The following is a 57531-nucleotide window of genomic DNA, read 5'->3' on the forward strand; positions in this document are numbered from 1 at the left end:
ACATGGTGACGCAGGTTAACAGCCTCAGCTAGCGTTTACAACACCTGAAAAGAAAAATGCCGCTCAGTCTTAACTGAACGGCATTACCGCTTCGGCGGGCTTTTTTTTCGTATGTACGGGTATCCCGAATCGCCTGCAAAAAGATGTATGAAATATTTTGTGTATTTATGTCAACGGAATGACATGACAGAGCGTTAAGCCCGGTATCAGAGGGCGCGACCCGGTAAGTCCGGAGCACGTGCACGCAAGCCCGAATCACAGAATTGGAGAGTGAATGACCCGACTGAAAGTCAAGCCGATCTGCGCCGCCATCATGCTGATGTCAGCCTACGGCGCGCCAGCGCTGGCGCAAACCGCCGCCGAGACCCAGGCGGCGCCCGTCGCCACCGAACAGGCCGCACCGGCCACCGAATCCTCTCCCGCCGCACCTGCTACCCCTGCCGCTCCAGCCGCGCCACCAGCGCCGCCGCCCCAGACCGTGCCGGCCGCCGCCGTGATCCAGGTCACCGGCCTGCGCCAGAGCCTGCGCTCGGCCGAAGACATCAAGCGCGACGCCCCGCAAGTGGTGGACGCCATCAATGCCGACGACATCGGCAAATTCCCCGATCGCCAGGCGGGCGACGCGCTGCAGCGCGTGGCCGGCGTGCAGGTGGGCCGCGACCGCGGCGAGACCAGCACCGTGATCATCCGCGGCCTGCCAGACGTCGCCACCACGCTCGACGGCAACGAGATCTTCACCGCCGCCGGCCGCCGCCTGTCCTACCAGGACCTGCCGGTCCAGTCGATCGCCGGCATGGAAGTGTATAAATCGGCCACTGCCAACCAGTTCGAAGGCGGCATCGCTGGCGCCGTCAATATCCGCCTGCGCGCGCCGTTCGACAACAAGGGCTTCACCGCGACCGGCTACGTCGAGGACCGCGTGAACCAGACCAATGGCAGCGGCAATACCTCGGACAAGCACAGCCCGGGCGGCGGCTTCCTGGTCAGCAACCGCTGGAACACCGACTTCGGCGAAATGGGCGCGCTGTTCGACGTCGCTGTCAACCGCGACAACTGGGCCTTCCCGGTGCAATACGTCGACCGTCCCGACAATGTGTTCTCGGTGAGTCCGGACGGCAGCGCGACCCGCCTCGGCAACGTCGGTCCGTATGCGCCGGCCGCGCCGGGCGACGTGCTGGGCCAGTTGCCGAACATCGGCGGCATCTACAACGCCGGGCAGCGCGAGCGCCAGAGCGTGCACGGGGCCTTCCAGTGGAAGGTCAATCCGCGCCTGACGGCCAGCGCCCAGTACCTGGGCATGGGCTACCAGGGCCGCACCGGCGTCAACTACGTGATGAGCAACACCACCTGGGCGCCGCGCCTGACCGACGTTGTGCTGGCGCCGCAAGGCGGCGCCTGCGCGACGCCGCAGGGCGCGATCTGCCCGATCCTGGCCGCTAGCGCGCCGGCCGCGCAGTTCGGCAACGCCTATGACTGGGATCCGTACACGGCATCGAGCACCTGGGGCCAGAACGAGCGCACCACCACCCACTACCTGAACCTCGGCCTGAAGTACAACGACGGCCCGCTGAGCGTCGATTCGCAGTTCGGCTACACCCGCTCCAAATTCGTCAACGACACCGTGATCGTCGACCAGCAGGTGCCGGGCGCCAGCGCCAGCGTGTATTCGTACGGCGCCGACGGCCACGGCGGCTTCAACGCGATCACGCTGCCGGGCAATAGCGGCAATGCGCTGCAGGATTCGCGCAACTACGTGCTGCGCGGGATGGTGCAGAACTGGAACGAGCAGACCGGCAGCCAGCTGCAATGGCGCACCGACGCCACCTATCGCCTGGGCGGCGACGGCTTCTTCACCGCCGTGCTGGCCGGCCTGCGCCTGTCCTCGCGCAAGGCTGGCTACCACGGCGCCGAAGGCCACGCCGACTTCACGGGCGAGCGCCCGAGCGCCGCCAGCGCGCTCGGCCCGTCGTTCCAGGCGCAGGTAGCTGGCCTCGACCGCCTGGGCGGCGCCTGGTACGGCCCGTCGTCCGACTACCTGATCGACAATGCCGACGCGGTGCGCAATCTGTACGGCGCGGCCAGCGGCCGCGTGCCGGACGACCCGGGCCGCCTGTTCGACCAGCGCGAGCGCAACGCGACGCTGTACCTGGCCACGCGCTGGGCCGCCAACCCGGCTGGCATCGACGTCAAGGGTGAAATCGGCGCGCGCGTGGTGCGCCTGAATCGTGAGCTGAGCGGCATGACCCGGATCGGCGACCAGGTGTCGAACGTCGACCTGTCGACCTACGAAACCAATTACCTGCCGAGCGCCTCGGCGGTGGTCGGCTGGACCGAAGACCTGCAGTCGCACTTCTCGGTCGGCAAGACCATCACCCGGCCGAACTTCGGCACGCTCAATCCGGCCCTGACCCTGGTGCCGTCGACCGTCAACGTGCCGGGCAGCGGCGGCGCCGGCAACCCCTACCTGGAGCCGACCCGCTCGACCAATATCGACGCCACGCTCGAATACTACTTCCAGAAGAACGGCTTCGCCCAGGTTGCGCTGTTCCACCGCGACATCGACGGCTACGAGCAGAGTTTTACGCGCGACGAGGTCATCGACGGGCAGGTCTATCGCGTGACGCGTCCGCAGAACTCGGGCAAGGGCCGCCTGCGTGGGGCGGAATTCGGGGTCCAGAAGTTCTTCGACTTTTTGCCTGGCCCATGGGCCAACTTCGGCGCCCAGGCCAACTACACCTGGATCGACGGCGAGAACCAAAGCCGCACCGCGTTCGACAGCGATACCTACACCACCACGCCGCTCACCGGCGTGGCCAAGAAGAGCTACAACTTCGCGCTGCTGTACGAGGGCAATGGCATCACCGGCCGCCTGGCTGCCACCCGCCGCGGCGACTACGTCGAGCAGATCGCGGAACTGCCGTTCAACCAGGACCGCGTGGTCAAGGCCGCGACCTTCGTCGACCTGAGCATCGGCTACGAGATCAACGACAACGTCTCGCTGCAGTTCGATGCGATCAACCTGACCAAGGCGAAGTTCGAGAGCTCGCTCGGCGAATTCATGCCGCGCGACGTGCGCTACAACCCGACGACTTACGGCCTGAGCCTGCGGTTCCGGATGTAAGCGCGTTGTAAAAGCCTATCCCAAAGGCCTATTCCGGCAGGGACAGGCCCAGTTCTCCGGCGTCGTCGCGTTCCAGCAGCGCCTCGATCACTTCGCGGCGGCGCTCGTCGCCGCGAAGCGCTGCGGCCAGTTCGCCAGCGTCTGGCCGCAGGCCATGGCGCAGCAGCAGCGCGAGGACGTCCACCCTCCAGTCGAAGAATTCCGTCTCCACCGAATACAGCTCCCAGGGCGTGCTGTCGAGCGCCGCGAGGAAGGCGGGCAGCGCGCTGCCGTCCACGTCGGCGCCCGCGGCCAGCGCCAGCTCGACCATCGTCTCGTCGAGGGTCGATGCGGCGGCCGCCAGCAGATCCTTGTCGCGGGCGTCGGCGCCGTGTTCCAGCAGCCATTCGAAGGCCTCGATGGCGAGTTGGCGCGCCGCCACTGCCAGCGCAGCGCTGCCACCGCTGGTGATGTCTACCCCTTGCGTGAGCAGGAAGGCCAGGGTGTCCGTGGCGTTCGCCGCGGCAGCCGCCGCGAAGGCAACCTCCAGCATCGGCCGCCGCGCATCGCCGGCATGGTCGAGCAGGCAGGCCAGCACCGTGTCGGCGCCTGCGGCCGCGGCGGCGGCGCTCGCTGCGCCGCTATCGGCCAGCGGATCGGCGCCCTGCTCAAGGGCGCGCCGCACCGCCTCGAGGTCGCCGTGGCGGCAGGCCATCTCGAGAAAGCGCTTCCAGAATGCGGCCTGCCAGGCGTCGGGACGCACGCCATCGTGGACGAAGGTTTCGCGCAGGCCGGCCATGCGCCCGGCAATGAAGGCGCCGAGCCAGGGATCGGCTGTTTCCAGCATCAGCGCGGCGCCGTTGTCGGACACCGAGGCGGCGACCGCGTCGGGCCAGGGCTGGTCTGCCTCGAGGACCGCCTCGAGCAGTGCGCCTAGCGCCAGCCGCAGGTCGACGTCGAAGGCCGAACCCCAGGCCAGCAGGGCGCCCAGCTTGAGTTGCGGCGGGAGGCTGCTCATGCCGGCGAATTGCAGCATGGCGTCGGCGTAGCGTGGTTCGGGCCAGGTGGGGCCGGACTGGTGCTCGTCGAGCAGGCCGTGCCAGAGCGGGCCGATCTCGTCCAGAGTGCGGCAGTTTTCGAGGGGGAGGTACCAGGGTGTGTGCGACATATCTCTTTCTTGATGGTTCAGCCGCGGCCGATGAAGGAGGCGATCAGGTTGCCGTAGCCGACGTTCCGCAGCCGCTCGTCGCGGGTGATGTTCGAGCGCGGGTCGTAATGAGCGACGATGCGCAGGCGCTCATCACGGCCGGTCTGGCGGCCGTCGGGGGCTGTGTCGATATAGCCGATGATGCGATGACGCGCATCCTTGAGGATCTGGCGGGACATGGGCGGGATTCCTGCGATGGAAAACCTGCAGTGTCCATGTGGATACGACAGCTGGCGTCGCGCGGGCAGGTAGCCTAGACGCCGGTCAGGACACCTTGCGCGTCGGCGCGGCGTCGGTCACCATCTCCATCACCGAATTACGCTTGTCCAGCAGGTGCAGCGACAGGATCGCCGCCAGGCGCTTGCCGTCGCGCGCCTCGAGCGCTTCCATCATCTGGCGGTGCTCTTCGATCGCCTGGTCCCATTTTTCGGGGACGATATTGGACTTGAGCCGCAAGGACTGCAGCCGCCGGTTCATGTTCAGGTAAGTATGGTGGAGGACGGAGTTGCGCGCGGCCTCGGAGATCTTGTTGTGGATCGCCTGGTTGCGGCTGTAGTAGCCGGGCAGGTCGCCCTGTTCGCGGCAGGTCAGCATCGCATCGTGCAGGGCCCGGATCTCGGCGACTTCCTCGGGCGTGATCCGCGCGCACGCGTGTTCGCCCGCGAGGGCTTCGAGGCCGCTGACGAATTCGAAGGTTTCCCATACTTCTTGCTGCGACATCTTGTAGACCGAGGCGCCGCGATTCGGCGAGATCTCGATCAGGCCCTCGGCCGCGAGCGCCTTCAAGGCTTCGCGCAGGGGCGTGCGCGAAATGCCCATGGTTTCGCACAGTTCGCGCTCGTTGAGTTTCATTCCGGGAGGGAAAACGGACTCGACAATCGACCGCCGCAGGTGGGAAACCACCGTGTCGTGCAGGTGCTGCCGGGCCAGCTTTGGAAGGGCGGGCGCTACGACGCCGCGTTCCGAAGCCGGATCAACTTTCGAGTCTTGCATTCAATGTCTCCACTTCCATAGTTTTGGAGGAATTCTATCATTCGGCCGTATTTGCATTGCTGAAAGCAGACTTAACTTCTCGAAAATAATGATCTGCCATGCATAGGTGGGCGCTGCAGTATGTTCCATTTCTGCAACATATCGCGACACGCAAGCACCCCTGGCGTCTGCTGCCGTTCAGTTTGACCAAGTGTCAAATGCGACGCCCATGACGCGCGCGCGCCGCGTCGCGACTTTCGGACGCTATCCCGTCTTTTTTTCAACTCTCGCCGATGTGGGAGATGCGTATTCTCGCCACGGCACACGAACGGCGGAGGCGGTAGGCCCAGCCAAATCAAGGTGTCGCACCGCGCCGGCCAGATGAATCAAAAGATTCAAAAGATTCTGAAATTTCGAAACTGCAATTCTAGCAGCTGAGATTGCTTTCGCGCTTGTAACGATTGGTATTGCTCAAATAGTTGCCGTGGGTGGCTAGGTGAGTCGGTGGTGCCGTCAAAACGCTGGATGGCTAAAAATTTCCCTGCAGAAATTAGCTTTAGCGGGTGCCCGGGACTGGCATACCACTCCGGTTGTTGGTACTATGTATCTTGCATTTTGCATACAAAATACATTCTTTAATTGAGAGAGAGACTTCATGTCCGACGATCAGCAATCCCCATCGCGGCGGCGCCTCATCAAGAGCCTGGTGTTCGTGCCCATGGGTGCGGGCGCGGCGGCAGCGATCCATCAGGGCCTGCCCAACGCCAACGCCACCGCCACCGCACCAGCGGAAGGCAAGCCGAATCCCTACACGCCCAAGTTCTTCAACGCGAAGGAATGGAAATTCGTGATCGCCGCGGTCGATCGCCTGATCCCGCATGACGAGCACGGCCCCGGCGCCGTCGAGTCGGGCGTGCCGGAGTTCCTCGATCGCCACATGCAGTCGCCGTACGCGTCCGGCAGCATCTGGTACATGCAGGGCCCGTTCCTGGAAGCGACTTCCGATTTCGGCTACCAGGGCAAGCTGGCGTTGAAAGACATCATCCGCGTCGGCATCGCCAATGTCGACGCCCACTGCGTCAAGACCTATTCAGGCAAGGCCTTCGCCGACCTCGACGTGCGCATGCAGGAAGCGGTCCTCAAGGACCTCGAAGGCGGCAAGATCAAGCTCGCCGACATTTCGTCGAAGACCTTCTTCGCCGACTTCCTGGCCGAGACCCGCGCCGGCTACTTCTCCGATCCTAGCCATGGCGGCAACAAGGACATGGGCGCCTGGAAGATGATCGGTTACCCCGGCATGCGGGGCGACTACCTGGAGTGGGTGAAGATTCGCGACAAACCGTATCCGCTGGGACCGGTGGACCTGGCTGGACGTAGGGGATAAGAGAATATGGCAATCGTAAAAGAGAAAAAAGACGTCGTTATCGTCGGCGCCGGCTGGGTCGGCGCCATCATGGCCAAGGAATTGACCGACGCGGGCATGAATGTGCTCATCCTGGAACGCGGCCCTGACCGCGACACCCAGACCGACTTCGCGTATCCGCGCGTGATCGACGAGCTCGAAGGTTCGGTGCACCGCAAATACCTGCAGTCGCTGGCGCAAGAAACCGTGACCATCCGCCACAACCTGTCCACCGTGGCGGTGCCGAAGCGCCGCATGGGTTCGTTCAAGCCGGGTACCGGCGTGGGTGGTGCGGGTTCGCACTGGTCGGGCGTGCACTTCCGCGCGCTGCCGGAAGACTTCAACCTGCGCAGCACGATGGAGCAGCGCTACGGCAAGAAGATCATGCCTGCCGGCATGTCGATCCAGGACTTCCCGGTCACCTTCGAAGAGCTGGAGCCCCACTTCGACCACTTCGAATACGTGTGCGGCACCTCGGGCAAGGCCGGCGTCATCAACGGCAAGGTCGTCGAAGGCGGCAACCCGTTCGAAGGCTCGCGTTCGCGCGAATACCCGCTGGGACCGAATCCGGACTACCTGGGCGGCGAAATGTTCTACAAGGCGGCGCGTGAAATGGGTTACCACCCGTTCCCGATCCCGGCCTCGAATACCTCGGCCAGCTATGTCAACCCGTATGGTTGCCAGATGGGCCCTTGTAACTTCTGCGGCTTCTGCTCGGACTACGGTTGCCTGAACTACTCGAAGGCCAGCCCGAACATCAACATCTTCCCTGTGCTGCGCGGCCGCAAGAACTTCGAAATGCGCACGCTGGCCCAGGTACTGAAGGTCAACCTGACGGCGGACGGCAAGATGGCCACCGGCGTGAACTACCTGGATGCAGGCGGCCAGGAATGCGAGCAGCCGGCGGACATCGTCATCCTGGGCGCGTTCTCGCTGTACAACGTGCACCTGATGCTGGTGTCGAAGATCGGCCCGGCCTACGATCCGGTGACCAAGACCGGCACGGTCGGCAGGAACTACTCGTACCAGAACCTGAATCGCGTCTCGCTGTTCTTCGACAAGAACGTGCACGCCAACCAGTTCATGGGCGTTGGCGGCGGCGGCACCACCTTCGATGACCTGAACGGCAACCGCAACGATCCGACCAAGTCGGGCTTCGTCGGCGGCGGCGTGATCTGGGCGCGCCAGCCGGGCGGCGGTCCGGTGCGCGGCATCGCGACCGCGCCGGGCGTGCCGAACTGGGGCAGCGACTGGAAGAAGGGCGCCAAGGATGCGATGCGTCACTCGTTCTACTACGAAGTGCAGGGTTCCTGCATGTCGTACGACGACGCCTACCTGGACCTGGATCCAAACTACAAGGATGCCTTCGGCCGTCCGCTGCTGCGCATGACCTTCGACTGGCATGACAACGAGATCGCGGCGTCGGCCTACCTGGTCGACAAGGCGCAGGAGATGTGCAAGGTGCTGAACCCGCTGGCGACCAAGGGCGACGCCAAGAAGCCGGGCACGCACTACAACATCAACCAGTACCAGAGCACGCACACGGTCGGCGGCGCCATCATGGGCGCGAATCCGAAGACCTCGGCCCTGAACAAGTACCTGCAGTCGTGGGACGTGCCGAACGTGTTCGCGCCGGGCGCCAACGCCTTCCCGCAGAACAACGGCTATAACCCGACCGGCATGGTCGGCGCGCTGGCCTACTGGTGCGCGAAAGCGATCCGGGAACAGTACATCAAGAACCCGGGCCCGCTGGTGCAGGCGTAAGAGGACGAACACATGACCAAACAAAAACCTGTCAAGAAGATCGTCCTCGGTCTCGCCATCGCCGGCGCGGTGGTCTTTGCCGGCGCCTACGGCTATGCCGTGGCGCCGACCGAGACCCGCAAGATCGAACCTGGTCCGCAACTGGCCAACCTGGCCCCCGGCGTCAAGCCTGATGCCGGCCTGATCGAGAAGGGGCGCTACGTCGCCACCGCGTCCGACTGTATCGCCTGCCACACGGCGCCGGGCGGCAAGGAGTTCGCCGGCGGCCGCGTGATCCAGTCGCCGATCGGTAATATGTACGCGACCAACGTCACGCCGGACAAGGAAACCGGCATCGGCAACTACTCGCTGGACGATTTCGATCGTGCGGTCCGCCACGGCATCGTGCCGAGCGGCGGGACGCTGTATCCGGCGATGCCGTTCCCGTCGTATGCCCGCATGAGCGATGACGACATGCGCGCGCTGTACGCCTACTTCATGCACGGCGTCGAGCCGGTCAAGCAGGCCAACCGCGACAACGAGATCAGCTGGCCGCTGTCGACCCGCTGGCCGCTGGGCATCTGGCGCAAGACCTTCGTGCCGGTGCAGGGCCCGATGGACCTGTCGAAGTATTCCGACCAGACCATCGCCCGCGGCGCCTACCTGGTGCAGAGCCTGGGCCACTGCGGCAGCTGCCACACCCCGCGTGCGGCGACGCTCAACGAGCTGGCGCTGGACGAATCGGGTCCGGAATACCTGGCCGGCGGTCCGCTGATCGATGGCTGGCTGGCGGTGAACCTGCGCGGCGACAAGGTCGACGGCATGGGCAACTGGACTGCGCAAGACATCGTCGACACGCTCAAGACCGCCCGTAACAAGCACTCGGGCGTGCTGGGCGAGCCGATGCAGGACGTCGTCAAGCACAGCACCCAGAACATGCTTGATGCCGACCTGATGGCGATGGCGCTTTATATCAAGAGCCTGCCGGAGACCGGCAACAAGAAGGCCACCTTCGCCGCCAGCGACGCCACCGTGCAGAAGATCATGCAGGGTAACGACAGCGAACGCGGCGTCCAGCTCTACCTGGACAACTGCGCGGCCTGCCACCGCGTGGACGGCAAGGCGGCCGGCGACGTGTTCCCTGCGCTGCCGGGCAATCCGACCGTGCTGCAGGAAGACGCAACGTCCCTGATCCGTGTGATCCTGGCCGGCGCCCGCCTGCCGTCGACCCACACGGCGCCGTCGGACCTGGGCATGCCGGGCTTCGCTTGGCGTCTGTCGGACGAAGAGACCGCACAGCTGGTGACTTTTGTCCGCAACAGCTGGGGCAACCAGGCTTCGCCAGTCGGCGCGGCGGAAGTCGCCAAGGTGCGCAAGCTGGTCAAGGAGCATGAGCTGCATACGGCGGACAAGGGCGATACCAAGCACTGATCCGGTAGCGTACCTCTAGTTCGTATCAACGTCGTCCCCGCGCAGGCGGGGACCCAAGTATTCAGCGTTTCGACAGCGCTGGCAGTACTTGGGTCCCCGCCTGCGCGGGGACGACGTTTTGGGGCTAACCGTTTCAATGTACGTAGATGGCCCCTTGGACAGGTGGATAGATTGCATTGGCCGGCGTGACTTGGCCCGCGAATCGTTTCGCCTCCGCCAGCGGCGCCGGATCGATCCATTCATCGATATCGAAATCGCGCCGGATAAACCCCCACTCGAGCAGGAATTCCTTCTGCGACGCCAGCCCCGCCAGCCGCACCGGATCGAGTCCCGGCGTCAGGCTGCGGTGCAGTGCGGGCCCCAGCGCCCCGGTGACATCGAGGGCGGTATAACCGGGATTCTCGAGCGCCGCCAGTTGCCCCACCTCGTCCGGATGCTCGCGCGCCCAGGCCCCCGCGCGCAGCAGCACGCCCAGGTAGCGGCGCACGATGCCGGGATGGCGCGCCAGAAAATCGCGGTCGACCGTGATCGGCCGTGGCGTGCCGTTGTTCACCCGCTGCAGCGGATCTTCCAGCCGGTTCAGGTCGGCGATCACGCGCAAGGACGGATCGCGCGCCGCGGCGTGGCCCTGGGCGCCGCGCAGGAAAACCGCATCCACATAGCCCGACTTCAGCGCATCGAGTTCGATATCGCGACCCGGATCGCGTTGCGGGAACTCGAAATCGGGTGACTCGATATGGGTCCAGCGCGCGCGGCGCGGATCGAGCCCGGCAATGTTCAACGCCGTGACGAAGCCGCGCTGGGCGCTGGCGCGGTGGATGTCGATCAGGGCGCGCCGGCGCAGCGGCAGTCCAAGGCGCTTCGTTTTCAGGTCGGCCAGGGTCTGGATGCCGCTGCCCTCCCGCACCAGGATGCCCTGGTATTCGTCGACCCAGGTGATGCCCACCACCACCGCGCCCTGGCCCTCGGAGCGGGCCCATAGCGCCGGCACATTGCCGCCTTCGCGGAACAGGCCCGTCTGGCCGTGGTGGTAGTAGGACAGGCGGATGTCGCGGCTGGCCGCGTCTTCCAGCGAACGCAGCGAAGTGGCGCCGCCGTCGAACTCGGCGTGCAGCCAGCCCTTGGCGACGGCCAGGCCGGTGGCGGTGGCGCCGCCGCGGTGGCTGTACCAGAGCTGGATCGGGGAATGCAGTGGTGATGTCATGTGTTGTTTCCAGGTTGTCGTATCCACAGTCAGAGCAAGCGCCGGGCCAGCGCAAATTGCCTGTCGATTGCTGATTTCTGCGCAGCTTTTGCTGGCTGGCGCGCAGTTCTGGCGCTGTTTCGGATACGCGGGCGTGGATATGCGTAATCCGGATAAGCTTGCGTCGGACAATTCGTTCGCAGCGCGGCGGTGCGCGACTATAGTCAGGACATGAACCTGACCGCCCCCTACCTACCACCCGAATTCGCGCGCAACGCCCAGCTCGCGCGCGGCGGCCCGGACGCCGAACCGCTGGTGGCGTTTACCGACGCTCCCAAGACCAGCCTCCTAGTGAGGGCCACCGCCTTCGTGTTCGCCGACCCGCGCTCGCGCGCGTTGCAAGAGATGATCGAGCGCGTCGCGCCCAGCGAGGCGACCATCCTCGTCACCGGCGAGACCGGCACCGGCAAGGAGCTGATCGCGCGCCACGTGCACGCGCTGAGCCGCCGCAGCGGCGGAAAATTCGTGGCGATCAACTGCGGCGCATTCTCCGAAACCCTGATCGAGAGCGAGTTGTTCGGCTATGAGAAGGGAGCGTACACCGGCGCCATGCAGGGCAAGGCGGGCTGGTTCGAGACCGCCAACGGCGGCACGCTGTTCCTCGACGAGATCGGGGACTTGCCGATGCCGATGCAGGTCAAGCTGCTGCGCGTTCTGCAGGAGCGCGAAGTGGTGCGCCTGGGCTCGCGCCAGACGGTGCCGATCGACGTGCGCCTGATCGCCGCCACCAATGTCGACCTGGCCGAGGCGGTGCGCGCCGGGCGCTTCCGCGAAGACCTGTATTACCGTTTGCAGGTGATCGCGCTGCCGCTGCTGCCGCTGCGCGAGCGGCCGGGCGACGTGATGCCGCTCACGCGCCACTTCGTCCAGGTCTATGCCGAGCGCCTGCACCTGGGCGAGGTGAGCCTGTCGCCAGAAGCCGAGTTGGCCCTGCGCCAGTATCCGTGGCCCGGCAATATCCGCGAACTGGAAAACGTGGTCCATCGCGCCCTGCTGGTGTGCCGCAATGGCCGGGTCACTCCAGCAGACTTGAGCTTGTCGCCGTTGATGCAGGCGCCTGTGATTGCGCCGGCTCCACCGGTGTACTTTGCGCCCGCCGCGCCTGTATCAGCTCCACCGCCCGAACCCGAGCCGCCTGCCGCCGTCGCCTGCGAATCCGAGCGCTTCCAGGCCGCCTGGCAGGCGCTGCTCGACTCGGGCGAGCAGATCACTTTCGAGGCCCTGCAGCTGCAGCTGGTGGTCGCCGCCTGGGAGAGCAGCGACCGCAACCAGCTGCGCACGGCGCGCTACCTGAACATCAGCCGCAACGTGCTGCGCACCTATCTGAAGAAGGCCGGCGTCCTGGCCTGACGCCGGCCGCATTTTTCTAAGCCGCCAACTGCTCCCGGCTGTCCAGCAGCGCGCGCGCCGCCGCCAGCGGCCGCGCGTCGGCCCAGGCGCGCACGTCGACGTCGCGGTCGAGGAAACCGTGGACCAGCTGGAAGTTCTTCTGCTGTTCGAACAGGGCCAGGCGCTCTTCGGACAGGTCGGGCGCCAGCGCCGTATGGAAGCCGTCGCGGTAGGCGGCGGCCACGGCGTCGCCGCCGGCCTGGGTCTCCTGCTGCAGGATCGCACGCACCTCGTCGCGGTGCCGGGCCGCCCAGTCGGCGGCGCGCAGCGTCTGCGCCAGGAAGCGGGTGAGCAGGTCAAATTGGCGCTCCAGGAAGTCGCGGTGCACGGTGATCGGCCGCGGCGTGCCGTTGTTGACGCGGTGACGGCGCTGGGGCAGGGCGTCGAGGTCGATGCCGACTTCCACACCGGCCGCGCGCGCCGCCTCCACCGCCGCCGCGCCTTTGACGTAGACCGCATCGACGTCGCCGCGCACCAGGGCGGCGATGCCCTGCCACAGGCTGGCGCCGGGGGCGGCGTCCGGCGGCGTCGCTTCGGGGCTGCCTACTTCTTCCAGGATCACGTCGCCCAGGCCCAGGCCGACGCTGGCCAGTGCCCCGTGGTAGCCGGCCAGGCTCATGCCGCGTGCGATGCTTCGTCCGCGCCGGTTCCATTCGAGGTCGTCGCGGCGAAACACGGGCAGCGCCAGGCGCTTGCCCTGCAGGTCGCGCGGGCTGCGGATGCCGGAACCGGGCCGCACCAGGATCGTTTGCCACTCGTCGATCCAGGTCAGGCCGACCAGGCGGGTGTCGGCGCCTTGCGCGCGCGCCGGCAGGGCCAGGAGGTTGCCGCCTTCGCGGACCAGCGTCGTCAGGCCATGGTCGTAATGGTGGCGCGCCAGCTCGCCGCCGGTTTCCTGCAAGGTCTTGATGGCGATGCCGTCGGCGGCGAATTCCTCGTCCAGCCATCCCAGCTTGTAGGCCAGGCCGGTGGCGGTGGGGACGGGACATCGGGTAAACCAGATCGTGTCAATGCTCATGCGCTCAGCTCCTTCGGTGGGCAGGCCGAACGGCCCGGTGCCTGTCAGGGATGCAGGAAGCGTGCCGGTGCTGGCCACTTGGGATGTGCTGGATTTGCGGCAGCGTGTGCTGGGCGCTGCTGCGGCGTCAGCAGTCGCTGCTCCGAAGCCAGTAGCTGCCTGCGGCGCAAGGATGGCACGTGTCTTGCGGTTCGGATACCGACGTCGTCCAAGTCCATCACCGAGGAGAATCCATGAGTACCGAACCATCACGACCGCTAGACACCCTGTGGTACACCCGCTGCCCGGTGCCGACCGCGCTCGGCATCGCCGTGCAGCAGGGCTGGCTCGAAGAGACGCTGGCCGCGCGCGGCACCGCCGTCAAATCGCTGCGCGAGTCGGACCAGCGCGCCGTGCGCGAATCGCATTTCGACCATACCCTGCAGAACTCCGTGCGCCACGGCGGCAACATCCCGGCGCTGTGGGCGCGCGCGGCGGGCAGCGACACGCGGCTGATCGGCCTGTCGTGGGCCGACGAGACCCAGCGCATCCTGACCCTGCCGACCAGCGGCATCCGCACCCCGCGCGACCTCAAGGGCCGCCGCTTCGGCCTGCCCAAGTGGACCAACGCCCAGATCGACTTCGCCCGCGCGCAAGCGATTCGCGGCCTGGAGAATGCGCTGCGCCTGGATGGGCTCGAGGTCAGCGACGTGGAGCTGGTCGATTTCGTGATCGAACAGGGCCAGAGCGACGCGCCGGCCGAACGGGTGGCCGGCACCAATGTCTTCGGTGGCCAGCGCCGCAGCGGCGGCCAGGCGGCCGAACTGGTGGGCCTGCTGCGTGGCGAGGTCGATGCGATCTTCCTGAAAGGCGCCATTGCGGCCCAGTTGGCGCAGCTGTTTGGCCTGCACACGGTGATCGATACCGGCGTGCATCCGGAGCCGCTGGTGCGCTCGAACAACGGCACGCCGCGCGCGCTGACGGTCGACAGCCACCTGGTCGAGCAGCACTTCGACGTGGCGGTGGACATCGTCGACCAGGTGCTGCGCGCCCAGGAGTGGGCACGCGCCCATCCGGACGACACGCGCCGCTTCCTCGCGCGCGAATCGAATACCAGCGAGTACTGGGTGACCGCGGCCTACGGGCAGGATGCGCATCAGCGGCTGGACACCTCACTGTCGGAAGCGAACATCGCCGGCCTGCAGGATTTCGCGGACTTTTTGCTGCGCTGGGAATTCCTGCCGGCCGCGGTCGACGTGCGCGGCTGGATCGATGCGCGGCCGTTCGACGCGGCGCTGGCGCGCCGCCTGCGCGCGGCCTAGAGCACGGTGACGGCCTGCGCGAAATCGAGGCGCGGGCCGCGTGGGCGCAGCGATTCCGGGTCGCCGTAGCCGAGGTTGACGAGAAAGTTGGCGCGGTATCGTCCGTCCGCAAAGAACTCGCGATTGACGGCATCGGCGTCGAAGCCCGACATCGGGCCGGTGTCCAGGCCCAGGGCCCGCGCGGCCAGGATCAGGTAGGCGCCCTGAAGCGCGGTGTTGCGCTGCGCGGTCGACTCGAGCAGGGCCGGGTTGGCGTCGAACAGCGCCTTGGCATCGTAGACGGGGAATTGTTCGGGCAAGTGCTCGTGAAAGCGCAGGTCCTGGGCCACGATCACGACCGCCGGCGCCGCCAGGGTCTTCTCGCGGTTGCCGGACGAGAGGGCTGGGGCCAGACGCTCCTTCGCCTCCGGCGACTGCACGATGACGTAGCGCGCCGGCTGGGCGTTGAAGGCGGTCGGACCCCATTTCAGCAAGTCGTACAGGGCCGCGATGGTCTCGCGCTCGACCGCGCGCGGCAGGAAGCGGCTGTAGGTGCGGGCGCTGCGAAACAGCTGCTCGAGGGCGGCGTCGTTCAGTGGTGAGGACAAGGTCGGTACTCCCGAGGTTGGATGAAGGGAATGTCACCCGCACGCAAGAAGCGCTCCAGCCGCGGCCCGCGCTTGCCGCTGCGCGGGATGCAGCAGGCTGTCGCTTTGTGGCCAGTGCGCGCGCGCCAGGTGCTGCTTGCGCAGCAGCCTGGCCATCGGCTGCATGGCACGCATTCTGCTCGTCTGGAGCTTACCACTTCACGAGGATCCCGTATGACCACCGAATTCATCTGGCAACTGCCCACCAGCGGCGACGGCCGCTACTCGCAAGCGCAGCGCAGCCGCCGCGGAGAGCGCGCCGCGCCGGGCCACATTCCGTTCACGGAAGGCGTGAGCGATCCGCGCGGCGACCGCTTCAATTACTTCGACTACCTGCACCAGGTCGCGCGCGCCGCCGACATCACAGGCTTCGATGGCGTGCTGGTCCCGCATGACCTGGAAGGCGACGAATCCTGGATCGTGGCCGGCTACCTGGCGCGCGGCACGCGGCATGTGCGGCTGATCGCCGGCTTCGATGCGGCCTGGGGCTCGGCGGTGTATGCCGCCAAGAACGCGGTCAGCCTCCAGCGCGCGACCAATGGCCGCTTCGGCTGGCAGATCGTCGCGGGTGCGGACGAGGCGACGCGCCGGCGCCATGCCGACAATGTGCCGCAACACGATGTGCTGGCGCGGATCGATGAATTCGTGACCGTCGCACGCGGCGTGCAGACCAGTGCCCCCTACGACTTCAACGGCCGCTTCTTCGAAGTGCAGGGCGGTGGCTTCCGTGGGCCGCTGGGCGGCAACCCCTTGCCGCCGGTGTACCTGGGAGGCACGTCGGAAGAGGCGCTTGCGCTGTCGGCGCGGCAGGCCGACGTCCACGTGTTCGATGCCGCCTCGGTTGGGGAACTGCATGCGCCCATCGCGCGCCTGCGTGAGCTGGCCCAGGGTCGGTCGCTCGCGATCGGACTGCGCATCGACGTGCTGGCGCGCGAAGACGCGGCGGAAGCGGAGCGCGAGGCCGCGCTCTACCTGGCGCAGAGCGGGCAAGAGCGTGCCGGCTTCGAGCGCCGCACCCTGGTTGGCAGCTATGACGAGGTCGAACAGCGCCTGGCCGAGTATGCGGAGGCGGGCGTCACCAGCTTCGTGCTGGGCGCCACGCCGCATCTCGAAGAAGCATGGCGCTTCGGCGAGTACGTGCTGCCGCGCCTGCGCGCCCGCTTGAACCAGAACCGCCAGGCCGCCTGACCCTCTCCGTATTCAAGGACATCCATCATGACCATCGATATCTTCTGGCGTATTCCAACCCACGGCGAACCGAGCTCGCACCGCAGCCGCGCGCCGCACCGCGGCGACTGGTTCCCCGGTAACGACAACCTGCGCAACCCCAGCGTCGGCGGCGGCAGCGGCGGTTTCAGCTACATCGACTACATCGCCGAGATCGCCCATGCGGCCGAGATCTCCGGCTTCCAGGGCGGCCTGATACCGTCGTTCCCGATGACCGACGAGCCGTGGGTGATCTCGAGCCTTCTGGCGCGCGAGACCTCGACCTTCCGCTTCATGATCCCGTTCCAGCCGGGGTTCCTGAACCCGGTGGTGGCGGCGCGCATGACCGCCAGCCTGCAGCGCGCCACCGGCGGGCGGGCGCTCTACAACGTGATCACCGGTGGTGGCGGGCCGGCGCAGCTGTGGTGGGGCGATTCGGCCGGCCACGACGACCGCTATACCCGCACCACCGAATTCCTCGACATCGTGCGCGGCGTCTGGCGCGGCGGGTCCTTCTCTTACCAGGGCAAGTTCTACCAGGTCGAGGACGCAGGCCTGGCGCATCCGCTGTCCAGCCAGGACTTCCCCGAGATTTACTTCTCCGGCTCGTCCGATGCGGCGCTGGCCTCGGCCTCGAAGCATGCCGACTACTACCTGACCTGGCTCGAGCCCTTCGAGCAGCTGCGCGAGAAGTTCGCCAAGGTCAAGGAGAAGACCGACAAGCTGGGACGCAAGATCAAGTGCGCGGTGCGGGTCGACATCGTGGCGCGCGCCACCGAAGAAGAAGCCTGGGCCGAGGTGGCGAAGGGCTTTGCCAATACCGACAAGGCCACGCTGGACGCCTTCCTCGGCGTTGACGGCAGCGATTCGGTCGGCGCGGCGCGCCAGCGCGGCAACCGTCCGACCACGGTCAACAGCTACAAGGACCTGATCGTCGAGCCGAATATCTGGTCGGGCTTCAATCTGCTGCGCGGTGGCCAGACCCAGGGCATCGTCGGCAGTTACGAGCAGGTGGCGCAGCGGCTGGACGATCTGGTCCAGCTGGGCGCCGACGCCTTCATCCTGGCCAGCACGCCGCACCTGGAAGAAGCCTATCGGGTGGGCGAGGAAGTGTTGCCGCTGGTGCGTGGGCGCGCCGGCCAGCAACTGCTGCGCGCGGTTGGATAGAGCGCGTTCTTTTGACGGACAAGAAGGCCGGGGCGACCCGGCCTTTTCTTTTGCTCCTTGCGCGGCACCGTTTCGCGCTGCACTGCACCAATCCCAACACTCGCGCGCGAACTGCTAGCTAATCAACATAAAACTGCCGCAAACCGGCGATTTTCAGCGGGCACGGTGCTTGCGAATAGATCAGCGTCCAACGACTTTTTCTAATAAAGGATGCATATGCGCAGTTCGACTTTTCCTGCCACCCCGGGGCACACCACCAACCTCAATCCAACCCTGCTGGTGCGCGCCATGCGCGCCGCCTTCGCCGTGACGCTCGGCGGCTGCGCGTTCGCCGGCATGGCGCACGCCGCGCCCGAAGACATCGACGCTGCCGAAGCGCCGGTGGATGCCGCCCCTGAACCTGCGCTGGCGCCGGTGACCTTGCAGACCGTGACCGTGACGGCGCAAAAACGCGAGGGCCGCGCCCAGGATGTGCCGAGCGCGATCACGGTATTGGGCGGGAACGAGCTGCTATCCGAAGGCGTGGGCCGTTCGGCCAACGAGATCCTGAACTACGTGCCCAATGCCTCGGCCGGAACCCAGCAGCACAGCCGTCCGCGCTGGTGGATCCGCGGCGTCGGCGCCGGCCAGCAGCAGCTCGACTTCCCGAACCCGGTCGGCTTCTACCGCGACGACGTCTATATCAGCAACTCGAGCGCGACCGGCTTCCCGCTGTTCGACCTCGAGCGCGTGGAAGTGCTGCGCGGCCCGCAGGGCACCTTGTGGGGCAAGAACACCACGGGCGGCGCCATCAACGTGGTGTCGCGCAAGCCGAGCGCCCAGACCGACGGCTACTTCAAGGCCGATTACAGCAGCCATGACACGGTGCTGCTGCAGGGAGCGATCGGCGGCAGCATCAAGGACGACGTGCTCACCGGCCGCATTTCCTTCCATTCGGAGGAGCAGCACGAGGGCAACTTCAACAACGTCTTCAAGGGCACGAAGGATGGAGAGCTGAAGGACAACGCCCTGCGCGCCCAGCTGCGCGCCAAGATCAACCGCGACTTCACCGCCAATCTGTCGCTGCACTACCGCGACTACCGGGTCGACGGCGCCACCACCACGGTGGCCAGCTACGCGCCCAATGGCGTGTACCGCAACGGCTACGTCCCGTCGCGCGACCCCGAGGACGTCAGCAGCAATGCGCCATCGATCCAGAATATCGAGCAGAAGGGCGCCAACCTGACGCTCGAGCACGCGTTCGGCGACTATGCGCTGACGTCGATCACGGGGTATGAGGACTTCGAATCGGACAGCCTGACCGATTCTGACAACTCGCCGCTCGAGATCAGCCGGGGCCGCACGGAGGCGCGCAGCCGCCAGTTCTCGCAGGAGCTGCGCCTGGCCTCGCCCAAGGGCGACCGCATCAACTGGGTCGGCGGCCTGCATTATTTCAGGGAGACGATCGATTCGGATTCTTCGGTGGCGCGCCTGCCGGAGCCGATCGCGGCAGCCTTCCTGCCCAGCACCCAGCCGGTGGGCTTCAACAACACACTTTACAAGCACAAGACGCGCAGCTTCGCCGCGTTCGGCAGCGCCACCGTCGACTTCACCGAGCGCCTGCTGGCCACCATCGGCCTGCGCTGGACCACCGAAACCAAGGATCTCGACCTGCGCCGCATCCAGGCGGCCTCGAACACGATCAACTTCGGCAATGCCGACAACTGGTGGAACACCCTTGTCGGCGGCAATTTCGGCGCGCCGGCGGTGGCCCGCAACAACTTCACGTCCAACCCCTCCACCACCTGGCGCGCCTGGACGTACGACTTCACCCCGCAGTACAAGATCGACGAGAACAAGCGCGTCTATTTCAAGTACGCGCACGGCATCAAGTCGGGCGGCTACAACACCAGCGCCGCCGACGTGCGCGCGCTGAACACGGTGGAGCCGGAAGAACTCGACTCGTACGAGGTCGGCCTGAAATCCGAATGGCTGGGCCGGCGCCTGAACCTGAACGCCAACCTGTTCTACTACGATTACCAGAAGGTGCAGGTCAACATCACCGGCATCTACAACGGCGACCCGACCCAGACCGTCAACTACCTGCAGAACGTCGATCGCGCTCACGTGTATGGCGCGGAATTCGAGCTCGAGGCCCGTCCGACGGAAGCGCTGCACCTGCAGGCCAGTGTCGGCCTGCTGCGCACCCAGTTCGACAGCTTCGAGATCCAGAACGGCGGCGGCAGCCGCAATGGCAACGAGTTTGTGCGCTCACCGCATGTGACGGCGCTGCTGGCTGCCGACTACAAGGTCCCGCTGGCCAATGGCGGGCGGGTCGTGTTCGGCGTCGATAGCCATTACACCGGCAAGCAGTTCTACTTCGTCGATCCGCAGCTCGACTCGCGCTACCTGCTGAACCAGAGCGGCTACACGCTCACGAATGCACGCGCCATCTATACCGCGCCCGGCGGCCAGCACGAGTTCCGCGTCTACGCCGACAACATCACCGACAAGGTCTATAAAAACCACTCGCTGACGGCCTTCGTGCCGGGCACCACCAACGGCGACGTCGTGTACTGGGCGCCGGGCCGGCGCGTTGGCGGATCGTACACCTATCACTTCTGATCGAGACACCGTTGCTGGCGCAGCAGCAGTGCCGAAGGCCGCTGCTGCTGCGCAGCCAACAGTTGCCACTCCCAAAAGCTGGCATACGTCTTGCAACTCTTTGAATATCGAACCACAGACACCGGAGAACGACCATGAGCGACATCCTCGACGCAGTGAAACCCGACACCACCACCACCCGCCTGAGCGACAAGGTCCTGGCCTTCGTCGAACAAACCCGCAAGGACGCCCAGCTGGCGTTTTCCGCCTTGCGTGAGACCGGCAGCCTGACGGCCTTCGGCACCGTCGGCTTCGTCGAGCGGGTGCCGGGCGAAGACCTGGTGGTCATCGTCAACGACCCGGGCCCGTTCCGCAAGGGCGAGCCGCTGGTGGCCACCGTCGCGGGACTGGACGGCACCATCTACGCCGGCGACAACAAGAGCGGCGGCGGGGCGGGGCGCTACCTGAAGCTGTTCAATACCCACCCGGACGTGACCACCATCTCGCACGTGCATTCGCCGGCGCTCGGCGCCTGGGCCCAGACCCACCGCACCCTACCGATCCGTTACGTGCCGGTGCAGCGCTTCCAGCTGATCCGCGAGATCCCGATCTATATCGACCGTCGCCAGCCGGAGGTCGACTTCATCCTCGACGAGATCGCGAAGAACCCGTATGCGACGGCGATCCTGGAAGCCAATGGCGGCTCCACCGTATGGGGCAAGGGAGGGCTGCTCAAGACGGCCGAGTTCATCCTGCTGCTGGAAGAAGGCGCCAAGATCCAGATCGCGGCCGAGGCGGTGGGCGGCTCGCGCGACTTCGGTCCCGGCGTCCTGCTGCAGCAATGGAAGATGAGCAAGCTGATCGACCAGGCGCGTTCGCTGTCGCTGCTGCCCGCGACCGACCTGTAAGGAGCCGACCATGCCTGTTCCACCATTCTCGCAGCGGCGCCGCCTGGTCGGACTGTCGGCCGCGCTGATGCCGGTGCTGTTGTCCGCCACCCAGGCCCGCGCCGCCGAACCTTTGCCTCCGGCCTTGCGGATCGCCGCCGTATCGCGCACCGGGACATCGGGCAAGACCCTGTTCGCCGGCTCCTCGGCGCTGGTGCAGGAGCAGGGTTGGCTGGCGGCCGAACTGGGCAAGCTTGGGGTCAAGCTGCAGTGGGTGCCGGTTACCACCAACTCGGTGGCGGTCCAGGTCAATGAGGCCTTCGCCAACAAGTCGATCGACTTCGCCCAGTACGGCGACCTGCCGTCGATCATCGCCAACGCTTCGGGACTGCGCACCCAGCTGGTGGTCCCGGGCGGCAGCATGAACAACACCTACCTGGTGGTGCCGGCCGACTCCAACGCGCGCTCGATCAAGGATTTGAAGGGCAAGAAGATCGCGCTGCATCGCGGCCGGCCATGGGAATTCCCGTTCTCGCGGCTGCTGGCCGCCAACGGCATGACGCAGAAGGACGTGCGCATCCTGAACCTGAATCCGCAGGCCGGCGCCTCGGCGGTGGCGAGCGGCAGCGCCGACGCCTTCTTTACCTTGAGCGACGCTTTTCTGTTGGAGGATAAGAAGGTCGGCAAGATCATCTGGTCGAGCAAGCAGGCGCCCCAGGACTGGAAGATGCGCGCCGAGCTGTGGGGCGACAGTGCCTTCCTGCAGAAGCATCCGCGGCTGGCGCAACTGGTGGCAACCGCCTACGTCAAGGCGCATCAGAGCGTGATCGGAGAAAACGGTCGCGAGAACTACATCCGCCACGAGGTCGCAGCCGGTCATGCGCGCAGCCTGATCGAGCGCGAGTGGGGAGGCGACAATACCGACTGGAACACGCGCTGGGCGCCGCTGTTCACGCCCGAGCTGCGAGCGCACTACGCCGCCGGCGCCGCCTATGCCCAGCAGGCGCGCCTGATCGGACGGCCGCTGGACACTACCAATCTGTATGCGCCGCAGTTCGTCGAGCAGGCGCTGGCCCAGCTCAAGCTGCAGAACCTGTGGGCGAGCCGATGAATCCAGGTGTGCTGTCGGCCGCTGCGCGCGGCCTGGGCCCGGCCGAACATGCGCGCAAGGTGGCGCAACCCGGGCGGCCGGAGTCCCCGACTCCGGCGAGGGCCGTGCGGCCACGTACCACGCGCTCCCTGGTCAACCGCTGGCTCGACTGGCGCTGGTCGGCCTGGACCTCGCCGCTGCTGGTGCTGGCGCTGTGGGTGGCGGCCACCGAGCTGGCGCTGGCGCCCGAGCAGATCCTGGTCCCGCCGTGGCAGGTACTGGTGAGCGGCTGGGAGCTGGCCGAGAGTGGAGAACTGGGAGAGCACGTGGGGATCAGCCTCTCCCGGCTGCTGTCGGGCTTCGGCTTCGGCAGCGTGCTGGGCGTCGCCTTCGGCCTGGCCGTCGGCTTGTCGTCGCGCCTGGATGCGTACACGGCGCCGACCTTCCAGGTGCTGCGCCAGATTCCGTCGGTGGCCCTGATCCCGCTGTTCATCCTGGTGTTCGGCATCGGCGAGACCTTCAAGGTCGTCATCGTGGCCAAGGCCAGCTTCTTCATCGTGGCGCTAGCGGTGCACGACGCCGTCAAGAGCCTGCCGGTGCGCTACCTCGAGGTGGCGGCGATGCTGCGTTTTTCGCGGCTGCAGGTGATCCGCCGGGTGGTGCTGCCGGCGATCGTGCCGGCCACCCTGACCGGGGTGCGCATTGCGCTCGGCCGCTCGTGGATGGTGCTGGTCGGCGCCGAGCTGCTGGCGGCCGAGAATGGCCTGGGGCAGATGATGGAGATGGCGCGCCAGATGTTCCGGCTCGATGTGGTGATGGTCGGCGTCGTGCTGACCGGCCTGGTCGGGCTGGTGCTGGACCGGGGCTTCCGCCTGCTCGAGGCCTGGCTGATGCGCTGGCAGCGCCGTTGAAGGGAAAGTGACGATGAAACCGATATGGCAAGCCGCCGGCGCCGCGCTGCGGCCCCTGGTGCTGCCGGCCATCCTGCTGCTGGCCTGGCAGTGGGCGTCCGGCCGCGGCGCCAGCGCCGCCTATGTGTTCGTGCCGCTCGAACAGCTGTGGACGGGCTTACAGGAGCTGCTGGCCGACGGCACGCTGGCGCTGCACGTGGCGGCCAGCCTGGAGCGCGCCCTGACGGGGCTGGTGTGCGGCGCGCTGCTCGGCATCGCGACCGGCGCCCTGATGGCGCAGTCGCGCGTCGCCGAGCGCCTGGTCGGGCCGCTGTACCACACCATCCGCCAGGTGCCGCTGCTGGGCCTTGTGCCGCTGATCGCCCTGTGGGCCGGCAGCGGCGAATTCGCCAAGCTGCTGATCATCGGGATCGCGGCCTTCTATCCGACAGTGCTCAATACCTTCGAGGGCATGCGCCAGGTGGACGTGCGCTACCGCGAGGTCGGCGCCATGCTGACGCTCACGCGCGCCCAGACCTTCCGGCGCGTGCTGCTGCCGGCCGCGCTGCCGGCCATCATCACCGGCGTGACCCACGCCCAGGTGTTCGCCTGGCTGGCCTGCCTGGGCGGCGAGCTGCTGTTCGCCGCGGCGCCGGGCATCGGCTCGCTGCTGCTCGCCAGCGAGCAGACCGGCCGCATGGACGTGGTGGTGCTGTCGGTGCTGGTGATCTCGCTGCTGGCGCTGGTGCTGAACCTGCTGTTCACGCGGGCAGCGCGCCTGCTGGTTCGCGGAAGGTCAGCCTGATGAGCGGAGCCAATCCCGCCAGCGCGCCGCTGTTCGCGCCGCAGGAGCTGCGGCGTTTCCTGGTCGGCTTCATCGGCCTGACGATGCTGTCGGGGATGACGATCGGGATGAACAAGGTGCTGGCCACAATGTTCGGCCTGCACCTGGGCGTCACCAACTTCCAGCTGGCCCTGATCAGCAGCGCCGAGACGGCGGCCATGGCGATCGGCACCTTGCCGGCCGGGCGCATCCTCGCGCGCGGCAATCCAAAATTCCTGTACGCCGCCATCAGCCTGACCTTGTCCGGCCTGTTCTGCATCCTGCCCTGGCTGCCCGGCTGGCAGTGGGTGGCCGTGCTGATGTTCCTGGTCGGCCTGTGCATCGCGCTGCGCATCGTGGCGATGAGCACCGTGTTCCTGGTGCGCCTGCCCGAGCTGGGGCAGGGCAAGGCCGGCTGGTACAAGGGGACCCTCATGCTCGGCATCCAGTTCGCCGGGCCGCTGACGGGCAATTACGTCATCGCCCACCTGGGGCTGACGGGCGGCTTCTATGTGTCGGCGGCGATGTTCGCCATCCTGGCGCTGCTCGGCTGGCAGGTGCTGCCGGACCATACCGGTCATCGCGCCCAGGGCAAGGGAGCCGAGGCGTCGCACTGGCGCGAGCTCCTGCGCCTGCCCGTCGTGCGCACCACCTATCTGTTCGAGGTGCTGGCCAGCTTTACCGCTTCCAGCGTGGGCGTGTTCTCGATCCTGCTCGCGATCCAGGTGCTGCACTGGCCGCAGGACCACGCGGTGTGGCTGATGGCGGTGCAGGGCGTCAGCTTCGTCGCGGTGCTGCTTGGCATGGGCAATGCGGTGCTGGGCAGCCGCCACCGCGACCGCATCTATGGCGCTGCGCACCTGGCCATCATGGCGGCCTTGCTGCTGCTTGGGCTGTATCCGACGACGCCGAGCTACCTGATCGCATCGATCCTGCTCGGACTCGGCCTGGGCGTGAATGCCCTTGTGAACACCAGCCGCATCGCACATGCGCCGGTAGACAAGGCGCGGGTATCGGCCCACCTGACCCTGTTCGGCATGGCCGCCGGCACGCTCGGCGCGCTGGCCGCCGGCCGGCTGGGCGACCTGGTCGGCCTGCGCAATGTATTCCTGCTGTGGACCCTGCCGTGGCTTGCGGCCTGGCTGTTCTATCAATTGAAACAAGGAGAAAGACCATGACGCTTGCGACTCCACTTGCAACCCACAGTCCGCTGGCGCAAGCGCCGCGGCGCGGCGCCGGCCTGCGCATCGAACATGTCAGCAAATCGTTCCCGCTGAAAGGCGAATCGCTGCTGGTGCTGGACGATATCTCGCTGACGGTCGAACCGGGCGAATTCGTCGCCATCGTCGGCGGTTCCGGCTGCGGCAAGTCGACCCTGCTGCGGCTGCTGGCCGGGCTCGATCCCGACTACCAAGGCGCGCTGCTGCACGACGACGTCCCGATCGAGGAGCCGACGCTGGAACGGGGGCTGATCTTCCAGGATCACCGCCTGTTCCCGTGGCTGACGGTGGAGCAGAACGTGGCGATGGCATTCACCAATACCGACGTTCCCGCAGCCGAACGTCGCAGCCGGGTGGCGGCCGAGATCGTGCGCGTGGGCCTGGACGGCTTTTCCGGGGCCTATCCGCACCAGCTCTCGGGCGGCATGTCGCAGCGCGCCGCGATTGCCCGCGCCCTGGTCGGACGGCCCGACGTGCTGCTGCTCGACGAACCCCTCGGCGCGCTCGACGCCCTTACGCGCCTGCACATGCAGAAGGAGCTGCGGCGCCTGTGGCAGGAGGAGGGCATCACGATGCTGATGGTGACCCACGATATCGAGGAGGCGGTATATCTCGCCGACCGCGTCGTGGTGCTCGAGGCGCGCCCGGGCCGGGTGCGCCGCATCCAGGACGTGCCGCTGGCGCATCCGCGCCAGCGCCGTGACGCCGAATTCGTGGCGCTGCGAGATGGCTTGCTGGCCGACTTTGGCGAGCGCGAAGAAGAGGGGAGCGAGCGCAGCCCTGTGTAAAGAAGTGTAAGCCCCGCAGCCTCGTCCTTGTTCACGATTCCTTTTAAATCAACGGCTTGCGAAATCCAGGGCCGCTCGGCGCAAGCCATTGCCGCTCGCTGTTTCCGCGTGTTACGGTCGAATCCGTCACGTCACACGGAAACCCCGAGATGCCACCTTCTAACCCTTCCCGCAATCTACCGATCGACGTCCTGCGCGGCCTGACCCTGGCCCTGATGATCGTCGTGAACACGCCAGGCAGCTGGGGCGCGCAGTACGCGCCGCTGATGCACGCGCCTTGGCACGGCTACACGCTGACCGACCTCGTGTTCCCATCCTTCCTGTTCGTGGTGGGCTGTGCGCTCTCCCTGAGCATGAAGAAGCTGGCGGCCATGGACGATGCGCCCTTCCTGCGCACGGTGTTCCGGCGCGGGGCCCTGATCTTCCTGTGCGGCTTCCTGCTGTACTGGTTCCCGTTCTTCACGCCCGACGGCGCCTTCATCCCCTTCGATGACGTGCGCGTCATGGGCGTCCTGCAGCGCATCGGCCTGTGCTACCTGATCGCGGCCCTGGTCGTGCGCTACGGCGGCGTGCGCGGCGCCCTGGCCGCCGGCGCGGTCCTGCTGCTCGGCTACTGGTGGGTGCTGCGGCAGTTCGGCGACTACTCCCTGGCCGGCAACGCCGTGCGCACGCTCGACCTGGCCGTGCTGGGCGCCTCGCACATGTACACGGGCGACGGCATGCCCTTCGACCCGGAAGGCATCCTGAGCACCTTGCCGGCCGTCGTCAATGTCCTTGGCGGCTACCTCGCCGTCGCCTGGATCGGGCGCAATGGCCGCAGCCTGCGCACGGTGGCGACCCTGCTCGCGGCCGGCGCCGCCTGCGTCCTGGTCGCCCACGGCTGGGACGCCGTCCTCCCGATCAACAAGAAGCTGTGGACCAGCTCCTACGTCGTGGTCAGCGTTGGCTGGAGCCTGTCGCTGCTGGCCGTGCTGGTGTGGGCGATCGATATGCGAGGGCTGCGCGCCGGGACGTACTTCTTCGACGTCTTTGGCAAGAACACGCTGTTCATCTACATGCTGTCGACGCTGGGCGTGGTGGCGCTGGTCCGCCTGCGGGTGGGCGGCATGTCGCTATATCAGTGGCTGTACCAGGAGGCGATCCTGCCCTGGACCGAGCCGGTCCTGGCGTCCTTCCTGTTCGCACTGGGGTACATGCTGGCCTGCTGGATCGTGGCGTATGCGATGGACCGGCGCGGCATCTACGTCAAGCTCTGAGCACCTTGTTGCAATTTCGGCACAGCGCTCTGTAATGAATTGTAAGGTTTTGAATACTTGTCTCGCGTGAAATCCCATGCATCAGGGATTTCGCGGCGAAAAATCCCGCGCAACGTAAAGAAGTGTAAGCGCCGGATGATCGCCTAAGGGGAAAACGTATAGAAATCAGATGCTTATGATTATTCCGGCCCGTTCGGCGGCCTCGTTTGGCCTGTCCTGTCAACGGTGCTACTGTCAAAACATGCAACGAAGAAAGTGGAAACGACAGCAGCACACAGGCAGGTGGGATCACTCGAGATGACGGCATCACCGTCGCGCTACCATAAGGAAAAGAGCATGCTTGAATCGAACCGCAGGAAGACCTTGATCAGTTCGGCCGTCGCAGGCGCCATGGCGCTGCTGGCGGGTTCCGCTTCCACCTCCGCTTCGGCCCAGGAGGCGGCGGCGCAAGTCCCGCCGCCGGCCCCCGACGCCATCCAGGAAGTGATGGTCACCGCCACCCGCTATAGCACCTCGCTCCTGAAGACCCCGGTCGCCGTCTCCGCCGTGACCCAGGAAGAGCTGACCCGCAAGGGCGTGGTCAACATCAAGGCGCTGACCGGGGACATCCCGAACCTGCAGCTGGGCGGCGCGGTCGACGGCAGCTCGGGCGTACAGATCGCGATTCGCGGCGTGTCGAATTCGGACTTCACCGAGATCGGCAATCCGGCCGTCGGCCTGCACGTGGCAGGCATCTATTCGCCGCGTCCGCAAGGCGCACTGGCGCTGCTGTTCGACCTCGATCGCCTGGAAGTGCTGCGCGGCCCGCAAGGCACGCTATTCGGCCGCAACTCGACGGGCGGCAGCATCAACATCATCCCGAACAAGCCGGTCATCGGCAGCAGCGAAGGCAATGTGATGCTGGACGTCGGCAACTACAACCAGCGCCAGCTTTCGGTCGTGCAGAACCTGCCGGTCAACGACCGCTTCGCGCTGCGCCTCACCGCCAGCGGCGTCAAGCGCGACGGGTGGATCGACCAGCGGCGCGACGACTACGACGTCAACATGCCCTCGAAAGGCTTCTACGCCGACGGCATCCCCGATACCGACCAGCGCCTGAACCGCGACGTGGGCAAAGGCGACTACTACACCAATCGCGACCAGTGGGCGGCCCGTATCTCGGGCCTGTGGAAGGTGACGGGCAACCTGCAATGGCTGGTGGCGTTCGAGAACTACCAGAACAACGACGCCGGCGACATCGCCATGAAGGATTGCGACCAGGCAGCCGGCACGCCATATGCCTGTACCGGTGGAAAATACAGCGTGGCGATCAACATCCCGGGCATCACCGATATGTCGATCCGCACCGCGCGCTCGAACCTGGTGTGGAACGTCAATGCACAAACGGACGTCGAGTACAGCTATGCGCATGCGATCCAGCGCCGCTTCCAGCAGCAGGACAGCGATGGCGGCTACCATCCGATCGAAGCCGACGTGGACGCCACCGCCTCCAGCATCGGCGACCGCTGGCCAGTGTATGACAACGGAACGTACACGCTGAACTCGAAATTCGCGTCCGACGTGCACGAGCTGCAGCTGCGCCAGAACTTCGGCAAGCTGCGCTACGTGGCCGGCCTGTTCTACATGAAGGAGAAGAACACCCTCGACTACGGCCAGGACTTCCGTGGCGGTGGCCCCAATGGCTACCCGACCGCGAACTTCTACCATCAGCCGCACCGCATCTCGGAATCGAAGGCCGTCTTCGCCCAGGCCGACTGGGAATTCATCCCAACATGGACCTTCACCGCCGGCGTGCGCACCAGCCGCGACGAACGCGAGGACGCCAACGGCCAGTTCTGGGAAGCCTATGGCACCGACTATTTCAATGGCCTGTACACGCCCGGAGCGCCGGGAACCCCGGGCTGGCAGGGCATCGATTCAAGCATGCTGTTGCCGGGCATGGGCGCCTATTACGGCAGCGGCGCCTTCCCGGCCGCGGCCTCGATCAGCAACCACAAGGACGCCTGGCGCAAGACCACCGGCCGCCTGGGCCTGACCTGGCAGGTCGATGCGCGCAATATGTTCTACACCTCGCTGTCGACCGGCTACAAGGCCGGCGGCTTCAACGACCGCTTCAACTTGTGCGGGAGTATGCTGGACCCGAACGGCGTGCCGTATGACTGCGCCACCGGCCCGAGCGGCCCGCAGTATTCCTTCCTGCCGTACAGCCCCGAGACCGTCACCAACCTGGAATTCGGCTACAAGGGCAAGATGCTGGACGACCGCCTGACCCTGTCGGCCACCCTGTTCTACAGCCGCTACAAGGACATGCAGATGACGGGCCAGCACACGGTGGGCCAGAACAAGCGTCCTTGCGCCGCCGACGATCCGGGCTGCAATGCGGTGATCAGCTGGTGGTCGACCCGCAATATCGGCCGCGCCAACATCAAGGGGCTCGAACTCGAAGGCCAGTACCGCCCATGGCGTGACGCGCGGCTCACCTATTCGGCCTCGCTCCTTTCGGCCAAGGTGGCCGACTACCACACCTTCAGCGATGACCTGGGTTGCGGCTCGCGCCTGGCCCAGGGCATCGCGCCGTGCCCGGATTATTACTCGGGTCCGGACACCTCCCTGTCCCAGCTGCGTCCATACAATGTGGTCGGTAACCGCCTGCCGTATTCGCCGCCGCGCACGATGAACCTCTCCTTCTCGCAGGACTTCCACTTCAGTAATGGCTGGATGCTGACGCCGTGGGTCCAGGCGCGCTGGCAGGACAAGATGTTCTTCAACCTGCGTAACCTGGACGAAGCCCACCTCTCGAGCGTGCAGGGCGCCTATGCCCAGGTGGATGGCTCGCTGCGCCTGAACGGACCGGACGGCGACCGCTACCCCTGGTATGCGGAGCTGTACGTGCGCAACGCCTTCGACAAGCGGGCCAAGACCTGGGCCGGCATCGGCGGCCCGGACGAGCGCTTCACGCTGGCGTCCTACAACGATCCACGCATGTTTGGACTGCGGGTCGGTACGAGCTGGTAATCTCCAGTAGTAGACGGCAGGACGCAGCCGCGCGCCGGAGACCGCGCGGCTGCGGTCCTGGAACACGAAGCATAGATCAAGGCGAAGGCAAGGAATGGCCAACGAAAACAAGCAACGCATGCACCTGTTCTTCCTGACGGCGATCTGCGGCCTTGGCGGGCTGCTGTACGGGATCGATATCGGGATCATCGATCCCGCCTTGCCCTACCTGCACCGGGCGACAAGCCTGACCGAGGGCCAGCTGTCGCTGGTGGTGGCGGCCGTGATGGCCGGCTCGATCTTCGGCTCGGTGGTGGCCGGCATGCTGGCCGACTGGCTGGGCCGCAAGCCGATGCTGGTGGTGAGCGCATTGCTGTTCGTCGGCAGCGTCACGGTGATCTACCTGTCGCAATCCTTCGTGCCGCTGCTGCTGGGACGCCTGCTGCAAGGTTTATCCGGCGGCGTGATTGCGGTCGTGGTGCCGCTGTACCTGGCCGAATGCCTGCCTGCCGACCGGCGCGGCCGCGGACTTGCCTTGTTCCAGTTTGCCCTCACGGCCGGCATCGTGCTGGCCGCCTTCATCGGCAACCACTACCTGGGCAATGCCGAACTGGCAATCCAGGCCGCCGGCAGCGACGCCGTCGCCGCGACCGCGGCCGCCGACCACGCCTGGCGGAGCATGTTCATGGCGGTCGTGTATCCAGGCGCGCTGTTCCTGCTTGGCTGCCTGTTCGTGTCCGAGTCGCCGCGCTGGCTGATGCGCAAGGGCCGCACCGAACAGGCGCGCGCCGTGCTGGGGCGCCTGCGCCCGGCCAGCGCCTGTGCTGTCGAAGTCGACGAGATCCAGGCCTCGCTGGCCGAAGAGCGCGCGCGCCCCAGGCTGTCGCGCGGCGCCGCCCTGACCGAAATGCTGACCGAGCGGCGCTATGTGCTGCCGTTCGTGCTGGCCTGCGTGATCCTGGGCTGCAACCAGGCGACCGGCATCAACTCGCTGCTGCAGTTCATGTCGACCATCCTGCAGCACGCCGGCCTCGATCCGGTGAGCGCCGCCAGCCACGGCACGGCGATCAAGATCCTGAACATGGTGATGACGGTCGGCGCCATCGTGCTGGTCGAGCGCAAGGGGCGCGTATTCCTCCTCAAGATCGGCACCGCCGGCATCATGGTCTCGCTATGCCTGCTGGCGCTGCTGTTCCACCGCTTCGAGTCGGAGCGGGTCGACCTGCACGCCGAGGTGGCGGCGCTGGTACGTAATAATGCGCTCGACCTCAACCTGGTCGACGCGAAGCTGGGCAATGCCGCCGGCCCGGTGCAGCTGACGATCCTGTACCAGTACGGCGATGCGCAGCAGGTGGCCGAAGCCTATACGCCGACCGCCGAAGCCCAGGCCGTGCTGGCGCGCGAGGCAGCGCTGGCGGCGACCTTGCCCCCCGCCCAGCGCACCTTGCTCGACGGCGCTCGCGCCGCCTGGAGCGGCCGCGGCGACCCGGCTGCGCTGGACGCTGCCCAGCAGATGATCGCGGGCCTGCCGGCCGAGGCGCGAACCACGCTCGACGCCGCCCGCCGCGTGTACATGGCCCAGCGGGTGTCGGTGCAGCCGCCGAAGGGCGTGCCGGACGGCGTGCCCCTGGAGATCGTGCGCGCCACCGTCGGTCCCACGCCCGATGAGCGCAGCGGCCAGTTGGCGGCCCTGTTCATCGCCTTCTTCATCGCCTCGTTCTCGATCGGGCCCGGCGTGTGCGTGTGGCTGGCCCTGTCCGAATTGATGCCGACCCGGATCCGATCGGTGGGCATGGGCGTGGCGCTGCTGATCAACCAGGGGACGGGCACGCTGATCGCCGGCGCTTTCCTGCCGATCGTCGGCCACTTCGGTTACCACATGATGTTCCTGTTCTGGGGCGCCTGCACCGCCATCTACTTCATCACCGCCACCTTCTTCCTGCCCGAAACCCGCGGCAAGTCGCTGGAAGAGATCGAGCGGCTGTTCGCGGAGCCCAAGGCCAAGCGCGGCGCGGCGGGGCAGCACGGGTGAGAGGGATACTGAAGGGCCTGCCCGGCGTGCTGCTGGCGGCGCTGCTGCTGCCGGCCAGCGCCGGCACGCTCGTGATCGAAAGCTGGCGCGTGGACGACAAGGCCTTGTGGGAAAACGTCCTGCTACCGGCCTTCGCGCGCCACCATCCCGACGTCACGGTGAAATTTGCGCCGACTGCGCCGACCGGCTACGACGCCGCGCTGGGCGCGCGCCTGGCCAGGGGCACGGCGGGCGACCTGATCGCATGCCGGCCGTTCGACGTGTCGCTGGCACTGTACCAGGGCGGCCACCTCGAGCGCCTGGACGGCAAGCCGGGCCTGCAGAATTTCGACCAATCGAGCCTGGTGGCCTGGCAGACCGACGACGGCAAGGACACCTTCTGCATGCCGGTGGCCTCCGTCATCCATGGCTTTTTCTATAACAAGGATATCTTCCGGCGCCACGACCTGCAGCCGCCGCGCACGGTGGACGACTTCTTCCGCGTGCTCGACGTCCTGAAAAAGGCGGGGGTGATGCCGCTGGCGCTGGGCACGGCCGAGCAGTGGGAGTCGAGCCAGATCGTCTACACGAATATCGGCCCGAATTTCTGGCGCGGCGAGGAGGGGCGCAAGGCCCTGATCGCCGGGCGCGCGAAGCTCACCGACCAGCCCTTCGTCGACGCGCTCGATTTCACCGCGCGCCTGGGCCGCTACCTGCCGGCGGGAGCGGCAAAACAGACCTATGCGGCGAGCCAGGCCAGGTTCGCATCGGGTGGGGCGGCCATCTACCCGGCCGGCTCGTGGGACATCGCACACTTCAGCCGCACGCCCGGCCTGGCACTGGGCGTGTTCCCGCCACCGTTGCCCAGCGAGCGCGCCGCCTGCCACATCTCGGACCATATGGACCTGGGGCTGGGCGTGAACCGAAATTCGAAGAACAAGGAAGACGCCTACAAATTCATGGCCTGGGTGGGGTCGCAGGAATTCGCCGACCTGTACACCAACCGGCTGACCGGCTTCTTCACCCTGTCGCACCATCTGATCGCGGTGCGCGACCCGGTGGCCAAGCAGATGGCCGAATGGCGCAAGCGCTGCGCATCGACGATCCGCGTCAATGCGCAGGTGCTCAATCGCGGTCAGCCGAGCATGGAGGCCGAACTGTGGGCCGTGACTTCGCAGGTGTTGAACGGCAGTCTGGCGCCGGGCGATGGCGCTGTGAGGCTGCAGAACAGGGTCGTGCAAGGCCGACCAGTGCAAAAATGATATGGACGAGCGCGCATCTGCGCAATAAGGAGACACTCTTGGGCAAGACAAAGATGGTTGGCGGCGCCGTGGCGTCGACCCTGATGGTGGCCATGATGGCCTTCGCGCTGCCGGCAACGGCGCAGGAAGCACCGGCCGCGGCGACCTCCGCCGGCGCCGTGGCGAACGGTGCGAAGCTGCACCTGCAGTGGGAGTTGCAGCGTCCCGTGGCGAGTGCACAGCTGCCGAAAGGGACATCGCCGGCGCGCTTCACGCTGACCAACCGCGACACCCAGGCCTTGCCGGCCCAGGGATGGTCGCTGTACTTCAATGCGATCGATCGCATGCCCAAGGGCGTGCAGTCGAACGGCCTTTTGCTCGAGCAGATCGCCGGCGGCCTGTTCCGCCTGTATCCCGGCCCCGGCTTCAAGGGCCTGGCGGCGGGACAGACGATCGCCTTCGACTACCAGCACTCGGATTCGGTCTACACCTCGTCGAAGGCGCCGTCCGGCCCCTACCTGGTGTACGACGCCGCGCCGGATACCGGTGTCGCGCTTGCCTACAGCGTGGTGCCGCTGGCGCAGCCGCCGCAAGCCGGCGTCAAGGACAGCCCGCATTCGCTGGTCACCCCGCAGGATACGTATCAACGTAATGCGCGCGCAGCGCTGCTGCCCGCGTCCGCCGTGCCTAAAGTCTTGCCGACGCCATTGCAGCTCGATGCCGGGAAGGGCGCGCTGGCGCTCAAGGGCAAGCCGAAGGTGGAAGCACCATCGAACCTGGCCAACGAGGCTGCGCTGGCGCGCTCCTTGTTCGCGGCTGACCTGCCTGCCAGCGGCGGTCCCGCGCTGCGCCTCTCCGTGGGCAGCGTGCCCGGCCAGACCTCGCCCGAAGCCTACCGCCTGACGATTGCGGTCAATGGCGGCATCGCCATTGTCGGCAACAGCGCGGCCGGCGTGGCCCACGGCCTGCAGTCGCTGCGCGACCTGATGCCGCTGCCGGGGACGAAGTCGCCGGCGCTGCCCGAACTGACCATCGTCGACGCCCCGCGCTTCGGCTACCGTGGCTTCATGCTGGACGTGTCGCGCAACTTCCATGGCAAGGACACCGTGTTCAAGTGGCTCGACCTGATGGCGCGCTTCAAGCTGAACAAATTCCACTTTCACCTGACCGACGACGAAGGCTGGCGCATCGAGATCGCCGGCCTGCCCGAGCTGACCGACATCGGCGCCGTGCGCGGCCATGTCGCCAAGCCCGGCGTGCGCCTGCAACCGGCCTATGGCTCAGGACCCGACCCGAAGAACCCGAGCGGCAGCGGTTACTTCACCCGCGACGAGTACAAGGACATCCTGCGCTATGCACAGGCGCGCCACATCGAGGTGATCCCCGAGATCGAGATGCCGGGCCATGCCCGCGCCGCCGTGCAGGCGATGGAATCGCGCTACCACCGCCTGAAGGCGGCCGGCGATCCGGACTACGCGAAGTACCTGCTGGGCGACCTCGAAGACCGCTCGGTGTACAACTCGCCGCAGCTGTTCGGCGACAACGTGATCAACCCGGGCCATGAGTCGAGCTATACCTTCATCGAGCACGTGGTGGACGAGGTGGTCAAGCTGCACCGCGAGGCCGGTGTGCCGCTGTCGACCATCCACATGGGCGGCGACGAGCTGGCCCACGGCGCCTGGGAAAAATCGCCCGTCAGCGCCGCCATGATGAAGAAGCACAATCTGGAAACCGTGGTCGACCTGTGGGATTATTTCTATGACCGTGTCGATGGCATCCTGCGCAAGCATGGCGTGTTCATGTCGGGCTGGGAGGAGCTGGCCGCGCGCCAGACGATGCTCGACGGCCGGCCCAAGCTGATCCCGAATCCGCGTTTCCCGGAACGCGGTTTCTCGGCCTATGTGTGGAATAACACCACAGGCAACGAAGACCTGGCCTACCGCCTGGCCAATGCCGGCTACGACATCGTGCTGACGCCGGTGACGCGCATGTATATGGACATGGCCCATAACGCCAATCCGGACGAACATGGCGTGAACTGGGGCGCCTACGTGGAACTGGACACCGTCCACGACTTCATCCCGCTCGACATCAACAAGAATGCGCCGGAGGCGGCGCGCATCGGCAAGGACCGCCTGACCGACTACGGCAAGCGCCGCGTGCGCGGCCTGCAGGCCAATCTGTTCGTCGAGACCGTGCTCGATCCAGGCCGCATCGACTACCTGGTGATGCCGCGCCTGGTGGCGGTGGCCGAGCGCGGATGGGCGGCGGATCCGGCCTGGGCCCGCGAGAACGATGCGGCGAAAGCGGACCTGCTGCACCGTGCCGCCTGGACCGGCTTCGTCAACGCCCTCGGCCAGCGCGTGCTGCCGCGCCTCGACCTGGATGGCTCGAAGGTCGCCTACCGCATCGCGCCGCCGGGGATGATCGAGGAGGGCGGGCAGGTGAGGGTGAACCATGTCTTGCCCGGGATGGTGCTGCGCTACACGGCCGATGGCAGCATGCCCAATGCGAGCAGCCCGGTCGTGAACGGCCCTATCGCGGCGCATGGCACGATCCGCGCCGCCGCCTTCGACCGCAACGGCAGGATGGGCCACGTCGCCAGTATCGAACGGCGCTAAGGGCCTTGTTATAATCGGTGCTTTCAGCGGGATCGTGGGTGATGGCGTCGATGAAGAAAGTGGCCTGGCCTGGTGTCATGAGATGGGCGTTGGCCCTGGCCTGCACCTGCGCCGCCGCACCATCTGTCGCCACGCCGGGCCCTGGCCTGCAAGTGCTGCACTGGTGGACCTCGACCAGCGAACGCAAGGCCGCCGACATGCTGGCGACCCGGCTCGCCGACGAGGGCATCGCCTGGCAGGACGCCGCCATTCCCGGCGGCGCCGGCCTTGGCGCCGGCAAGGTCCTCAAGGGCAGGGTGCTGGCCGGCGATGCGCCTGAAGTGACCCAGTTGATCGGCCCGTCGATCGCCGAATGGGCCGACCTGGGCCTGTTGCTCGAACTCGACAAGGTCGCCGATTCTGGCGATTGGGCCGGCTTCCTGTTCCCGACCATCCAGCAGCTCGTCGTCCACCGCCGCCACGTGGTGGCCGCGCCCCTCGGCATTCATCGCGTCAATACGTTGTACTACAACCGCCCGCTGTTCGCCCGTCTCGGCTTGACGCCGCCCGTCACCTGGCGCCAGTTCGAGGAGGTGGCGCGTCGCCTGCGCGCGGCTGGCGTGGCGCCGCTGGCCCAGAGCAGCGAGGCCTGGCAGGTGGCGGCCCTGTTCGAGAACCTGGTGCTGGCCGAAAGCGGGCCTGCCTTCTACCGCGAATTGTTCGTACAGCGCAGCCCGGCCGCGGCGGCGGACCGCCGCACCCACGAGGCCTTGCTGCGCCTGCGCACCATCAAGGGCTGGCTGCAGGACGAGATCGACGAGCGTCCCTGGCCCGAGGTGGTGCGCCGCTTCGCGCGCGGCCAGGCCGGCATGATGATCATGGGCGACTGGGCCAAGGCCGAGCTCAGCGAGTTCAAGGCGCTGCCGGACCGCGACTTCGGCTGCGCCGCCGCGCCCGACACCGCCGGCTACCACCTGTACAGCGTCGACACGCTGGCCATGTTCGCGGGCGACTATCGCCAGATGGCGGCCCAGGAAAAGATGGCGCGGCTGATGGTGGCCCCAAGCGTGCAGGCCAGCTTCAATGCGCTCAAGGGCGGGGTGCCGGTGCGGCGCGACGCCGACCCGAACACGATGGACAGCTGCGCGCGCCAGTCGTGGACCGTGTTCGCGCGTGGCGCCGCGGTGCAGGCCCCCAGCCTGGTGCACCGCATGGCGCTCGACGAAGCGAGCCGCGACGCCATCATCGCCGAGGTGCACCGCTTCTTCCTGGACGACCGCGTGCCGCCGTCCCAGGCCCAGCGCCGCCTCGGCGCGCTGTTCCGGCTATTCAATCTCAAACCTCTTGGAGTGGCAGGTGCGCAAGATACTGATCGTGGACGATGACCAGAAGACCCGGGAACTGCTCAAGACCTACCTGGAAAAGAACCAGTACGAGGTGATCCTGTCGCATGATGGCGAGAGCTTCCTGGCCGCACTGCACGCCCAGGCCGACGGCCTGTGCCTGGTGATCCTGGACGTGATGCTGCCCGATACCGACGGCTTCATGCTGTGCCGCCAGGTGCGCCAGCGCTCCAATGTGCCGATCATCATGCTCACCGCCAGCTCGGACGAGACCGACCGCATCGTAGGCCTGGAGCTGGGCGCCGACGACTATATCGCCAAGCCCTACAGCCCGCGCGAGCTGCTGGCCCGCATCAAGGCGATCCTGCGCCGTTCGGCGGTAGAGGCGCCTGCTGCGCGCTACTACCGCTTCGTCGGTTTCACGCTCGACCTCACCGAGCGCAAGGTGCTCGATTCCGACGGCGCCCAGGTGGCGCTGACCGGGCTCGATTTCCAGCTGCTGAAGTATTTCGTCGAGCATCCCGGCATCGTCCTGGATCGCGGCCTGCTGTGTGAGGAGACGCGTGGGCGCGACGTCGGCCCGACCGACCGCTCGCTCGACGTCCAGGTCAGCCGCCTGCGGCTGCGCCTGAACGACGACGGCAAGCAGCCGGCGCTGATCAAGACCGTGCGCGGCGCCGGCTATGTGTTCTCGGCCGACGTCAGCGTGTCCAGTGTCTGACGGGCTTCTGCGGCGCCTGGTGCCGGCCTCGCTGCTGGGCCGCCTGATGCTGGTGATGGCGGCGGGCCTGCTCGTCACGCAGATCGCGGCCAGCGCGATCTGGGCCAGCCAGCTGCGCTACAAGTCGCAGGTCGAGACGCAGTCGGCTGCCAAATATGTGGCGCACAGCGCGGCCGGCGCGATCCGCTTCTTTCGCAGCCTGCCGCCGGCCTACCGCGCGCTGATCATCCAGCAGTTGCGCGAGATGGGCGGCACGCGCTTCTTCGTCAACCTGAACCATGCCTATGTGCCGGTCGAGCAGATCGCGCCGCATCCGCTGGCCGACAAGGCGATCGCCACGGTGGCTGCGACCCTCAAGAGCGACCTGCCGAATTCGCCGGGCTTCCGGCTGGCCTTCGCCTGGCCCGACCGGCTGGTGGTGGCCGAGCACGACGTGCGCCTGGAAGACCTGCCGAATGCCTGGGTCCAGCACGTGCTGCTGCTGCAGCCCGATCCGGCGCCGATCCTGGTGATCCAGACCGAGATCGAACCGGGAAACTGGCTGTACATGGCGGCGCTGATGCCCAACCCTTACTTCCTGAGCGGCAGCGACCCGTTCAGCTGGGACCGGTTGATGCCGCAGGCGCTGTCGCTGGCCGTGGTGCTGCTGCTTTGCTTGCTGGTGGTGCGCTCGATCACGCGGCCGCTGGCGGCGCTGTCCGATGCCGCCGCCGCCGTCGGCCAGGGCCACGACGACGCCACACCGCCTTTGCCCGAAACCGGCAGCCGAGAATTCGTCAACACGGCGCGCGCATTCGGGGCCATGCGCGAGCGCATCGCCCGTTACATCGAGGACCGCGAACGCCTGTTTATCTCGATCTCGCACGACTTGCGCACGCCGATCACGCGCCTGAAGCTGCGCGCCGAACTGCTCGACGACGATGCCTTGCGCAATGATTTCGAGGAAGACCTGGATGAACTGGACATGATGGTCAAGGGCGCGCTGCAGTGCGTGAAGGACAGCGACATCCACGAGAATCCGGCCGATATTCGCCTCGACGCGCTGCTGGGGCGGATGGTCAAGAGCGCCCAGCTGGCCGGCCACGAGGTGGGTTACCAGGCGTCCGGCATCACGGTGCGCGGCAAGCCGCTGGCGCTCAAGCGCGCGTTGGGCAACCTGCTCGACAATGCGCTGTTCTATGGCGCCCGGGCCGTCATCGCGGTGCGTGAGGAGCCGGGCAGCGTGGTGGTCGAGGTGCGTGACCACGGGCCGGGCGTGCCGGAGGACGCGCTGGCCAGCCTGTTCGATCCCTATGTGCGGCTGGCCCATGGGCGCGACAGCAACGATGGCGGCATGGGGCTGGGACTGGGCATCGCGCGCGGCATCGTCGAGGCGCACGGCGGCCGACTGGACTTGCGCAACCATCCCGAAGGCGGCCTGGTGGCGCAGGTAAGGCTGCCGGCGCGCAGGCCGGTCGGCATTTGCGCCGAATGACAAGGCCGGCTTCGGCGCATGGGCGCCGTCAGCCCGGCAGCACGGCGTAGTCGAGGCCCGGGTCGGCGCCCAGGCGGTAGTAAAAGCGCACCTTCTGGCCGGCGGCGAACAGCGGCTTGCCCGGCAGGTAGCGCGGTGTGTTCAGGCTGCAGTCGCCCCCGGTCAGGCCGATGCCGTCGAAGACCGTGATGTCCGTGAACAGGCGCAGCGTGGTGAGCGGCGCGACGTCGGCCGGAATGGTGAACGTGGCCGCCGGCAGCGCGTCGTCCGCTTCGGCGTCCCAGGCCGTCGCGGTGGCCGCGTCCAGAGCGAACACCTGACCCAGGCGGACGCTGTCGCGCCAGACGGTGCTCGCGTCCGGGCGTTCGCTCAGCGCGCAGTCGACCCGCACCGAGGCCGGCACCATCAATGCGCCCGGGGCCTGGGCGAGCAGGTTGCGGGCGATCGACACCTGTGGTTCGCGCTTCAGAGCCGCGCTCATGGTTTCGCTGACGATCACGTCCGGCAGGGCGGCCGGGTCGAGCCGGATCGTGGCGGCGTCGGCCTGGATCCAGGACGTCACGCCCGCATCCAGGCCGAGGTCCGCCACCAGCCTGCGCGCCGGCGCCAGCGCGTCGGCATGGATGTCGAGCATGGTGAAGGTCGCCCGCTCCGTCGACCACAGCGCCAGCAGCGGCAGCAGCAGGAAGGCGAACGGTCCGCAGCCGGCGTACAGCACCCGCACCGGACGTCCCTCGCAGCGCCTTGCCGCCTGTTCCATGGCCCGCGACGCGCCCTGGATGAAGGCGGCGCTGCGCAATACTTCGTGCGCACACAGGGCGGCCGTGAGCGGCGACACCGCCAGCCCGGACGGCAGCCAGCTCTCGCCGTCGCAGATATTGCGTTGCACCGATCTCTGCATGGTGGACAGGCGTTCGGCGAGCTGGCGCAGGTCCTGGACCGGCCCGATGGCCGCGTGCAGGTCGGAACCGGTGGCCAGGATGGCGCGGGCAATCGCGCGCAGGCGCGCGAGTTCACTCGTGCCGGCCTCGGCTCGCTCGGTCTTCGTCGTGTCGTTCATGGTCAGATCCACTGTGCTTGATGGTCGATGGTGTCGGGCAGGTAGGTCAGGTATTGCACCATGCGCGGCAGCTTGCCGCGATTGGGTGTGGCGCAATGGGGCAGGGCCTGGTGCCACAGGGTGAAGTCGCCAGCCTGGCCCGGTACCGGGATCGGCTCCAGGTCGCGCAGCGCCCAGTCGCGCGGATGGACGCCTGCCGGCACCCGCGCCAGCCATTCCGGCAGACGCCGGTGAAAGCCGGGAACGCAGTGGAAGGCGCCATCGAGCGGCCCGCAATCGCCGAGGTAGAGCAATCCCTGCAGCCGGAACGGCATCGGCAGGGACAGGCTCGCATCCCAGTGCAGGGGGCTGCCCTGGAAGCGCGAGCCGCCGTCCTCGGGTGGATTGAAGCTGACCTTGTCGATGGACGGGTAGATCGCCGTGCTGCCGTACAGGTGTTCGCAGACGCGGCGCACCAGCGGCGCGGCGCGGTTGGCCGCCAGCGCCGGGTGGTCATAGAAGTCGAGCATCATGCCGCGCTTGCCGGGATGCTCGCGATACCAGGAGCCGGGATCGTCGGCGCTGGCGCCGAGGAAGTCCCAGATCGCCTGGCACGCCGCCTCGCACTGCTTGCGCGGGACGACGCCCGGCAGCACGAGATAGCCATGGCGGTCCCAGAATGCGCGCTGGGCCTCCGACAGCGCGCCATCCTCGATGCAAGCCGCCGCATCCGGGACGGCCGGCTGCGGCCGGCCGGTTGCCAGCAGCCAGGTCTCGAACACCTGCCGGTTCGGGCGTTCGCCATACAGGAATTGTAGCGCTGTCTCGATCGAGATGCCGCGCCGGTACAGGGCCCGCACCTGGCGTTGCCAGTCCGGTCCGCTGGCGGGGCCGCCCATGCCGACGCTGTGCTGCCGCAAGGCTTCGAGCGCTGCATCGTCGTCGTCCAGCCGCGTAGGGAGATCTGTCTCAGGATGTTCTTGCAAGGTCATCGGTCAAGTCCAGGAGGCCGGCGTGATGGGATCGCCACGCGGCAAACCGATCTGAAGCTTAGCAAAAAGAACAGTTCCTGGACAGAAATTCGTCGCTCCGCTTCTCTGACCGACCACAGGCCGGCTGCGCGCCGGCCGTGGACTAGAACACTTCCGGCACGATAATCTCGGGCGGCACCGGCCGCCGCACATAATCGTCGTGATATTCACGTTCCGGCAGCGCGATCACCGGGCGCTCGACCTCGACGTAGGGCATCTGCTGCAGCAGGTGATGGATGCAATTCAGGCGCGCACGCTTCTTGTCCACCCCTTGGACCACCCACCAGCGCGCTTCGGGAATATGGGTCCGCTCGAGCATGATTTCCTTGGCCCGCGTGTATTCTTCCCAGCGCCGGCGCGATTCCAGGTCCATCGGGCTCAGTTTCCACTGCTTGAGCGGATCGTGGATGCGGCTCAGGAAGCGCGCGTTCTGTTCCTCGTCCGAAATCGAGAACCAGTATTTGATCAGCTGGATGCCCGAGCGCACCAGCATGCGTTCGAATTCCGGCACCGTCTGGAAGAATTCCTCGTACTGGGCGTCGGTGCAGAAGCCCATCACGCGCTCGACGCCGGCGCGGTTGTACCAGCTGCGGTCGAACAGCACGATCTCGCCCGCCGCCGGCAGGTGCGAGACGTAGCGCTGGAAGTACCACTGGGTGCGCTCGCGGTCGTTCGGCGCCGGCAGCGCGGCCACCCGGCACACGCGTGGATTGAGGCGCTGGGCGATGCGCTTGATGACGCCGCCCTTGCCGGCGGCGTCGCGGCCTTCGAACAGGATCACGACCTTGTGGCCGGTGTGCACGACCCAGTCCTGCAGCTTGACCAGCTCGGCCTGCAGACGGAACAGCTCATGGAAATACTGGCGACGGGCTTCCTTCTCCTGCTCGCTGCGGGTAGGCGAGGGCAGCAGCGTTTCGGGATCGAGGTCGCGGTCGTCGAGTTCCATTTCGAGCTCTTCGTCGTAGCTGTCGGTAAGGTCGCGCTGCACGCGCTGGGAAAGGTCGGTAGCCTGGACGGTGGACATGGTGTCATCCTTTGAAAAAAGAAATCCGCCGAGTGCAGCGTCGACGGATGAATGACCGTTTCGTGTACAACCGCACCGGGAAACCGTCCCAGTCTAGCGCCGGGACATGTCACCTGTATGACAAGGCGCATCGTTCAAGGTGCCATGGGTGCCGTTGCCAGCCGCACTGCCACGTGACCGTCGTGGCTGCGCTGGTGGGCTACGCCGACCAGGGCTATTTCACGCGGCGTTTCCGGCTGGCGGTGGGGGTGACGCCGGCGCGCTATGCGCGGCAGGGCGGAGCTGGGCGAACGCATGCTATACTGACGCCGTTCCGACTCTCGCTGCGTATATGAGACGATTTTTCGTCATCTGCCTGACCCTGCTGCTCCCCCTGAATATGTTTGCCCTGGCCATGGCCGCATCCGCGATGCAGCCGGCCGGCGCGACGGAACACGTCACACCCTCCGAAGTCCTCATCCATACTGCTGCGCTCGAAACCGATGCGGCGGTGCCCCTGTTCGCCGATGCCTACCTGTCGGGCGGTTACGATTGCCAGGCCGGCTGCGAGATCGATCCCGACGAACCGCCAGCCGGCGCCGACGTCCACGACTCCGTCTACGAAGACCTCGGCCTGCAAGTGGACGGCGCCCCGGGAGGCGCGATCGCGCCCCCGGCGCCGCCACGCGCCAATCACTCCTCGTTTCCACCGCTAAAACCCCCGCGCATGGCCTGAGGGCCTGTTTCGCCGCCTGCGCGGCGCCCCCTGGCCGATCACGATCCCCGCATCGCGGCGCACGTCACCCGACTGCGCCGCCGTGCCCGCGATCGCGGCCGCGACACACATTTAGCAAAATAACGAGGTAATACCATGGAATGGCTATTCGACCCGGCAATCTGGGCGGGTCTGCTCACACTCGTTGTCCTGGAAATCGTCCTGGGCATCGACAACCTGATCTTCATCGCGATCCTGGCCGACAAGCTGCCCCCGCACCAGCGCGACAAGGCGCGCCTGATCGGCCTGACCCTGGCCATGCTGATGCGCCTGGGCCTGCTGACCATCGTGTCCTGGCTGGTGACACTCACCACGCCGCTGTTCGCGCTGGGACCATGGTCGCCCTCCGGGCGCGACCTGATCCTGCTGCTGGGCGGCGTGTTCCTGCTGTTCAAGGCCACCGTCGAGCTGCACGAACGCCTGGAAGGCGTGACCCACGTCCACACCCAGTCGAAGGTGTATGCCAGCTTCGGCGCCGTAATCGTGCAGATCGTGGTGCTGGACGCCGTATTCTCGCTCGACGCCGTGATCACCGCGGTCGGCATGGTCGATGAGCTGGGCGTCATGATGGCGGCCGTGATCATCTCGATCGGTGTCATGATCCTGGCGTCCAAGCCGCTGACCCGCTTCGTTAACGCACATCCGACCGTGGTCGTGCTGTGCCTGAGTTTCCTCTTGATGATCGGCCTGTCGCTGGTGGCCGAGGGCCTGGGCTTCCACATCCCGAAAGGTTATCTGTACGCGGCGATCGGCTTCTCGATCCTGATCGAAGCCCTGAACCAGTTCGCGCGCCGTAACTTCCTCAAGAACGAGGCGCGCATGCCGCTGCGCGACCGCACCGCAGACACCGTGCTGCGCCTGATGGGCGGCAAGCGGCGCCAGGATGCCGAGCCGGATGCCCACGACGAGGAGCAGGAAGAAGCACAGGCCTTCGGCGTCGAGGAGCGCAATATGGTCAGCGGCGTGCTGACCCTGGCCGACCGCTCGATCCGTTCGATCATGACGCCGCGTTCCGAGATGTCCTGGGTCAACCTCGACGACGAGGCCGACGACATCCTGCGCCAGCTGCAGGAGTCGCCGCACAGCCGGATGCCGGTCGGCCGTGGCCAGCTCGACAACCTGGTCGGCATCGCCCGCACCAAGGACCTGATCAGCCAGCTGGTGCTGCAGGCGCGCATCGACGACGGCGTCGTCGACGGCGATGGCCCTAATGGTCCCAATGGTCCCAATGGTCCAATACGGAAGCCGATCCTGCTGCCCGATACCGCCGGCGTCCTCAAGGCCATGGACACGCTCAAGCGCGCCCACGGCCAGCTGGTGCTGGTGACCGACGAATTCGGCATCGTCCAGGGCCTCTTGACCCCGGTCGACATCCTGGAGGCGATCGCCGGTGAATTCCCCGACGAGGATGAGCAGCTGGCGATCCAGCCGAAGGGACCCGGCGAGTGGGAAGTCATCGGCACGGCCGACCTGCACCAGCTGGAGCAGGTGCTGGAGACCGAGGGCCTGGTGAGCGTCGACGACGACTACACCTCGCTGGCCGGCTTCCTGCTGGCGCGCTTCGAGAGCATGCCGGAGCCGGGCCAGGAGATCGAGATCGACGGCCTGCGCTACCGCATCCTGAGCGTGGAAGAGCGCCGCATCGCCAAGGTGCTGGTCCAGCGCATCGTGGCCGACGACGCCGAACAGGCCGCCTGAACCCATTTTTTACCGCAACCGTACCAAGAAGGACATCATGAAACGTACTCTTTTGTTTATCGCGACTAACCTGGGCATCATGCTGGTGCTGGGCATCACCGCCAGCCTGCTGGGCGTGAACCGCTTCCTCACCTCGAACGGCCTTGATCTGACCAAGCTGCTGATGTTCGCCGGCCTGATGGGCTTTGGCGGCGCCTTCATCTCGCTGCTGCTGTCGAAACCGATCGCCAAGTGGTCGACCAAGGCGCGTGTGATCACCCAGCCGTCCAATTCGACCGAACAGTGGTTGCTCAACACGGTGGCGGCCCAGGCCCAGCGCGCCGGCATCGGCATGCCCGAGGTGGCGATCTATGAGGGCGAGCCGAACGCCTTCGCTACCGGCGCCACCAAGAACTCGTCGCTGGTCGCGGTGTCGACCGGCTTGCTGCAGTCGATGACCGAGCAGGAAGTCGAGGCCGTCCTGGCCCACGAGGTAGCCCACATCGCCAACGGCGACATGGTCACGCTGACCCTGATCCAGGGCGTGGTCAACACCTTCGTGATCTTCATCGCGCGCATCGTCGGCTACTTCGTGGACGGCATGCTGCGCAAGAATGACGAAGAGAACACCGCTCCCGGTATCGGCTACATGGTCACCGTGATCGTGTGCGAGATCGTGTTCGGCATCCTGGCCAGCATCATCGTGGCCTGGTTCTCACGCCAGCGCGAGTTCCGCGCCGACTGCGGCGCCGCCAACATCATGGGCCAGTCGCAGCCGATGGTCGCGGCCCTGCGCCGCCTGGGCGGCATGGCCGAAGGCGAGCTGCCGAAGAATATGAGCGCATTCGGAATTTCGGGCAAGGGCGGCGCGATGGCGCTGTTCTCGAGCCATCCGCCGATCGAAGAGCGGATCGCCGCCCTGCAGGCGCGCTGAGCCTTTCAGGGGCAGGGGCAGGGGGATTCGCCGGGCTGGTAGCCGAACGATTCCACCGGCACGATCGTGGTCGCCCGGTGCAGTGGCACGCGCAGGTCGACGAACGGCAGCATCATGCGCGAGCGCACCAGCGGGCACTCGCCGGCGCCGTCGTCTGCGGTGCCGCAGACGCGGACCTGGACGAAGCGGATGCAGTTCGCGGCATTCGGATTGGTCATGCAGACCTGCCGGTTGCGGGCGGCGGAGTTGGGGATCGAACCCGGGGCGACCGGCGCCAGGCTCAGTTTATCGTCGTCCGGGTCGCGGGTCAGGGCCAGGTAGTCGATGCGCAGGCGGGTGTCGGACACCGGCGGCGCCAGCGGCAGTTCGCCGGGACCGGTGCGAAACAGCGCCGCGTACTTGAGCCGGGCGATGCCGGCGCTGTCGGTCGGGTACACGTGCGCCGCGCTCGAGGCGGCGCGGCGCGTCACTTCCTGCAGCGTGCCGTAGACGTACAGCATGCGCGCGACCTCGATGAGGCCGAACAGGATCGTGAAGAAGATCCACGCCAGCAGCGCGAACTCGACCGCGGCGGTACCGCGCTGGGCGCGATGGGGATGCCGCCTGGATGGATCACTTGCCGACATAAGGCGTCACCGCGTTGACCTCGATCGGCAAGCCCCACGGGCCGAGGTAGGTATGGAAGATGGGGTCGTGCATATAGAACATGATCGAAACCTTGACCGTGCGCGGCACCGTGCCCGCCCGGAAACCGCAGCTGTTGCTATCGCACAGCACGTCAGCGTCGCGCAGTTCTTCGCCCGGCGCCAGCTCACCCAGCTCTCTTCGTGCGATCTCGAGCGCGACCTCCTTGGCCTGGACGGCGAGGGCGGGCGCGCGCATCTCGACGACCGGTACCATGGACATATAGCGCGACGCGTCTTGCGCCGCCTTCTGCGCAACCGTGTAATGCCACATATAGCGCGCGCAAAAGATCATGGGCGCCAGCGCGAGGGCCAGGCAGGGCAGCAGCACGGCGAATTCCACGGCGGCGGAGCCGCGCTGGCGGCGTCCTGGGGCGCATCCGCGCCAGGCAAGTCTGAGGTTCATGGATAGAGCTCCACTGCGCTGGGGATCGATTGCTCGGACGCTACTCCGGCGAATTCGGCAATGAGGGTATTGCTGGTGGCCGGCACGGTCATGAAGAATTTTCCGACACCGAGCACGGTGGCCGCGACGTTGGCGCCGGTCGGCGCTGCGCTCGCGCATGACAGCAGCGGTACGTACAGCACCCGCCGCAGCGGGCTCGCGTATTTCAGGCGCGTGCCCGCAGGTGACGTCACGGTGGGCGGATTCATGGTGTTGAACGGATTGTAGGGGGTGTACTGGCCCGTGCCGGGATAGTTGCTGGAGGAGATGCCGGTCCGGTACAGATTGGGCCAATCGGCGGTGGAGAACGGCGTGTAGCCGCCGGACGGCTCGGGAACCCCGGCAGTGTAGGAAGAGAACTTGACCGCCTTGGCGTACGACCACAGCGGCCCGAAAGCGCCGGCGTCGGCGGGGGGCGGGCCGCTGGCGGGAGGAGGCAGGTCGGCCACGGTCTCGAGCCGGCCGCGTTCGTCGGTGGTCAGGGCGGCGGCAAGGCCGGTGGCCGGAGACATCCACGGCGCGCCGCCCACGGTGTCGTAGGTGTAGGCCCGGATATTGGTATCGGGCGGTGCGCCGATGGGGAAGCACAGGTCCTGGCCGAAGTCGTCGAAGCGCGAGTTGAGCTGGGTGGCGAGGTTGGCAAGCGGGGCCGTCTGCGCCAGCGCCGAGACCCGGATCGGGCCGCCCGTCAGGCGCGGCATCCAGAGGGAGGAGGTGCACACGAAAGGCCCCAGGATTGTCGGATTGAGCGAGGTGCTCGACATGCCAGGCGGAACGACCGGATTGATCATGTAGCGCGCCGCCGTGGTGCCGCGCGGGTTGAGCTGCATCAGGTCGTAGCTGACGCCGCGCCGGAAACCGTGCTCGACCAGTTCATCGGCGCTGACCCCGGTATTGACACGCGCGCTGGCGCGGGTTTCCGACATCGCGCAGATGGCGAGCGGCAGCGCGCTGATGCCGCTGCGTCCGGCGATCGCCGTGTCGGCCACTTCCACGGTGGCCAGGCTGTCCGAGAGGACGCGCATGAAGATGGTGCTGATGCCGGCCGACACCGCGCCGAGCTGGGCGGTATCCACCTTCGCGTAGAAGTGGGCAGCGCCGTCGCCGGCGCCTTCGGCGCCCACCCAGCTGCCGCCGTGCGCCGGCGTGGTGCCGAAGCTGAGCGCGGCATCGTTCCATACGATCGCGGTGCTGTAGCGGTAGATGAAGCGCTCGGCGGCTTCGCGCGCACGGGTTCTGGCGGCCGTGATGCCGCTGCTCTTGCCGTTGAGTTCCTTGGCGGCGGCCAGCGCCGCGGCCTTGGCCATGCCGCTCAGCTCGACCTTGCGGTTGTAGACCATGCCCATGTCCAGCGCCAGGCCGGCGAATGCCACCACCAGCACCAGCAACGGCACGAACATGATGGCGAAGGCGCCGCCCTGGGGTGCCGGTCCAGGCTGGCGCTGCCGTGGCGGATGTCGACCCGATACCATTGCGTTTCCTTATCGATTCCTGGCAGCGTTGCAGGAGCAAATCGAACCTGAGTCGATTCTATCGATGAGGGGTTAGCGCCTATTGATCTTCAACAGTTGATCGGGAACAGTTGGTGCGGCGATGCCCGGCACGCCGGCCCGGATCGCCTGCGAAAAGTCGTGCGCATTGGTATCGGAAGCTTGCGCGCGTGCATTGATGTGACCACGAGCGCGCAAGACCGCGTAGGGCAGGCCCGGGGTGAGCGCGCCCTGGTCGTAGGCGTATTCGGCGAAGTGCCCCGACGCCAGCAGGCGGTAGTCGAGCGGCAGGGCGGGATCGATCTGGCGCGCCAGTTCGAACAGGATCGTGGTGCAGTTGCTGGTCAGGGTATTGTAGAACTCCGGCTGGCGCCGCAGCCGCTCGGCGCGCGCCAGGTAGTCCAGCAACACCGAACGCAGCTGCGCGGGTGTCGCCCGCAGCCGGTACAGATAGACTTGTTCGCCGCGCGCATTGCTGCGCGTGCGGATCAGGTCGCGCTCGTCGGACGCGACGATCACCTGCTCGAACTTGCGGAAGAACCCGCCGATGGCGGAAAATTCCTCGTTTCGCTCCTTGCGGATCTCGAGCGAGAACACCAGTCGTTGGCCGTCGCTGAAGCCGAACGACACCAGGGTGTGGGCGATGTGCGGCCCCATCCAGTAGGACAAGACCAGGTCGGCCGACTCGAGCCGGGACAGGTCGTAGCGCCGGGTTTCCCAACGCGGCGTGTAGTCGGTCTCGGTGCGCCACTCGAAGGCGCGTACATTGCGCAGCTCCAGGCGGTCACCGTCGACCGACGACTCGAGCAGGCGCGCGACGTCGTCAGCCCACGGCCGATCGTGGGACGGCGCGAGCGACTGCCACCATCCCAGCATTGCAAGCGCTGCCAGCGCGCCCGCCAGCAGCAGCCGGCGCTCGTGGCGCCAGCCGGGCGCGCGCGCCAATACCTGCGCCATGGCCAGGCCGAGCAGGGTCCAGGCGCCGCCGATGGCCAGCGCAAGCGCCGGCGCCAGCTGGAACCACAGCGCAAGTGCGCCCCACGCCGTCACCGCCACGACCGGCAGCACCAGCAAGCCCCTGACCAGCCGCTTCCAGTTCATTGCGCTTCTTTCGGGCCCGCCGGCTGCTCGGGCAGGAACCAGTTCAGCAGCAGCGCGCACAGGCCGCCGGTGGCCACGCCCGATTCGAGCACGTTGCGCACCGCGGCGGGCATATGGGCCAGGAATTCGGGCACCTGGGACACGCCCAGCCCCAGCGCCAGCGATACCGCGATCACCAGCAGCGCGCGGCGGTCGAGCGTGACGCTGGCCAGGATGTTGATGCCGGCCGCGGCAACGGCGCCGAACATCACCATGGCGGCGCCGCCCAGCACCGGCTCCGGCACCGCCTGGATCACGCCCGCGACGGCGGGAAACAGGCCCAGGATCACCAGGAACAGGGCGATCCACATGCCGACGTGACGGCTGGCGATGCCGGTCAACTGGATCACGCCGTTGTTCTGGGCGAAGATCGAGCTGGGGAAGGTGTTGAAGATGCCGGCCAGCAGGGAGTTGGCGCCGTTGACCAACACGCCGCCCTTGATGCGCTGCATCCACAGCGGCCCCTCGACCGGCTGGCGCGATACTTTGCTGGTGGCCGTCACGTCGCCGATCGCCTCCAGCGAGGTGACCAGGTAGATCACGATCATCGGGATGAACAGCGACCACGAGAAGCCCAGGCCGAAATGGAGGGGCGTGGGCACCTGGAACAGCGGCGCCTCGTGCATGCCGCTGAAGTCGAGGCGCCCCATCCAGCCGGCCAGCGCGTAGCCGACGGCGAGGGCGATGATGATGGCGGCGCTGCGCATCCAGACCACCGGCACCCGGTTCAGGATCACGATGATGGCCAGCACCACGCCGGAAAGCAGCAGGTTCTCGCCGTTGGCGAAGCTGCCATTGGCCATGGCCGCATAGCCGCCGCCCATGCTGATCAGGCCGACCTTGATCAGGGTAAGGCCGATCATCAGCACCACGATGCCGGTGACCAGCGGCGTGATCAGGCGTTTGACGAAGGGCAGCACGCGCGAGACGCCCATTTCGATGAAGGAGCCAGCCACCACGACGCCGAAGATCGCCGCCATCACCGCCTCGACCGGCGTGCCCTGCTTGACCATCAGGGCGCCGCCGGCGATCAGCGGGCCGACGAAGTTGAAGCTGGTGCCCTGCACGATCAGGAGGCCCGCACCGAACGGGCCGAAGCGGCGGCATTGCACGAAGGTGGCGATGCCGGAGATCACCAGCGACATCGAGACGATCAGGTTGGTGTCGCGGCTCGATACCCCCAGCGCCTGGCAGATCAGGAGGCCCGGCGTGACGATGGGGACGATGATGGCCAGCAGGTGCTGCAGGGCGGCCAGCATGCCGAGCAGGGGCGGTGGACGGTCGTCGAGTCCGAGGATCAGTTCCGTGTGAGTCTGCTGGGAGTGCGATGTCGACATGGGATGCGGCCGGGCAAAGACGCGATTCTACAGCCAGACGGGCCGCGGCAGGCGGCCGGCGTGTAGAATCCGGCCTTTCACGGGGAGGGCACAGGACATGACGGAGTTGACGATATCGAGGATCCTGCATGCGGGGTATGTCTTCGAATGCGGGGGCAACCGTATCGCCTTCGATACCATCTTCGAGAATCCCTTCAGCCGCAACTGCCACGCCTTCCCCGACGTGCGCTTCGACCTGGATGCCATCCGGCGCCAGCGTTTTGACGCTGTCTTCATCTCGCACTTCCACGACGACCACTGCTCGCTCGACAGCCTCGACCTGCTGGAGCGCGCCACGCCGATCTACCTGTATTGCCAGTTCGAGGCGCTGTTCGACATGCTGCGCCAGCTGGGATTCACGAACGTCCATGCGCTGGCGCTGGACCGCGCGGTCGAGGTGGGCCCGTTCACCGTCATCCCGCGCGAGGCGATGGATATCGACGTCGATTCGATGTTCCAGGTGCGCGCGGCCGGCATGAACGTGCTGAACGTGGTCGACTCCTGGATCGACGACGACACGCTGGCCAAGCTGGTCGCGCAGGGACCGTGGGACATGGTGCTGTGGCCGTTCCAGACGATGCGCGAGCTCGAGGTGCTGGCGCCGTCGCGCCACGCCGCCGCGCCGCCCGGCCTGCCTGAAGAATGGATAGACCAGCTGCGGGCATTGGCGCCGCGCTATATCGTGCCAAGCTCCTGCCAGTTCCAGCAGGAGCCGTGGTCCTGGTATAACCGCGCCTTCTTCCCGATCTCCTACGACCGCTTCGGGCAGGAGGTGGGCGCGGCCTTGCCGGAGGCGCAGGTGGTGCGCCTGAATCCCTCGGTGTCGATGCGGCTCGATGCCGCCGGCCTGCACCCGGCGGCGCCGCTGGACTGGGTCATTCCGGTGGGCGAGCAGGACGTCGACTACGTCTACGAAGGCAATGCGGCGCCGCCGTCGACTGGCGAGATCGCCCGCCATTTCGCACCCCTGACGCCGGAGGAACAGGCAATCGTGACGGATTACTGCCTGCACGGGCTGGCCGAACGCTACGGCGCGACCGAGGCAGGCTCGGACTACTTCGAGCGGCCGCGCATCTGGCGCCTGTCGGTGTTCGACCACGCGGGCGAGGCGCGCGACTATCGCTACCGCCTCGACGGTGAGCGCGCGGCCCTGCTTGACCCTGATGCTGATGCTGATGCTGATGCCGATGCCGGCCCGCTCGGCTGGACTACGGAGGTGCCGGCCGCCAAGCTGCATGCGGCGCTGACGCTCGGAGAATCGCTGACCTCGATGTATGTGCGCATCAACGGCGCCGTATTCGATCCCGGGACCGAGCAAGCGCTGCAAGACGCCGAGTTGGTCGACGACCCCTTGATCCGCTGCCTGTTCGGCGACACCTTCGGCGCCTATCAGGCGGCCCAGCTGCGCCGCCTGCTGGCGCGCCCCTACTGATCGCCAGCGTCGCCGTTGACCGCGCCGGACGCGACTCGGGCCAGCGTCTGGCCTTGGGGATTGCTGACGCTGCGTGTGACCAGGATCTCGACCGGCGTCGCCCCCGCGCCGTAATAGGCATGGTTGCGGCCGTCGTCGACCGAGATCACGGTGCCATCCAGGTTCAGGCCGCCGTACAGGCCTTTCGAGCGCGTGTACACCACCATGTCGGCATTGAGCGGCGCGCCGGTGCCGGCGCCGACCGGGCCGGCGGCGACGCTCACGTCGGCGCCCAGCTTGAACGTGGTCGACAGCAGTGAATTGAGGCCTTTCTCGGTCATCACCAGGGCCACCATCTCGGACGCCTGGGCGCCGGCCTGCAGCCCGATGGAGCCGGCCGCGATGCGGTAGAAGGCCGGGCCGGCCCAGGCATCGCCCTTGCGCGCGATGAGGACCGCCGAGCCGCCCGAGCCGCCCACGATGAAGCCGGCCTGCACGATGTCGGGACTGATCAGGACCGCCTTGGCGTGGCCGACGTGTTCGCGGAACCAGCCCATGTCGGGATCGCGCACGAAGTTGTTCAGGGTGGCCTGGGCGGCGTCGACCCGGGCCTGGGTCTCGTCGCGGGTGGGCTGGCCGGCGCAGGCGGCCAGCGCCAGCGTGGCGCCCAGGATGGTCGGCATCAGCAAGCGTCTCGTGTTGCCTGGTTGTGCCTTCATGGTGACCTCATAGGGAAGTGGATGGGGGCAATTCGATGCAGGCGCCCGCTGCGGGCTGTCACAGCCTAACGCCGCCCTCGACACCGGCGCTATTGGACTTTCGTCCAACACGTTTATTCCTTGGGACCATGGTCCAATGCCGCCGCGCGCTCGCCGCGGCTAACATCGGTGGACGGTCGGCGCGCTGGTGGACGGGTGGCGGCTGGGGAGACCATACATGGACATGTTGCACGAACTGGTGGCGCTGGCACTGCACGGGAGCCTGCTGCTGCTGGCGCTGAGCATCGGCCTGGACATCGCCAGGGGTGACGGCCTGTACGTGCTGCGCCGTCCGCGCTTGCTGCTGCGCGCGCTGCTGGCGGTGGTGGTCGTGGTGCCGCTGGTGGCGGCGCTGCTGGTAGCGCTGCTGCCGCTGAAGGAATCGGTCGAGATCGCGATCGTGCTGATGGCGGTGTCGCCCCTGCCGCCGGTCGCACTGCCCAGGGAAATCCGGTCTGGCGGGCGCAAGCCCTACGCCTATGGCCTGCTGGTGGCGGTCGGCGTGCTGTCGATCGTGACGGTGCCGGCGGCAGTGGCGATCCTGGCCTGGCTGTTCGACGCCCGTGCCTCGGTGTCGCCGCTGGCAGTGGCGCAACTGGTGTTCGTCTCGCTGTTCGTGCCGCTGGGGTTGGGCCTGGGCCTGCGCGCGCTGGCGCCCGGCCCGGCGGCGCACGCCGCGCCGGTGGTCGGCAATGTCGCCGTCGGCTTGCTGGCGCTGGCCTGCCTGCCGGTGCTGGTGACATCGGCGCCCGAACTGGCGCGCCTGGTTGGCGACGGTACGGTGCTGGTGATCCTGGCCGTGGTGCTGGCGGGCCTGGTGGCCGGTCACCTGCTGGGAGGGCCGGAGCCGCACGACCGGGTCGCGCTGGCGCTGTCGAGCGCGACGCGCCATCCCGGCATTGCGATGCTGGTCGCCAGCGCCAACTCGCTGGGCGACGAGGTGCGGGCGACGGTCCTGCTGTTCGTTATCGTCGGCCTGATGGCGGCCGTCCCCTATCAACTATGGCTGCGGCGGCACATGCTGGTGCCGCGCTGAGGAGACGACGATGATACCGGTGCTGCCATCCTGGACCGACGGCCCCGCGCGCGGCGAGATCGTCGACTTCGTGCGGCGCGTGACCGACGAAGACTCCAGCGCCCACGTGCCGCCGGCGGGCCGGATCGCCGTGTTCGACAACGACGGCACGCTGTGGTGCGAAAAGCCCGGCCCGATCCAGTCCGAATTCCTGTTCCGCCAGCTGGCGCGCATGGCCGGGCGCGAGCCAAAGCTGGCCGAGCGCCAGCCGTGGAAGGCGGTGGTGGAACGCGACTACGCCTGGCTGGGCGCCGCGATCGAGAAGCACTACCGGGGCGACGACGCCGACCTGCATTCGATGGTGGATGGCCTGCTGCAGTGCTATGTGGGCCTCACGACAGACGCGTTCGCGCGCGCGGCGGGCGACTTCCTGCGCAGCGGCCGCCATCCGCAACTCGGCCGTCCCTATCTTGCCTGCACCTATGCGCCGATGACCGAGCTGCTGCGCTACCTGGCCGGCCACGGCTTCACCAACTGCATCGCCAGCGGCGGCACGCGCGACTTCATGCGCACCGTGACCGAGGAGGTGTACGGGATCCCGCCCGAGAACGTGGTCGGCAGCTCGGTCGCGCTCGAGTACCGCGAGGACGTGGGCGATATCGTCCATACCGCCGCGGTCGAGGTGTTCGACGACGGGCCGATGAAGCCGGTGCGCATCTGGAGCCGGCTCGGACGGCGACCCATCTTCGCCGCCGGGAACGCCAACGGCGATATCCAGATGCTCGATTATTGCGCGCGCGGACCGGGCGCGTCGATGTGCCTGCTGATCCATCACGACGATGCCGAGCGCGAATACGCCTACACCGGAGGCGCCGAGGAAGCCTTGATGCGCGCGGCGCGCGATGGCTGGACCGTGGCCGGCATGGCAGGCGCCTGGCGCACCGTGTTTGCGCCGGCCGCGGGAGCGCTGCAATGAGGCCCGGCGCGCTTCTGTTGCTGGCGGTGGTGCTGGCAGCCGGCGTGTCGTGCGCTGCGCAAGGCCCGCAGGAAAATCTACAGGAAAACCCGCAGGCGCTCCAGGGCGATGCCACGCCGGAAGCCGCGCCCTGGCCGCGCCAGGTGCGCGCTGGCGCCACCACCCTGACCATGTACCAGCCCCAGCTCGACGCCTGGGATGGCGCGCGGCTGCAGGCGCGCGCCGCCGTCGGCGCCAGCGCCGGCAAGCCGCCGCGCACCCGCTATGGCGTTGTCACGCTGGAGGCCGATACCCAGGTCGACAAGGTTACCCGCAGCGTGACCCTGGTCAGGGCCCGTATCGTGCAGTCAGAGTTTCCCTCCGCCTCCGCCGCCGACAAGAGCGCATGGGAGGCGGCAATCCGCGCCGAACTCGAAGGCCGTTCACGCACGATTGAACTCGATCGCCTGGAGGCAGACCTGGAGGTGCTCGGTGCTGGCCGCGCGGGCGCCCGGCAGGCGCTGCGCAACACGCCCCCGCGCTTCGTATTTTCCACCGTGCCGGCGCTCCTGGTGAGCATCGACGGCGCGCCGGTCTACCGCCGCCTGGCCGAGTCGCCGCTCGAGCGCGTGATCAACACCCGTCCGCTGCTGCTGCGCGACGCGCGCGGCGTGCACTACCTCAAGATCTTCGACGGCTGGATGAGCGCGCCGGCCCTGGACGGCCGTTGGAGCGTGCTGGCCGCGCCCGGCGCCGACCTCGAACGGGCCTGGCGCCAGGTGTCGGACGCGCACCTGGCCGATCCGCTCACCGGCCAGGCGGGGCCGGACGATCCGGCGCCGCGCCTGGCCGCCGGGGCGCCGGCGATTTACGTCGCCACCGCGCCGACCGAGCTGGTGGTGACCGACGGCGCCCCGAGCTACGTCCCGATCGCCGGCACCCGCCTGCTGTATGTCGACAACACCACCGGCAATATGTTCAAGTCGACAAGCGACAACCGCAGCTATGTGCTGGCCTCGGGCCGCTGGTTCCGCGCCGCCGACGAGGGCGGTCCCTGGGAGTACGTGGCGCCATCCGCGCTGCCGCCCGATTTCGCGGCGATTCCGGACGACAGCCCCAAGGAAAACGTGAAGGCCTCGGTGGCCGGCACCGCCCAGGCGCGCGAGGCGGCGATCGCGGCGGCCATTCCGCAGACGGCGACGGTGCAGGTCGCGCAGACCACCTTGCCGGCGCCGGTGTTCGACGGCGCGCCCCAGTTCAGGCCGATCGCCGGGACCTCGCTGCGCTACATCGTCAATACCGCCACCACCATCATCGAGGCCGGGCCGGCCAGCTACTACGCGGTGCAGGACGGCGTCTGGTTCAGCGCCAGCGCGCCCGCCGGTCCCTACCGGGTGGCCACCAGCGTGCCGGCGGAGATCTATGCGATTCCGCCCGAGTCGCCGCTGTACTTCGTGACCGCGGTGCGCATCTATGGCGTCGAGGACGGCAGCGTGACGGTCGGCTATACCCCGGCCTACCAGGGCACGCTGGTCGATCCCGGCAGCGGGGTCGTGGTCTATGGCACCGGCTATGCCTACCAGCCCTGGATGGGCAGCTACTGGTATGGCACGCCCGTCACCTATGGCTATGGCACGTCGGTGGCCTACACGCCCTGGACCGGCTGGGCGGTGGCCTTCGGCCTGGGCTGGGCCTGGGGCGCGGCCACCTCGTCCTGCGGCTGGGGCTGGGGCGCCTATCCCTACTGGGGCGCCTGGGCCGCGCCGGCATGGGGAGGCGCGGCCTATGGCGCCCGCGGCGGCGCCGTCGCCTGGGGGGCGCGTGGCTGGGCCGGCTACACGGGCAATATCTATTCGCAGTGGGGCAATCGCGCCAGCGTGGGCCGCGCCGCGGGCGGCTTCGATGCCTGGAGCGGCAACGCCTGGGCCAGCCGGGTCGGTTCTTCGTATAACTCGCGCACCGGCGTGGCGTCCGCCGGCCAGCGCAGCGCGGTGCGCAATGTCTACACCGGTGAGTTCGCGGCCGGCGCGCGCGGCGCGGCCCCGGGGCCGCGCGGCGCGGTGGCCGCTGGCC

General features: G+C 67.2%; 46 protein-coding genes. 31 read left to right on the forward strand and 15 right to left on the reverse strand.

Translation table 11 applies throughout. The features are described from left to right. Positions 1 to 274 precede the first annotated feature (274 nt). Positions 275 to 3121, forward strand: a complete 2847-nt coding sequence (locus FVD38_RS23100) for a TonB-dependent receptor (RefSeq protein ID WP_147936957.1) — start codon at positions 275 to 277, stop codon at positions 3119 to 3121. A 28-nt stretch (positions 3122 to 3149) separates the two neighbouring features. On the opposite strand, the gene FVD38_RS23105 is transcribed toward FVD38_RS23100, so the two are convergent. From FVD38_RS23105 to FVD38_RS23115, 3 genes are all read right to left on the reverse strand, one after another. Next, the gene (locus FVD38_RS23105) at positions 3150 to 4268 is read right to left on the reverse strand and encodes an ankyrin repeat domain-containing protein (RefSeq protein ID WP_147936958.1); all 1119 of its coding nucleotides are present in this window, start codon (positions 4266 to 4268) and stop codon (positions 3150 to 3152) included. 17 nt (positions 4269 to 4285) lie between these two features. Beyond that, entirely contained in the window at positions 4286 to 4486 is a 201-nt protein-coding gene (locus tag FVD38_RS23110) for a hypothetical protein (RefSeq protein WP_147936959.1), read from the reverse strand. An 85-nt stretch (positions 4487 to 4571) separates the two neighbouring features. Beyond that, positions 4572 to 5300, reverse strand: coding sequence for a GntR family transcriptional regulator (locus tag FVD38_RS23115; RefSeq protein WP_147936960.1), 729 nt, complete (start codon positions 5298 to 5300; stop codon positions 4572 to 4574). Between the two features lie 634 nt (positions 5301 to 5934). Between FVD38_RS23115 and FVD38_RS23120 the strand changes: the two genes are divergently transcribed. Genes FVD38_RS23120 through FVD38_RS23130 form a run of 3 tightly spaced genes read left to right on the forward strand, consistent with a single transcriptional unit; the run spans position 5935 to position 9855 of the window. Continuing rightward, positions 5935 to 6663 carry a gluconate 2-dehydrogenase subunit 3 family protein gene (locus tag FVD38_RS23120; RefSeq protein WP_147936961.1) on the forward strand — a complete coding sequence of 243 codons (729 nt, stop codon included), beginning with the start codon at positions 5935 to 5937 and terminating at the stop codon, positions 6661 to 6663. Positions 6664 to 6669: 6 nt separating this feature from the next. Then, positions 6670 to 8445 carry a GMC family oxidoreductase gene (locus FVD38_RS23125; RefSeq protein WP_147936962.1) on the forward strand — a complete coding sequence of 592 codons (1776 nt, stop codon included), beginning with the start codon at positions 6670 to 6672 and terminating at the stop codon, positions 8443 to 8445. Positions 8446 to 8457: 12 nt separating this feature from the next. Further along, the gene (locus FVD38_RS23130) at positions 8458 to 9855 is read left to right on the forward strand and encodes a cytochrome c (protein ID WP_147936963.1); all 1398 of its coding nucleotides are present in this window, start codon (positions 8458 to 8460) and stop codon (positions 9853 to 9855) included. 133 nt (positions 9856 to 9988) lie between these two features. Here the strand turns inward: FVD38_RS23130 and FVD38_RS23135 are convergent, their stop codons facing one another. Beyond that, a complete protein-coding gene (locus FVD38_RS23135; protein WP_147936964.1) occupies positions 9989 to 11059 on the reverse strand; it encodes an ABC transporter substrate-binding protein in 1071 nt (356 codons plus the stop codon). Positions 11060 to 11269: 210 nt separating this feature from the next. Here FVD38_RS23135 and FVD38_RS23140 point away from each other — a divergent pair, with 210 nt between their 5' ends. Continuing rightward, positions 11270 to 12448 (forward strand): sigma-54 interaction domain-containing protein, encoded by a 1179-nt coding sequence (locus FVD38_RS23140; RefSeq protein ID WP_147936965.1) that lies wholly within the window; start codon positions 11270 to 11272, stop codon positions 12446 to 12448. Positions 12449 to 12464: 16 nt separating this feature from the next. On the opposite strand, the gene FVD38_RS23145 is transcribed toward FVD38_RS23140, so the two are convergent. After that, positions 12465 to 13505 carry an ABC transporter substrate-binding protein gene (locus tag FVD38_RS23145; RefSeq protein WP_147936966.1) on the reverse strand — a complete coding sequence of 347 codons (1041 nt, stop codon included), beginning with the start codon at positions 13503 to 13505 and terminating at the stop codon, positions 12465 to 12467. 233 nt (positions 13506 to 13738) lie between these two features. Between FVD38_RS23145 and FVD38_RS23150 the strand changes: the two genes are divergently transcribed. Beyond that, the gene (locus tag FVD38_RS23150; RefSeq protein WP_147936967.1) at positions 13739 to 14806 is read left to right on the forward strand and encodes an ABC transporter substrate-binding protein; all 1068 of its coding nucleotides are present in this window, start codon (positions 13739 to 13741) and stop codon (positions 14804 to 14806) included. Here the strand turns inward: FVD38_RS23150 and FVD38_RS23155 are convergent. Beyond that, positions 14803 to 15393, reverse strand: coding sequence for a malonic semialdehyde reductase (locus FVD38_RS23155; protein WP_147936968.1), 591 nt, complete (start codon positions 15391 to 15393; stop codon positions 14803 to 14805). The genes FVD38_RS23150 and FVD38_RS23155 overlap by 4 nt on opposite strands. A gap of 213 nt (positions 15394 to 15606) precedes the next feature. Between FVD38_RS23155 and FVD38_RS23160 the strand changes: the two genes are divergently transcribed. The 17 genes from FVD38_RS23160 to FVD38_RS23240 all read left to right on the forward strand — a co-directional run bounded on the left by FVD38_RS23160 (position 15607) and on the right by FVD38_RS23240 (position 39726). Then, positions 15607 to 16620, forward strand: coding sequence for an LLM class flavin-dependent oxidoreductase (locus tag FVD38_RS23160; RefSeq protein ID WP_147936969.1), 1014 nt, complete (start codon positions 15607 to 15609; stop codon positions 16618 to 16620). Between the two features lie 27 nt (positions 16621 to 16647). Next, complete coding sequence (locus FVD38_RS23165) at positions 16648 to 17805, forward strand: LLM class flavin-dependent oxidoreductase (protein ID WP_147936970.1); 1158 nt, start codon at positions 16648 to 16650, stop codon at positions 17803 to 17805. Between the two features lie 216 nt (positions 17806 to 18021). Further along, positions 18022 to 20409: a TonB-dependent receptor gene (locus FVD38_RS23170; RefSeq protein ID WP_147936971.1), complete on the forward strand. Its 2388-nt coding sequence runs from the start codon at positions 18022 to 18024 to the stop codon at positions 20407 to 20409. Between the two features lie 134 nt (positions 20410 to 20543). Then, positions 20544 to 21296 carry a class II aldolase/adducin family protein gene (locus FVD38_RS23175; protein ID WP_222706962.1) on the forward strand — a complete coding sequence of 251 codons (753 nt, stop codon included), beginning with the start codon at positions 20544 to 20546 and terminating at the stop codon, positions 21294 to 21296. 10 nt (positions 21297 to 21306) lie between these two features. Beyond that, the gene (locus tag FVD38_RS23180) at positions 21307 to 22386 is read left to right on the forward strand and encodes an ABC transporter substrate-binding protein (RefSeq protein ID WP_147936972.1); all 1080 of its coding nucleotides are present in this window, start codon (positions 21307 to 21309) and stop codon (positions 22384 to 22386) included. Continuing rightward, on the forward strand, positions 22383 to 23276 hold the full coding sequence (locus FVD38_RS23185) for an ABC transporter permease (RefSeq protein ID WP_147936973.1): 894 nt from the start codon (positions 22383 to 22385) through the stop codon (positions 23274 to 23276). The genes FVD38_RS23180 and FVD38_RS23185 overlap by 4 nt, the downstream gene beginning before the upstream one ends. A 13-nt stretch (positions 23277 to 23289) precedes the next feature. Next, positions 23290 to 24060, forward strand: coding sequence for an ABC transporter permease (locus FVD38_RS23190; protein WP_147936974.1), 771 nt, complete (start codon positions 23290 to 23292; stop codon positions 24058 to 24060). After that, positions 24060 to 25256: an MFS transporter gene (locus tag FVD38_RS23195; RefSeq protein ID WP_147936975.1), complete on the forward strand. Its 1197-nt coding sequence runs from the start codon at positions 24060 to 24062 to the stop codon at positions 25254 to 25256. The genes FVD38_RS23190 and FVD38_RS23195 overlap by 1 nt, the downstream gene beginning before the upstream one ends. Further along, positions 25253 to 26086 (forward strand): ABC transporter ATP-binding protein, encoded by an 834-nt coding sequence (locus tag FVD38_RS23200; RefSeq protein ID WP_147936976.1) that lies wholly within the window; start codon positions 25253 to 25255, stop codon positions 26084 to 26086. The genes FVD38_RS23195 and FVD38_RS23200 overlap by 4 nt, the downstream gene beginning before the upstream one ends. A gap of 149 nt (positions 26087 to 26235) precedes the next feature. Beyond that, a complete protein-coding gene (locus FVD38_RS23205; RefSeq protein WP_147936977.1) occupies positions 26236 to 27342 on the forward strand; it encodes an acyltransferase family protein in 1107 nt (368 codons plus the stop codon). A 336-nt stretch (positions 27343 to 27678) separates the two neighbouring features. Beyond that, positions 27679 to 30357 (forward strand): TonB-dependent receptor, encoded by a 2679-nt coding sequence (locus FVD38_RS23210; RefSeq protein ID WP_229493931.1) that lies wholly within the window; start codon positions 27679 to 27681, stop codon positions 30355 to 30357. Between the two features lie 94 nt (positions 30358 to 30451). Beyond that, a complete protein-coding gene (locus FVD38_RS26705; protein WP_147936978.1) occupies positions 30452 to 32368 on the forward strand; it encodes an MFS transporter in 1917 nt (638 codons plus the stop codon). Next, entirely contained in the window at positions 32365 to 33609 is a 1245-nt protein-coding gene (locus tag FVD38_RS23220; protein WP_147936979.1) for an ABC transporter substrate-binding protein, read from the forward strand. Before FVD38_RS26705 ends, FVD38_RS23220 begins: the two co-directional genes overlap by 4 nt. Before the next feature lie 38 nt (positions 33610 to 33647). After that, positions 33648 to 36209 (forward strand): family 20 glycosylhydrolase, encoded by a 2562-nt coding sequence (locus FVD38_RS23225; RefSeq protein ID WP_229493933.1) that lies wholly within the window; start codon positions 33648 to 33650, stop codon positions 36207 to 36209. A 77-nt stretch (positions 36210 to 36286) separates the two neighbouring features. Continuing rightward, positions 36287 to 37573 carry an ABC transporter substrate-binding protein gene (locus tag FVD38_RS23230; RefSeq protein WP_229493935.1) on the forward strand — a complete coding sequence of 429 codons (1287 nt, stop codon included), beginning with the start codon at positions 36287 to 36289 and terminating at the stop codon, positions 37571 to 37573. Beyond that, complete coding sequence (locus tag FVD38_RS23235) at positions 37545 to 38252, forward strand: response regulator (RefSeq protein ID WP_147936981.1); 708 nt, start codon at positions 37545 to 37547, stop codon at positions 38250 to 38252. Before FVD38_RS23230 ends, FVD38_RS23235 begins: the two co-directional genes overlap by 29 nt. Then, positions 38215 to 39726: an ATP-binding protein gene (locus FVD38_RS23240; protein ID WP_147936982.1), complete on the forward strand. Its 1512-nt coding sequence runs from the start codon at positions 38215 to 38217 to the stop codon at positions 39724 to 39726. Before FVD38_RS23235 ends, FVD38_RS23240 begins: the two co-directional genes overlap by 38 nt. Before the next feature lie 28 nt (positions 39727 to 39754). Here FVD38_RS23240 and FVD38_RS23245 read toward each other — a convergent pair whose 3' ends face one another. The 3 genes from FVD38_RS23245 to ppk2 all read right to left on the reverse strand — a co-directional run bounded on the left by FVD38_RS23245 (position 39755) and on the right by ppk2 (position 42820). Then, positions 39755 to 40786 (reverse strand): SAM-dependent methyltransferase, encoded by a 1032-nt coding sequence (locus FVD38_RS23245; protein WP_147936983.1) that lies wholly within the window; start codon positions 40784 to 40786, stop codon positions 39755 to 39757. A 2-nt stretch (positions 40787 to 40788) separates the two neighbouring features. Next, a complete protein-coding gene (locus FVD38_RS23250; RefSeq protein ID WP_147936984.1) occupies positions 40789 to 41757 on the reverse strand; it encodes a phytanoyl-CoA dioxygenase family protein in 969 nt (322 codons plus the stop codon). 142 nt (positions 41758 to 41899) lie between these two features. Continuing rightward, positions 41900 to 42820: a polyphosphate kinase 2 gene (gene ppk2 / locus FVD38_RS23255; RefSeq protein ID WP_147936985.1), complete on the reverse strand. Its 921-nt coding sequence runs from the start codon at positions 42818 to 42820 to the stop codon at positions 41900 to 41902. A gap of 47 nt (positions 42821 to 42867) precedes the next feature. On the opposite strand from ppk2, the gene FVD38_RS23260 reads away from it, so the two are divergent. The 4 genes from FVD38_RS23260 to htpX all read left to right on the forward strand — a co-directional run bounded on the left by FVD38_RS23260 (position 42868) and on the right by htpX (position 46185). Continuing rightward, positions 42868 to 43155, forward strand: coding sequence for an AraC family transcriptional regulator (locus FVD38_RS23260; protein ID WP_147937000.1), 288 nt, complete (start codon positions 42868 to 42870; stop codon positions 43153 to 43155). Then, on the forward strand, positions 43152 to 43535 hold the full coding sequence (locus FVD38_RS23265; RefSeq protein WP_123068098.1) for a hypothetical protein: 384 nt from the start codon (positions 43152 to 43154) through the stop codon (positions 43533 to 43535). Before FVD38_RS23260 ends, FVD38_RS23265 begins: the two co-directional genes overlap by 4 nt. A 135-nt stretch (positions 43536 to 43670) precedes the next feature. After that, positions 43671 to 45272 carry a TerC family protein gene (locus FVD38_RS23270; RefSeq protein ID WP_147936986.1) on the forward strand — a complete coding sequence of 534 codons (1602 nt, stop codon included), beginning with the start codon at positions 43671 to 43673 and terminating at the stop codon, positions 45270 to 45272. 37 nt (positions 45273 to 45309) lie between these two features. Then, positions 45310 to 46185, forward strand: a complete 876-nt coding sequence (gene htpX / locus FVD38_RS23275; protein WP_147936987.1) for a protease HtpX — start codon at positions 45310 to 45312, stop codon at positions 46183 to 46185. Between the two features lie 5 nt (positions 46186 to 46190). Here htpX and FVD38_RS23280 read toward each other — a convergent pair whose 3' ends face one another. The 5 genes from FVD38_RS23280 to FVD38_RS23300 form a co-directional block, all read right to left on the reverse strand. Then, entirely contained in the window at positions 46191 to 46811 is a 621-nt protein-coding gene (locus tag FVD38_RS23280) for a TadE/TadG family type IV pilus assembly protein (protein ID WP_147936988.1), read from the reverse strand. Next, positions 46798 to 47274, reverse strand: coding sequence for a TadE/TadG family type IV pilus assembly protein (locus FVD38_RS23285; RefSeq protein WP_187271683.1), 477 nt, complete (start codon positions 47272 to 47274; stop codon positions 46798 to 46800). Before FVD38_RS23285 ends, FVD38_RS23280 begins: the two co-directional genes overlap by 14 nt. Then, complete coding sequence (locus FVD38_RS23290; RefSeq protein WP_147936990.1) at positions 47271 to 48785, reverse strand: pilus assembly protein TadG-related protein; 1515 nt, start codon at positions 48783 to 48785, stop codon at positions 47271 to 47273. The genes FVD38_RS23285 and FVD38_RS23290 overlap by 4 nt, the downstream gene beginning before the upstream one ends. 72 nt (positions 48786 to 48857) lie before the next feature. Continuing rightward, on the reverse strand, positions 48858 to 49904 hold the full coding sequence (locus FVD38_RS23295; RefSeq protein ID WP_147936991.1) for an Lnb N-terminal periplasmic domain-containing protein: 1047 nt from the start codon (positions 49902 to 49904) through the stop codon (positions 48858 to 48860). Further along, positions 49901 to 51280: a nucleobase:cation symporter-2 family protein gene (locus tag FVD38_RS23300; protein WP_147936992.1), complete on the reverse strand. Its 1380-nt coding sequence runs from the start codon at positions 51278 to 51280 to the stop codon at positions 49901 to 49903. Before FVD38_RS23300 ends, FVD38_RS23295 begins: the two co-directional genes overlap by 4 nt. Positions 51281 to 51377: 97 nt before the next feature. Here FVD38_RS23300 and FVD38_RS23305 point away from each other — a divergent pair, with 97 nt between their 5' ends. Beyond that, positions 51378 to 52751: an MBL fold metallo-hydrolase gene (locus tag FVD38_RS23305; RefSeq protein WP_147936993.1), complete on the forward strand. Its 1374-nt coding sequence runs from the start codon at positions 51378 to 51380 to the stop codon at positions 52749 to 52751. On the opposite strand, the gene FVD38_RS23310 is transcribed toward FVD38_RS23305, so the two are convergent. After that, the gene (locus FVD38_RS23310; protein WP_147936994.1) at positions 52745 to 53449 is read right to left on the reverse strand and encodes a lipid-binding SYLF domain-containing protein; all 705 of its coding nucleotides are present in this window, start codon (positions 53447 to 53449) and stop codon (positions 52745 to 52747) included. The two genes, FVD38_RS23305 and FVD38_RS23310, sit on opposite strands and share 7 nt — an antisense overlap. 217 nt (positions 53450 to 53666) lie before the next feature. Between FVD38_RS23310 and FVD38_RS23315 the strand changes: the two genes are divergently transcribed. The 3 genes from FVD38_RS23315 to FVD38_RS23325 all read left to right on the forward strand — a co-directional run. Continuing rightward, entirely contained in the window at positions 53667 to 54524 is an 858-nt protein-coding gene (locus tag FVD38_RS23315; protein ID WP_147936995.1) for a Na+-dependent transporter, read from the forward strand. Positions 54525 to 54534: 10 nt separating this feature from the next. Continuing rightward, the gene (locus FVD38_RS23320) at positions 54535 to 55479 is read left to right on the forward strand and encodes an HAD family hydrolase (protein ID WP_187271684.1); all 945 of its coding nucleotides are present in this window, start codon (positions 54535 to 54537) and stop codon (positions 55477 to 55479) included. Next, on the forward strand, positions 55476 to 57531 hold a 2056-nt coding region (locus FVD38_RS23325; protein ID WP_147936996.1), incomplete at its 3' end, for an autotransporter. The genes FVD38_RS23320 and FVD38_RS23325, both read left to right, overlap by 4 nt.

The organism is Massilia arenae, assembly GCF_008014745.1.
Lineage (GTDB): Bacteria > Pseudomonadota > Gammaproteobacteria > Burkholderiales > Burkholderiaceae_D > Telluria > Telluria arenae.

Excerpts from the sequence above, each read along its gene's own strand:
- FVD38_RS23320 (WP_187271684.1), top strand. The coding sequence starts at position 54,535 with ATGATACCGGTGCTGCCATCCTGGACCGACGGCCCCGCGCGCGGCGAG.
- FVD38_RS23165 (WP_147936970.1), top strand. The coding sequence starts at position 16,648 with ATGACCATCGATATCTTCTGGCGTATTCCAACCCACGGCGAACCGAGC.
- FVD38_RS23135 (WP_147936964.1), bottom strand. The coding sequence starts at position 11,059 with ATGACATCACCACTGCATTCCCCGATCCAGCTCTGGTACAGCCACCGC.
- FVD38_RS23200 (WP_147936976.1), top strand. The coding sequence starts at position 25,253 with ATGACGCTTGCGACTCCACTTGCAACCCACAGTCCGCTGGCGCAAGCG.
- ppk2 (WP_147936985.1), bottom strand. The coding sequence starts at position 42,820 with ATGTCCACCGTCCAGGCTACCGACCTTTCCCAGCGCGTGCAGCGCGAC.
- FVD38_RS23150 (WP_147936967.1), top strand. The coding sequence starts at position 13,739 with ATGAGTACCGAACCATCACGACCGCTAGACACCCTGTGGTACACCCGC.
- FVD38_RS23245 (WP_147936983.1), bottom strand. The coding sequence starts at position 40,786 with ATGAACGACACGACGAAGACCGAGCGAGCCGAGGCCGGCACGAGTGAA.
- FVD38_RS23125 (WP_147936962.1), top strand. The coding sequence starts at position 6,670 with ATGGCAATCGTAAAAGAGAAAAAAGACGTCGTTATCGTCGGCGCCGGC.
- FVD38_RS23180 (WP_147936972.1), top strand. The coding sequence starts at position 21,307 with ATGCCTGTTCCACCATTCTCGCAGCGGCGCCGCCTGGTCGGACTGTCG.
- FVD38_RS23260 (WP_147937000.1), top strand. The coding sequence starts at position 42,868 with ATGAATGACCGTTTCGTGTACAACCGCACCGGGAAACCGTCCCAGTCT.
- FVD38_RS23295 (WP_147936991.1), bottom strand. The coding sequence starts at position 49,904 with ATGAACTGGAAGCGGCTGGTCAGGGGCTTGCTGGTGCTGCCGGTCGTG.
- FVD38_RS23140 (WP_147936965.1), top strand. The coding sequence starts at position 11,270 with ATGAACCTGACCGCCCCCTACCTACCACCCGAATTCGCGCGCAACGCC.
- FVD38_RS23110 (WP_147936959.1), bottom strand. The coding sequence starts at position 4,486 with ATGTCCCGCCAGATCCTCAAGGATGCGCGTCATCGCATCATCGGCTAT.
- FVD38_RS23300 (WP_147936992.1), bottom strand. The coding sequence starts at position 51,280 with ATGTCGACATCGCACTCCCAGCAGACTCACACGGAACTGATCCTCGGA.
- FVD38_RS23285 (WP_187271683.1), bottom strand. The coding sequence starts at position 47,274 with ATGAACCTCAGACTTGCCTGGCGCGGATGCGCCCCAGGACGCCGCCAG.
- FVD38_RS23120 (WP_147936961.1), top strand. The coding sequence starts at position 5,935 with ATGTCCGACGATCAGCAATCCCCATCGCGGCGGCGCCTCATCAAGAGC.
- FVD38_RS23265 (WP_123068098.1), top strand. The coding sequence starts at position 43,152 with ATGAGACGATTTTTCGTCATCTGCCTGACCCTGCTGCTCCCCCTGAAT.
- FVD38_RS23280 (WP_147936988.1), bottom strand. The coding sequence starts at position 46,811 with ATGTCGGCAAGTGATCCATCCAGGCGGCATCCCCATCGCGCCCAGCGC.
- FVD38_RS26705 (WP_147936978.1), top strand. The coding sequence starts at position 30,452 with ATGGCCAACGAAAACAAGCAACGCATGCACCTGTTCTTCCTGACGGCG.
- FVD38_RS23230 (WP_229493935.1), top strand. The coding sequence starts at position 36,287 with ATGAGATGGGCGTTGGCCCTGGCCTGCACCTGCGCCGCCGCACCATCT.
- FVD38_RS23210 (WP_229493931.1), top strand. The coding sequence starts at position 27,679 with ATGCTTGAATCGAACCGCAGGAAGACCTTGATCAGTTCGGCCGTCGCA.
- FVD38_RS23205 (WP_147936977.1), top strand. The coding sequence starts at position 26,236 with ATGCCACCTTCTAACCCTTCCCGCAATCTACCGATCGACGTCCTGCGC.
- FVD38_RS23190 (WP_147936974.1), top strand. The coding sequence starts at position 23,290 with ATGAAACCGATATGGCAAGCCGCCGGCGCCGCGCTGCGGCCCCTGGTG.
- FVD38_RS23240 (WP_147936982.1), top strand. The coding sequence starts at position 38,215 with ATGTGTTCTCGGCCGACGTCAGCGTGTCCAGTGTCTGACGGGCTTCTG.
- htpX (WP_147936987.1), top strand. The coding sequence starts at position 45,310 with ATGAAACGTACTCTTTTGTTTATCGCGACTAACCTGGGCATCATGCTG.
- FVD38_RS23105 (WP_147936958.1), bottom strand. The coding sequence starts at position 4,268 with ATGTCGCACACACCCTGGTACCTCCCCCTCGAAAACTGCCGCACTCTG.
- FVD38_RS23170 (WP_147936971.1), top strand. The coding sequence starts at position 18,022 with ATGCGCAGTTCGACTTTTCCTGCCACCCCGGGGCACACCACCAACCTC.
- FVD38_RS23130 (WP_147936963.1), top strand. The coding sequence starts at position 8,458 with ATGACCAAACAAAAACCTGTCAAGAAGATCGTCCTCGGTCTCGCCATC.
- FVD38_RS23195 (WP_147936975.1), top strand. The coding sequence starts at position 24,060 with ATGAGCGGAGCCAATCCCGCCAGCGCGCCGCTGTTCGCGCCGCAGGAG.
- FVD38_RS23175 (WP_222706962.1), top strand. The coding sequence starts at position 20,544 with ATGAGCGACATCCTCGACGCAGTGAAACCCGACACCACCACCACCCGC.
- FVD38_RS23310 (WP_147936994.1), bottom strand. The coding sequence starts at position 53,449 with ATGAAGGCACAACCAGGCAACACGAGACGCTTGCTGATGCCGACCATC.
- FVD38_RS23100 (WP_147936957.1), top strand. The coding sequence starts at position 275 with ATGACCCGACTGAAAGTCAAGCCGATCTGCGCCGCCATCATGCTGATG.
- FVD38_RS23290 (WP_147936990.1), bottom strand. The coding sequence starts at position 48,785 with ATGGTATCGGGTCGACATCCGCCACGGCAGCGCCAGCCTGGACCGGCA.
- FVD38_RS23185 (WP_147936973.1), top strand. The coding sequence starts at position 22,383 with ATGAATCCAGGTGTGCTGTCGGCCGCTGCGCGCGGCCTGGGCCCGGCC.
- FVD38_RS23315 (WP_147936995.1), top strand. The coding sequence starts at position 53,667 with ATGGACATGTTGCACGAACTGGTGGCGCTGGCACTGCACGGGAGCCTG.
- FVD38_RS23115 (WP_147936960.1), bottom strand. The coding sequence starts at position 5,300 with ATGCAAGACTCGAAAGTTGATCCGGCTTCGGAACGCGGCGTCGTAGCG.
- FVD38_RS23305 (WP_147936993.1), top strand. The coding sequence starts at position 51,378 with ATGACGGAGTTGACGATATCGAGGATCCTGCATGCGGGGTATGTCTTC.
- FVD38_RS23160 (WP_147936969.1), top strand. The coding sequence starts at position 15,607 with ATGACCACCGAATTCATCTGGCAACTGCCCACCAGCGGCGACGGCCGC.
- FVD38_RS23145 (WP_147936966.1), bottom strand. The coding sequence starts at position 13,505 with ATGAGCATTGACACGATCTGGTTTACCCGATGTCCCGTCCCCACCGCC.
- FVD38_RS23250 (WP_147936984.1), bottom strand. The coding sequence starts at position 41,757 with ATGACCTTGCAAGAACATCCTGAGACAGATCTCCCTACGCGGCTGGAC.
- FVD38_RS23270 (WP_147936986.1), top strand. The coding sequence starts at position 43,671 with ATGGAATGGCTATTCGACCCGGCAATCTGGGCGGGTCTGCTCACACTC.